This window comes from Chitinophaga skermanii (assembly GCF_003259335.1).
Taxonomy (GTDB): Bacteria; Bacteroidota; Bacteroidia; order Chitinophagales; family Chitinophagaceae; genus Chitinophaga; species Chitinophaga skermanii.
In genome coordinates this window covers 173,015-229,072 of record NZ_QLLL01000008.1, presented here as the reverse complement: position 1 = coordinate 229,072, position 56,058 = coordinate 173,015, and the positions used below count along the sequence as shown (strand labels likewise).

Annotated in this window: 64 protein-coding genes and 1 tRNA gene (1 of these 65 running past the window's edge); 19 read left to right on the top strand and 46 right to left on the bottom strand. The window is 40.4% G+C overall.

What is annotated here, in order from left to right:
• The 12 genes from LX64_RS20555 to LX64_RS26515 all read right to left on the bottom strand — a co-directional run.
• A protein-coding gene (locus tag LX64_RS20555) for a DUF2190 family protein (protein WP_111599577.1) crosses the window boundary here: on the bottom strand, positions 1-166 show its 5' portion. The gene continues 158 nt to the left of window position 1, outside the view; only the first 166 of its 324 coding nucleotides appear in the window; its start codon is at positions 164-166; its stop codon lies off the left edge, out of view.
• Positions 166-1,968 carry a prohead protease/major capsid protein fusion protein gene (locus tag LX64_RS20550; protein WP_111599576.1) on the bottom strand — a complete coding sequence of 601 codons (1,803 nt, stop codon included), beginning with the start codon at positions 1,966-1,968 and terminating at the stop codon, positions 166-168. The genes LX64_RS20555 and LX64_RS20550 overlap by 1 nt, the downstream gene beginning before the upstream one ends.
• A gap of 54 nt (positions 1,969-2,022) precedes the next feature.
• Positions 2,023-2,337 (bottom strand): DUF1064 domain-containing protein, encoded by a 315-nt coding sequence (locus LX64_RS20545; protein WP_111599575.1) that lies wholly within the window; start codon positions 2,335-2,337, stop codon positions 2,023-2,025.
• The gene (locus LX64_RS20540) at positions 2,312-3,829 is read right to left on the bottom strand and encodes a phage portal protein (RefSeq protein WP_111599574.1); all 1,518 of its coding nucleotides are present in this window, start codon (positions 3,827-3,829) and stop codon (positions 2,312-2,314) included. The genes LX64_RS20545 and LX64_RS20540 overlap by 26 nt, the downstream gene beginning before the upstream one ends.
• Position 3,830: 1 nt before the next feature.
• On the bottom strand, positions 3,831-4,034 hold the full coding sequence (locus LX64_RS20535; RefSeq protein WP_111599573.1) for a phage head-tail joining protein: 204 nt from the start codon (positions 4,032-4,034) through the stop codon (positions 3,831-3,833).
• Complete coding sequence (locus LX64_RS20530; protein ID WP_111599572.1) at positions 4,015-4,401, bottom strand: hypothetical protein; 387 nt, start codon at positions 4,399-4,401, stop codon at positions 4,015-4,017. The genes LX64_RS20535 and LX64_RS20530 overlap by 20 nt, the downstream gene beginning before the upstream one ends.
• A 5-nt stretch (positions 4,402-4,406) precedes the next feature.
• Positions 4,407-6,263 (bottom strand): phage terminase large subunit family protein, encoded by a 1,857-nt coding sequence (locus tag LX64_RS20525; RefSeq protein WP_158538696.1) that lies wholly within the window; start codon positions 6,261-6,263, stop codon positions 4,407-4,409.
• A 7-nt stretch (positions 6,264-6,270) separates the two neighbouring features.
• Entirely contained in the window at positions 6,271-6,765 is a 495-nt protein-coding gene (locus tag LX64_RS20520) for a hypothetical protein (protein ID WP_111599570.1), read from the bottom strand.
• A 41-nt stretch (positions 6,766-6,806) separates the two neighbouring features.
• On the bottom strand, positions 6,807-6,995 hold the full coding sequence (locus tag LX64_RS20515; RefSeq protein ID WP_111599569.1) for a hypothetical protein: 189 nt from the start codon (positions 6,993-6,995) through the stop codon (positions 6,807-6,809).
• A 1-nt stretch (position 6,996) separates the two neighbouring features.
• Positions 6,997-8,061: a radical SAM family protein gene (locus LX64_RS20510; protein WP_111599568.1), complete on the bottom strand. Its 1,065-nt coding sequence runs from the start codon at positions 8,059-8,061 to the stop codon at positions 6,997-6,999.
• A gap of 168 nt (positions 8,062-8,229) precedes the next feature.
• Positions 8,230-8,883 carry a ParB N-terminal domain-containing protein gene (locus tag LX64_RS20505; protein WP_111599567.1) on the bottom strand — a complete coding sequence of 218 codons (654 nt, stop codon included), beginning with the start codon at positions 8,881-8,883 and terminating at the stop codon, positions 8,230-8,232.
• Between the two features lie 1,260 nt (positions 8,884-10,143).
• Positions 10,144-10,386: a helix-turn-helix domain-containing protein gene (locus tag LX64_RS26515; protein ID WP_111599565.1), complete on the bottom strand. Its 243-nt coding sequence runs from the start codon at positions 10,384-10,386 to the stop codon at positions 10,144-10,146.
• A 667-nt stretch (positions 10,387-11,053) separates the two neighbouring features.
• On the opposite strand from LX64_RS26515, the gene LX64_RS20485 reads away from it, so the two are divergent.
• A complete protein-coding gene (locus LX64_RS20485; protein ID WP_111599563.1) occupies positions 11,054-11,668 on the top strand; it encodes a hypothetical protein in 615 nt (204 codons plus the stop codon).
• 936 nt (positions 11,669-12,604) lie between these two features.
• Here LX64_RS20485 and LX64_RS20475 read toward each other — a convergent pair.
• The 7 genes from LX64_RS20475 to LX64_RS20445 all read right to left on the bottom strand — a co-directional run bounded on the left by LX64_RS20475 (position 12,605) and on the right by LX64_RS20445 (position 16,667).
• A complete protein-coding gene (locus LX64_RS20475) occupies positions 12,605-13,279 on the bottom strand; it encodes a hypothetical protein (protein ID WP_111599561.1) in 675 nt (224 codons plus the stop codon).
• A 12-nt stretch (positions 13,280-13,291) separates the two neighbouring features.
• Positions 13,292-13,777 carry a hypothetical protein gene (locus LX64_RS20470; RefSeq protein WP_148707405.1) on the bottom strand — a complete coding sequence of 162 codons (486 nt, stop codon included), beginning with the start codon at positions 13,775-13,777 and terminating at the stop codon, positions 13,292-13,294.
• Positions 13,778-13,845: 68 nt separating this feature from the next.
• Entirely contained in the window at positions 13,846-14,598 is a 753-nt protein-coding gene (locus LX64_RS20465; RefSeq protein WP_111599559.1) for a hypothetical protein, read from the bottom strand.
• Complete coding sequence (locus LX64_RS20460) at positions 14,591-15,445, bottom strand: DUF1376 domain-containing protein (RefSeq protein WP_158538694.1); 855 nt, start codon at positions 15,443-15,445, stop codon at positions 14,591-14,593. The genes LX64_RS20465 and LX64_RS20460 overlap by 8 nt, the downstream gene beginning before the upstream one ends.
• A gap of 89 nt (positions 15,446-15,534) precedes the next feature.
• The gene (locus LX64_RS20455) at positions 15,535-15,720 is read right to left on the bottom strand and encodes a hypothetical protein (RefSeq protein ID WP_111599557.1); all 186 of its coding nucleotides are present in this window, start codon (positions 15,718-15,720) and stop codon (positions 15,535-15,537) included.
• Between the two features lie 158 nt (positions 15,721-15,878).
• The gene (locus tag LX64_RS20450; protein WP_111599556.1) at positions 15,879-16,349 is read right to left on the bottom strand and encodes a hypothetical protein; all 471 of its coding nucleotides are present in this window, start codon (positions 16,347-16,349) and stop codon (positions 15,879-15,881) included.
• Positions 16,350-16,430: 81 nt separating this feature from the next.
• A complete protein-coding gene (locus tag LX64_RS20445; protein WP_111599555.1) occupies positions 16,431-16,667 on the bottom strand; it encodes a hypothetical protein in 237 nt (78 codons plus the stop codon).
• Positions 16,668-17,106: 439 nt separating this feature from the next.
• Here LX64_RS20445 and LX64_RS20435 point away from each other — a divergent pair, with 439 nt between their 5' ends.
• Together LX64_RS20435 and LX64_RS20430 are read left to right on the top strand one after the other, a co-directional pair.
• On the top strand, positions 17,107-17,745 hold the full coding sequence (locus LX64_RS20435; protein ID WP_111599553.1) for a helix-turn-helix transcriptional regulator: 639 nt from the start codon (positions 17,107-17,109) through the stop codon (positions 17,743-17,745).
• Between the two features lie 262 nt (positions 17,746-18,007).
• Complete coding sequence (locus LX64_RS20430; protein WP_111599552.1) at positions 18,008-18,682, top strand: YjjG family noncanonical pyrimidine nucleotidase; 675 nt, start codon at positions 18,008-18,010, stop codon at positions 18,680-18,682.
• Here the strand turns inward: LX64_RS20430 and LX64_RS20425 are convergent.
• The 8 genes from LX64_RS20425 to LX64_RS20390 all read right to left on the bottom strand — a co-directional run bounded on the left by LX64_RS20425 (position 18,672) and on the right by LX64_RS20390 (position 25,208).
• Positions 18,672-19,259 (bottom strand): dihydrofolate reductase family protein, encoded by a 588-nt coding sequence (locus LX64_RS20425; RefSeq protein WP_111599551.1) that lies wholly within the window; start codon positions 19,257-19,259, stop codon positions 18,672-18,674. The genes LX64_RS20430 and LX64_RS20425 overlap by 11 nt on opposite strands.
• Before the next feature lie 94 nt (positions 19,260-19,353).
• The gene (locus LX64_RS20420) at positions 19,354-20,262 is read right to left on the bottom strand and encodes a helix-turn-helix domain-containing protein (RefSeq protein WP_111599550.1); all 909 of its coding nucleotides are present in this window, start codon (positions 20,260-20,262) and stop codon (positions 19,354-19,356) included.
• A gap of 62 nt (positions 20,263-20,324) precedes the next feature.
• On the bottom strand, positions 20,325-21,128 hold the full coding sequence (locus LX64_RS20415) for an SDR family oxidoreductase (RefSeq protein WP_111599549.1): 804 nt from the start codon (positions 21,126-21,128) through the stop codon (positions 20,325-20,327).
• Between the two features lie 172 nt (positions 21,129-21,300).
• Positions 21,301-22,554, bottom strand: coding sequence for an adenylosuccinate synthase (locus tag LX64_RS20410; protein WP_111599548.1), 1,254 nt, complete (start codon positions 22,552-22,554; stop codon positions 21,301-21,303).
• 78 nt (positions 22,555-22,632) lie between these two features.
• Positions 22,633-23,202, bottom strand: a complete 570-nt coding sequence (locus tag LX64_RS20405; protein ID WP_111599547.1) for a Crp/Fnr family transcriptional regulator — start codon at positions 23,200-23,202, stop codon at positions 22,633-22,635.
• Positions 23,203-23,305: 103 nt separating this feature from the next.
• Positions 23,306-23,764, bottom strand: coding sequence for a DUF1569 domain-containing protein (locus LX64_RS20400; protein ID WP_111599546.1), 459 nt, complete (start codon positions 23,762-23,764; stop codon positions 23,306-23,308).
• A 93-nt stretch (positions 23,765-23,857) separates the two neighbouring features.
• Positions 23,858-24,805: a polysaccharide deacetylase family protein gene (locus tag LX64_RS20395; protein WP_111599545.1), complete on the bottom strand. Its 948-nt coding sequence runs from the start codon at positions 24,803-24,805 to the stop codon at positions 23,858-23,860.
• A gap of 7 nt (positions 24,806-24,812) precedes the next feature.
• On the bottom strand, positions 24,813-25,208 hold the full coding sequence (locus LX64_RS20390) for a DoxX family membrane protein (protein ID WP_111599544.1): 396 nt from the start codon (positions 25,206-25,208) through the stop codon (positions 24,813-24,815).
• A gap of 82 nt (positions 25,209-25,290) precedes the next feature.
• On the opposite strand from LX64_RS20390, the gene LX64_RS20385 reads away from it, so the two are divergent.
• Positions 25,291-26,130 carry an AraC family transcriptional regulator gene (locus tag LX64_RS20385; protein WP_111599543.1) on the top strand — a complete coding sequence of 280 codons (840 nt, stop codon included), beginning with the start codon at positions 25,291-25,293 and terminating at the stop codon, positions 26,128-26,130.
• Positions 26,131-26,334: 204 nt separating this feature from the next.
• Positions 26,335-28,746 carry a glycoside hydrolase family 3 N-terminal domain-containing protein gene (locus LX64_RS20380; RefSeq protein ID WP_245952757.1) on the top strand — a complete coding sequence of 804 codons (2,412 nt, stop codon included), beginning with the start codon at positions 26,335-26,337 and terminating at the stop codon, positions 28,744-28,746.
• A 128-nt stretch (positions 28,747-28,874) separates the two neighbouring features.
• On the opposite strand, the gene LX64_RS20375 is transcribed toward LX64_RS20380, so the two are convergent.
• Together LX64_RS20375 and LX64_RS20370 are read right to left on the bottom strand one after the other, a co-directional pair.
• Positions 28,875-29,657 (bottom strand): alpha/beta hydrolase, encoded by a 783-nt coding sequence (locus LX64_RS20375; RefSeq protein WP_111599542.1) that lies wholly within the window; start codon positions 29,655-29,657, stop codon positions 28,875-28,877.
• A 74-nt stretch (positions 29,658-29,731) separates the two neighbouring features.
• Positions 29,732-30,319: a Crp/Fnr family transcriptional regulator gene (locus LX64_RS20370; protein ID WP_111599541.1), complete on the bottom strand. Its 588-nt coding sequence runs from the start codon at positions 30,317-30,319 to the stop codon at positions 29,732-29,734.
• 599 nt (positions 30,320-30,918) lie between these two features.
• Between LX64_RS20370 and LX64_RS20365 the strand changes: the two genes are divergently transcribed.
• Positions 30,919-31,356, top strand: coding sequence for an SRPBCC family protein (locus tag LX64_RS20365; RefSeq protein ID WP_111599540.1), 438 nt, complete (start codon positions 30,919-30,921; stop codon positions 31,354-31,356).
• Here LX64_RS20365 and LX64_RS20360 read toward each other — a convergent pair.
• Positions 31,349-31,726 (bottom strand): hypothetical protein, encoded by a 378-nt coding sequence (locus LX64_RS20360; RefSeq protein ID WP_111599539.1) that lies wholly within the window; start codon positions 31,724-31,726, stop codon positions 31,349-31,351. The two genes, LX64_RS20365 and LX64_RS20360, sit on opposite strands and share 8 nt — an antisense overlap.
• Complete coding sequence (locus LX64_RS20355) at positions 31,726-31,920, bottom strand: hypothetical protein (protein WP_111599538.1); 195 nt, start codon at positions 31,918-31,920, stop codon at positions 31,726-31,728. The genes LX64_RS20360 and LX64_RS20355 overlap by 1 nt, the downstream gene beginning before the upstream one ends.
• A gap of 73 nt (positions 31,921-31,993) precedes the next feature.
• Here LX64_RS20355 and LX64_RS20350 point away from each other — a divergent pair, with 73 nt between their 5' ends.
• Complete coding sequence (locus tag LX64_RS20350; RefSeq protein WP_111599537.1) at positions 31,994-32,605, top strand: TetR/AcrR family transcriptional regulator; 612 nt, start codon at positions 31,994-31,996, stop codon at positions 32,603-32,605.
• On the opposite strand, the gene LX64_RS20345 is transcribed toward LX64_RS20350, so the two are convergent.
• The 4 genes from LX64_RS20345 to LX64_RS20330 all read right to left on the bottom strand — a co-directional run bounded on the left by LX64_RS20345 (position 32,589) and on the right by LX64_RS20330 (position 34,969).
• Positions 32,589-33,176 carry a Crp/Fnr family transcriptional regulator gene (locus LX64_RS20345; protein WP_211324858.1) on the bottom strand — a complete coding sequence of 196 codons (588 nt, stop codon included), beginning with the start codon at positions 33,174-33,176 and terminating at the stop codon, positions 32,589-32,591. The two genes, LX64_RS20350 and LX64_RS20345, sit on opposite strands and share 17 nt — an antisense overlap.
• A gap of 2 nt (positions 33,177-33,178) precedes the next feature.
• Positions 33,179-33,463, bottom strand: a complete 285-nt coding sequence (locus LX64_RS20340; RefSeq protein WP_211324857.1) for a DUF2798 domain-containing protein — start codon at positions 33,461-33,463, stop codon at positions 33,179-33,181.
• Between the two features lie 28 nt (positions 33,464-33,491).
• Positions 33,492-34,328, bottom strand: a complete 837-nt coding sequence (locus tag LX64_RS20335) for a hypothetical protein (protein WP_148707404.1) — start codon at positions 34,326-34,328, stop codon at positions 33,492-33,494.
• A gap of 89 nt (positions 34,329-34,417) precedes the next feature.
• On the bottom strand, positions 34,418-34,969 hold the full coding sequence (locus tag LX64_RS20330; protein ID WP_111599534.1) for a helix-turn-helix domain-containing protein: 552 nt from the start codon (positions 34,967-34,969) through the stop codon (positions 34,418-34,420).
• Positions 34,970-35,076: 107 nt separating this feature from the next.
• On the opposite strand from LX64_RS20330, the gene LX64_RS20325 reads away from it, so the two are divergent.
• The 6 genes from LX64_RS20325 (at position 35,077) to LX64_RS20300 (ending at position 39,733) form a co-directional block, all read left to right on the top strand.
• Positions 35,077-36,108 carry a cupin domain-containing protein gene (locus LX64_RS20325; protein ID WP_111599533.1) on the top strand — a complete coding sequence of 344 codons (1,032 nt, stop codon included), beginning with the start codon at positions 35,077-35,079 and terminating at the stop codon, positions 36,106-36,108.
• A 54-nt stretch (positions 36,109-36,162) separates the two neighbouring features.
• On the top strand, positions 36,163-37,083 hold the full coding sequence (locus LX64_RS20320; protein WP_111599532.1) for a helix-turn-helix domain-containing protein: 921 nt from the start codon (positions 36,163-36,165) through the stop codon (positions 37,081-37,083).
• A gap of 108 nt (positions 37,084-37,191) precedes the next feature.
• Positions 37,192-37,932 carry an SDR family oxidoreductase gene (locus LX64_RS20315; RefSeq protein WP_111599531.1) on the top strand — a complete coding sequence of 247 codons (741 nt, stop codon included), beginning with the start codon at positions 37,192-37,194 and terminating at the stop codon, positions 37,930-37,932.
• 31 nt (positions 37,933-37,963) lie between these two features.
• Complete coding sequence (locus LX64_RS20310; RefSeq protein WP_111599530.1) at positions 37,964-38,716, top strand: SDR family oxidoreductase; 753 nt, start codon at positions 37,964-37,966, stop codon at positions 38,714-38,716.
• Between the two features lie 3 nt (positions 38,717-38,719).
• The gene (locus LX64_RS20305; RefSeq protein WP_211324856.1) at positions 38,720-39,139 is read left to right on the top strand and encodes a hypothetical protein; all 420 of its coding nucleotides are present in this window, start codon (positions 38,720-38,722) and stop codon (positions 39,137-39,139) included.
• 69 nt (positions 39,140-39,208) lie between these two features.
• Entirely contained in the window at positions 39,209-39,733 is a 525-nt protein-coding gene (locus LX64_RS20300; protein ID WP_111599529.1) for an RNA polymerase sigma factor, read from the top strand.
• Here LX64_RS20300 and LX64_RS20295 read toward each other — a convergent pair.
• Both LX64_RS20295 and LX64_RS20290 read right to left on the bottom strand, forming a co-directional pair.
• The gene (locus LX64_RS20295; RefSeq protein WP_111599528.1) at positions 39,730-40,062 is read right to left on the bottom strand and encodes a carboxymuconolactone decarboxylase family protein; all 333 of its coding nucleotides are present in this window, start codon (positions 40,060-40,062) and stop codon (positions 39,730-39,732) included. The genes LX64_RS20300 and LX64_RS20295 overlap by 4 nt on opposite strands.
• A gap of 50 nt (positions 40,063-40,112) precedes the next feature.
• Entirely contained in the window at positions 40,113-40,640 is a 528-nt protein-coding gene (locus LX64_RS20290; protein WP_111599527.1) for a hypothetical protein, read from the bottom strand.
• Positions 40,641-40,793: 153 nt separating this feature from the next.
• Here LX64_RS20290 and LX64_RS20285 point away from each other — a divergent pair, with 153 nt between their 5' ends.
• Positions 40,794-41,357, top strand: coding sequence for a GNAT family N-acetyltransferase (locus LX64_RS20285; protein ID WP_111599526.1), 564 nt, complete (start codon positions 40,794-40,796; stop codon positions 41,355-41,357).
• Between the two features lie 62 nt (positions 41,358-41,419).
• Here the strand turns inward: LX64_RS20285 and LX64_RS20280 are convergent.
• A tRNA-Ser gene (locus tag LX64_RS20280) sits at positions 41,420-41,507 on the bottom strand.
• 209 nt (positions 41,508-41,716) lie between these two features.
• Here LX64_RS20280 and LX64_RS20275 point away from each other — a divergent pair.
• Positions 41,717-41,962 (top strand): DUF6576 domain-containing protein, encoded by a 246-nt coding sequence (locus LX64_RS20275; protein WP_111599525.1) that lies wholly within the window; start codon positions 41,717-41,719, stop codon positions 41,960-41,962.
• Between the two features lie 2 nt (positions 41,963-41,964).
• Here LX64_RS20275 and LX64_RS20270 read toward each other — a convergent pair whose 3' ends face one another.
• Both LX64_RS20270 and LX64_RS20265 read right to left on the bottom strand, forming a co-directional pair.
• The gene (locus LX64_RS20270) at positions 41,965-46,029 is read right to left on the bottom strand and encodes a DEAD/DEAH box helicase (protein WP_111599524.1); all 4,065 of its coding nucleotides are present in this window, start codon (positions 46,027-46,029) and stop codon (positions 41,965-41,967) included.
• A 102-nt stretch (positions 46,030-46,131) separates the two neighbouring features.
• On the bottom strand, positions 46,132-47,106 hold the full coding sequence (locus LX64_RS20265) for a zinc metalloprotease (protein WP_111599523.1): 975 nt from the start codon (positions 47,104-47,106) through the stop codon (positions 46,132-46,134).
• A 353-nt stretch (positions 47,107-47,459) separates the two neighbouring features.
• On the opposite strand from LX64_RS20265, the gene LX64_RS20260 reads away from it, so the two are divergent.
• A complete protein-coding gene (locus LX64_RS20260; RefSeq protein ID WP_111599522.1) occupies positions 47,460-47,849 on the top strand; it encodes a hypothetical protein in 390 nt (129 codons plus the stop codon).
• A 90-nt stretch (positions 47,850-47,939) separates the two neighbouring features.
• On the opposite strand, the gene LX64_RS20255 is transcribed toward LX64_RS20260, so the two are convergent.
• The 3 genes from LX64_RS20255 to LX64_RS20245 form a co-directional block, all read right to left on the bottom strand.
• Complete coding sequence (locus tag LX64_RS20255; protein WP_148707403.1) at positions 47,940-48,905, bottom strand: M43 family zinc metalloprotease; 966 nt, start codon at positions 48,903-48,905, stop codon at positions 47,940-47,942.
• 615 nt (positions 48,906-49,520) lie between these two features.
• Complete coding sequence (locus LX64_RS20250; RefSeq protein WP_111599520.1) at positions 49,521-49,913, bottom strand: hypothetical protein; 393 nt, start codon at positions 49,911-49,913, stop codon at positions 49,521-49,523.
• Between the two features lie 61 nt (positions 49,914-49,974).
• Complete coding sequence (locus tag LX64_RS20245; protein ID WP_211324855.1) at positions 49,975-51,042, bottom strand: DNA topoisomerase IB; 1,068 nt, start codon at positions 51,040-51,042, stop codon at positions 49,975-49,977.
• Between the two features lie 278 nt (positions 51,043-51,320).
• On the opposite strand from LX64_RS20245, the gene LX64_RS20240 reads away from it, so the two are divergent.
• The 3 genes from LX64_RS20240 to LX64_RS20230 all read left to right on the top strand — a co-directional run bounded on the left by LX64_RS20240 (position 51,321) and on the right by LX64_RS20230 (position 53,976).
• The gene (locus LX64_RS20240; RefSeq protein ID WP_111599518.1) at positions 51,321-52,451 is read left to right on the top strand and encodes an MBL fold metallo-hydrolase; all 1,131 of its coding nucleotides are present in this window, start codon (positions 51,321-51,323) and stop codon (positions 52,449-52,451) included.
• 80 nt (positions 52,452-52,531) lie between these two features.
• Positions 52,532-52,921 (top strand): DUF1398 domain-containing protein, encoded by a 390-nt coding sequence (locus tag LX64_RS20235; protein ID WP_111599517.1) that lies wholly within the window; start codon positions 52,532-52,534, stop codon positions 52,919-52,921.
• A 176-nt stretch (positions 52,922-53,097) separates the two neighbouring features.
• Entirely contained in the window at positions 53,098-53,976 is an 879-nt protein-coding gene (locus LX64_RS20230; protein ID WP_111599516.1) for a helix-turn-helix domain-containing protein, read from the top strand.
• Positions 53,977-54,214: 238 nt separating this feature from the next.
• Here the strand turns inward: LX64_RS20230 and LX64_RS20225 are convergent, their stop codons facing one another.
• Genes LX64_RS20225 through LX64_RS20215 form a run of 3 tightly spaced genes read right to left on the bottom strand, consistent with a single transcriptional unit; the run spans position 54,215 to position 55,454 of the window.
• Positions 54,215-54,628 (bottom strand): SRPBCC family protein, encoded by a 414-nt coding sequence (locus LX64_RS20225; RefSeq protein ID WP_111599515.1) that lies wholly within the window; start codon positions 54,626-54,628, stop codon positions 54,215-54,217.
• A 3-nt stretch (positions 54,629-54,631) separates the two neighbouring features.
• Positions 54,632-55,135 (bottom strand): SRPBCC family protein, encoded by a 504-nt coding sequence (locus LX64_RS20220; protein ID WP_111599514.1) that lies wholly within the window; start codon positions 55,133-55,135, stop codon positions 54,632-54,634.
• 1 nt (position 55,136) lies between these two features.
• The gene (locus LX64_RS20215; RefSeq protein ID WP_111599513.1) at positions 55,137-55,454 is read right to left on the bottom strand and encodes an ArsR/SmtB family transcription factor; all 318 of its coding nucleotides are present in this window, start codon (positions 55,452-55,454) and stop codon (positions 55,137-55,139) included.
• Positions 55,455-56,058: the final 604 nt, after the last annotated feature.

The following is a 56,058-nucleotide window of genomic DNA, read 5'->3' as shown; positions in this document are numbered from 1 at the left end:
TTACTGCATACACACCAGTTAGTTTTAATGTGAATTGTTCGTTGGCTGCGCAATCAGTAAGGGCAACACCTGTAAGTTCACCGAAAGCAAGTAGTTGGCCACCAGTGACGCCGCCTTCTGGTGCCGTGGCTTGAACGCTAAAGCCTTGTGTAATGTAATTTTTCATTATTGAATTGAGCTTTTAGTCCAAGAACGGTGATCCCAAATTGTACAATCAAAATCAATGCGGGCTTTTGTCGATAAACTATCGTCGTTAAAGTCGACTTCTTTTTCAACGTGTAGACCTTCTTCACCTTCTAAATATGCATAAACAAGACCGTTGCTAAGGTTAGGATCGGCACATAAGTACCATACATTTGGATCAGTTAACCACGGGGTATTGATAGGGGTAAATGAATTTCGCATCGTATTCTTATCGTTCTTTTCGCTCGCAATTTCGGAAGTAAGCATTTTTTCTGCCTTCATCTGCAATTCAATTGGAACAATCAAAAATTTAGGTGCAATAATTGGCTCCTGTGTTACTTGGGTTTGGCGTTTCATGCTTGTTCTTAGCGCGTTTAACCCTTCTTCGTTCAATGGATGGTTAAATAAATTTTTATGGTTGGCATGGAACAATGGTACGTTGTCACTAGATTTAGCATTTTGCGTAACAAGCGACCATACCTTTTGTGCTTGGAAATTCTCCGCGGCATAGGCAAGAATCCGGGGTAATTCATTAAACACCTCTAAATCGTCATTGATAACCGTTTTACGTGTTACTTTAATCACCCGGCCAAAGGTTTTTAGCTGCACCTTGTTTTGGTTAGATGAAATGATAAAGGCGTTTTTATATTCGCCGCCTTCTTTTATTTCTTCGAACGTTGTGCTACCGCTAATTTCTGTACCCGTTTTCTCTTTGAAGTCCTTTGCTGTGGTCTTTTTGGCAATTTTTTTCCAATCGCTATCAATTCCGTCATAATACTTTTTGATAGAGCGCTCTACAGCATTGTGTAATAAAACGGGGAAATCCGTACTTGAAAATGCTCGCTTCACAACCTCGTTAGGTGAATACCTGTTACTTTTGTCACCGCGTTGATCAATACAACGTCTTGCAAAGTCCAGCAAGGTAAGATATTTGTAATCGTGTGCTTGGTCAATTAATGGCACACTCCCGGGGGCGGCTCGGTGCAATAGTGCAACCGTCATAGCTTCGCGGGTTTTTTCGCTTTCGTCCGCTGTTACGTGGGCCGTATTTACTGTAGGGGCTTGGCTTTGCTCGGCCATTTTGTTGAAAATTTCTTCACGTGCTTGCTCGATCGTTAAGCCCCTTTCGATCAAGTCATCCGTAAAGTCAACATCCATTTTGGCAATACGGGCGGCGTTACGAATAAGGGTACACCTGTTTCTTTCCGCTGTTAAAATTTCGGTGGCTTGTGTTCTTTCCGTGTGTTCATTGTTAGAAGGCATTACAATTTCTGGTTTTTGGGTGGTTGTTTCTTCGCGGATGCTAGCATGATAATCGGCGGGAATGGGGGTTAGGGATATTTCGATAGGTTCCCAATCAATAGCACGGTAGTTGGGTGCTGAACCTTCCCCGTTAATTTCTCGCAAATACTTGTGTACATTGTATCCTACGGAAATTGAACGGATGATACCAGCTAAAATATCATTCCAAATACCTGTGAATTGTTCTTGGGTTGAAAATTTAATTGTTGCCCGGCATTCATTATTTTCAATCGAATACTTGGTAACAATACCGAGTTGCTTAGTTCTTGCGTGATTGTCAAGCAAGGGTACCACTCCATTTTCTAAACGGCCAGCCCGAATATGTACCGAGTTACAAGATAAAATCTCGTAGAAACTTTCGTCCCATCCATTTCGATATACTGGCGTTTCAGTTGCGAAAACTACATCGAAGAAGTTCCCATCTTCGGTAATTTTGATAGTGTTGCTATCCACGAAAGCACGTTGGTAATACAGTTGGGGCATGTAACAAAGGTCATTACCAACTATCGACGTAATTAATCAATCTTTAAACGTACGCTAGCTTTCTAATATGCATATTCCATGGGTTGCAAGCATGAGTGCTTTTTTTAGCTTATAAACCGGTGTGCGTACCCCTTTTACATCTTCGATGATTGTTGTTCCTTTTTTATCTGTATAGACAAAATCAGCGATATAAGTGCAAATTTTTACATTATTTACAACAATAGCATATTTTACCTGTAACCGTAGATTGGATATAGATTTTAGGTTTTCCTGCTCTTTTAATTCAATGTACCTTAGTGCTTCTTTTTTTGAATCAAACTTGTTGCCGAAAACATAGCATATTTTATTCCGGTATTTCCTTGGCTTCACTAGTTTTTGTATTCATGTTAATTTTAGCTTTTAATTCAAAACTTGGGTCGCATTCTGGCATTAAACCAGCGTCGGCGTACAGCTGGTTCATTTCCTTTAAATCGGACAAAATCAGTTCGGGATCATAACCATTTTGGCGCATGATATTTTGAGGTGAGTTAAACCCGGCACGAACCGCGATTTTATCCGCGGTAGTTTCCTTCAACGGGTCAATCATTTGCCTAACCGGGGCCGTCCATTCCACGGCAATGTTAATATCAGCTTTGATGCCTAAGGAAATTCGCGCATGCTCTAACCACCAACTGTATACGCATTCGCAAAAAGATGGTATAAAAAATAGGTATTGCCAATGTTCAATATTTTTTTGGAACTCGATTGCACCCATTCGCCCGCTAGAAAAATTTACTTGACTATAGTCGTTGGTAAATGTTTCATACGGTATACAATACCCGTTAGCAATACCACGGTACTGCGCCCTTGTAAATCCTTCGTAAGAGTTATTTTGCGGTGGTGTTGCATATGACATGGATTCGCCGTTGCGCAAATATGTTATCATACCCGGCGAAATTTCCTCTACAACTTCTTGGCTACTATCGTCTACTTCCTCTAAGTCATTCTTCGATACAAATATCGGCATACATGCAGCGGTTTTTTTGCCCACCAGTTCAGCGTCTTCATAATCATCTAAGTCACGTTGTTTTACCATACTTGCCGCAGCAGCAGGGATGCCACGTATTTGCCCGATCCGTTCAGCGTCGAAAACGTGAAGTACATCGGTACTAGGAACTAGGGAGCTTTTGGCTCCACTGCGAGCAGGATGTTTATCAAATAAATAATACCCGGTGATTTTCCCGATCGAATTAAATTTAACGCCACTTTGCGTATAGCCACCATCGGGGTCGGTTTCCGTTGTTTTAGACGAATCTAAAAAATCACCTTCCAGTAGTTGAATTTGTATGCCAAACTTGTTGTATTCAACGGGCATTTTCTTTCTTAATACAATCACCTCTCCATTGATAATAATTGACCGCATAGCCATATGTTGCAGCGCATATAAGTTCTTCTTTTCGTCGAAGTCACATTTTACATTAGCTGCCCATTCATGCCATGCGGCCTTTAAACTCGCTATAGTAGCAGTATCCCGGTTGTTTGGCTTGGAAGATAATTTCCCTAATTTAGCTACAATCCTAGGGGTTGGTAGAATACCTGTTCCGACAACGTTGTTCGCAATAGTACGAGGGGCGCGCTTTGCATAAGGGTTGTTAAAGTGCAAATCCCTTGCGCGGGCTGTTAAAGTTGGCAAGTCCTTGGCAATTTCTTCGTTGGGATCAGTTATAGTATTTGTTTTCCAACTAGTGTGCCGGCGACCTGTTGCTGCCCCTTCAAATGCACGCTCGTTCGACGCCAGTATATCAAGTTTTTGACGGTGTAATTCGCGTTTTAGTGCAGTACTAGGGCTTACGTATGCAATTAATTTTTCTAGCTTATTCAATCTACATGCCTTTAGTGAATGAAGTGAATTTTTTGGTTATGTGCTTCTTACGTAAGCCTAGCGACAATTCCATCTCACTTAGTAACTCTTTCATTTCGTTTAAGTTCCTATAGGTTACCAGTTTGTCGGCGAATTTTACTGTTAGTATTCCTTGGCTATACGCATCATGTAATTGCGTGTACTGCTCATTCGTGTACTTTCTCATCGGGGTAAATTGTTTGTAGTTTCACATCGCAGCAAATGATTTGAGATTCAAGCTTCCCGGCGATGCTTTCAATTTCTTTAATGTCGCAGGCGGTTTGCCTAATCACCCGGCGGTTGGCGTCGATATTATCAATTAAACGCATAACGGGTTGATGCCCACGGAAACCGAACAAGTTGGCAATTTCGCGATATGATAAGGTAGTACTATTACGGATCAAATAATAAACTACACCTTTACGGTATACTGCAAGTGCTTGTTCTGTCTTCTGGAATAGTGTTGCACGGTCAATATCCCAATAAATGCATGCTGCATCGATTAACCTTTCTTCAAGTGGTTTTGTAGCGGTTTGAAACGTTATAAGTGCCATGGGTGCTATTTGTTACGGTTCCAATAAGAATCTTTGTTACTTTTCTTTATAGTTTTTGTTATTTTCTTTTCTGCAATGGATTGTACCACGTTGGTTTCTGTTATCCAGCGTTCATTGCTCCACCGGTCACAACCGATTATTGCTGCTGCTGCACGCGCGTATACACGGCAGTCCAAGGGTTCGTTTCTTGGGTAACGCTTCACCCATACGTATGATAAGTAGCCTTTTTTGTTTCGTACAATCTCTTGAACTTCGGCCGTCAAGCCTTTAAAATAATGGGTTTCACGCTGCGGCATATAGCAATAACCGTATGGTACTTCGCCAGTGGATGTATCAACCGATTGACGCAGGTTTGCATAAATTTCTGATTTGATAAAACTAGAACCAATATGCCACACCTTTTGCTTACCGATCTTTTGCCCGTGTTTTACCGTATCGATTATTTTGGGAGAAGAAAAGTATGCATTAAGGCTATCGCTACCTTTAATTGGAATTACCCGGCTAAATGTGTGCTTCTTAGACCACCTATAAACGGTACTTGTATTATAACCACTGTCTATGCAAGCCAATCTAAGGGGAAGTTGTGCGCCATCCTCCCGGCTCCATGTTTCACTCAATATTTTATCGAGTTCGTTCCATACATCTTTTTTAGTAGTATCACCAACTAATACACGGTAATCGACTGATTGAGTTATACCCTGTGGCATCCAACCAACTATTTCTAGTTCTACACGGTCGCTTTGCACATCGATCCCCGCTGTCAAGAAGGCCACGGACCTCATTAATGTATTTGGTAAATATTCCATTGCCCTATTGTAAATAGCTTCCCATTCAGGCGCTTCCGTAATTTCTTTGTATGTTTCCCCAAGTACCGTGTTAAAGAATGCTTTCATTTTAGCGTCATCACCTTGGGCGTTAACCCATTCTTCGGTAATTTCAGCCCACGATTTCCAGCCAAAAGGTGAGTACAATGCATTTATATGATAACCTACTGTCCTTTTATCTTTTAACTCCGGCTTTGATGCTATCCATTTGCCTTTTGACAACATATTGCCTTTGTGGCGTTCGGCAATCTTTCCTTTGCAGAAAGCACATTCATAATAGGTATTTTCGTAATCGCGACCTTCCCAACGTAATTGGGCAAAAACAAGTTTCTGAAATTCACCGCAAACCGGGCATGGTACATGGTAGTAGCGTTGATCTGTTAGGAAAAACTCGTTTGATATTAAGGATCTTCCTTCGATTGTTGGAGTACTAATAATTAGAATTTTCCTATTAGGATAAGTAGAGGTGCGTTTCTCCGCAAGAATAATCGGCGATCCTTCACCGTCAACATCGTTTGGGTATGCATCTACTTCATCCAAGAGTAAAAAACGGACTGGCATACTACGCAAGCCAACACCAGAATTTGCACCCGTAAGTACCAATGTCCCCCCTATAAAATCCTTTTGGCTTATAGTATTACTGCTATCCTTTGCTTTACTTGGTTTAAACTTCTCCGCTAAAGATGGGGAAGCGTCGATCATTGGCGTAATACGCATTTTACTGTTGCGTTTCACCATATCAACTGTAGGATTTACTACCATTATTGGCCCCGGTGCACAGTCTACGATATAACCAATAAAATTGTTACCAACTTCGGTAGCTCCAATTTGCGTACACTTTATTATAACGATTTTTTGAACGGCACTACCAACACTCAAATGGTTCATGGGTTCTTCCCAATAAGGTGTACGCGCTGTACGATATAAACCAGGTTCCGCAGAGGAAACACTATCAAGGTGGCGTTTGGTATTCGCCCACTCCGAAACCGTTAAACGTGGTTCTGGGGTTAATCCTGCAATAAATCCGGCAATTAACAATAAATGATTATTTAGCAATGGACGTAAGCTTTTCTAAGACTTCGTGAATGGCGTTTGTTAGTATAGCGTGCGCTTCGCTTCTTGTTTCGGCAGCTATGATATTATCAATCGTGCGATCCGGTATATTTAGAAACGCGGTGCGTATTTGTTGCCCAAACTTGAAAAGTTCTTGGTAAACTGCTGCTTTGTTAACTAGTTCTTCCTTCTTTTCCTTTAATTCTAGTGCAATCAATTGAGCCGATAATATTTCTTTTACCCGTTTGGCATCGTTGTACGAACTATCGCTATCCAGCGTTAGGCCCTTTTTTGGGGTGTCGTTTACATGGTTATCCGTAGACGCGGCATTATGAATATAGCCCCACTCGGCGTTGGCAATTTCTGGAATAATCTTTTTTGTAGCAGCATCCCATCCTTTAACTATTTTGCCGTCCTTAATGGCCCGCCTTACCGCTTCGTTGGACACACCAATTTCCTTGGCATATTGACGTTGGGAAAGTTGCATAATAAAGGATTAACCCCCTAAAATAATAGGGGGCATTTAACCTAGAAGGTGTCTTTTGTAATTGCTTGCTTGCCTTTTGCGGTGAAGGAAAGATCGCCGTTTTTGTTTGCTTTCAACATACCTTTATTAACAAGGTTTGTAGCAATTTTCTTTTGCTTCGTAGAAAGATTGTTTCGATTTACTCCCTTAGTGACGGACGCGCGTAACGCTGGTTTTCCACCTACTGCCATATTATATAGTATTGGTTAAAAAGTAATTTTCGCTAAACATATCATTGTTAAAATATTGAATGAGGTTTCCTTGTGCATCCAATGAAAAGTTGGCGGAATCTTCATGTAGTTCAATACCTACAGCATATTGAAATAGGCTTTCATGCAATGATCGTTTCATCCGGCGATCATTCCAACTAAGTTGTAACAACCGCTTAAAACTTTGCTTATAGCCTTCCTCGCTTCGTATCTCGTTATCTACATCGCGGTTCATGCAACGCATATAAGGCGATATATTGAAATCACCTTTCGGAAGCAACGGTAATAGTAAATCTTCGAATTCTTGGTAATAAACTGGTTCGTTGTTCGCCTTGTTTTGAATGCACCAGTTAAGAAATTGATAAATGTTAGGGAAGCACTTATCGTATTTGTTGTAGAATGCATCGAAGAAATTATTGCCGCCGACATGATTAATACCTTCAACAGCTAAGCCCTTATCCAAGGCATACTTGCAGATATTAAGCATGAATTGCTCTACATGAGGTTGAATAATTCGAGAACTTTTAACCCCTTCTTGAATAAGGTCATTACCTAGCATCGATTTATCACGTAGGGGCATGACCGCCAACTGCTTTGTATTAAAATGTAACGGCGCCATCCAAATACCATGTACTCCCTTATTGCGTAGAATGTCAATAAGCAAGTAAGCATCATTGTTCGGCAAAAAAGTTGGGGACGTTGGGTTGATACCTACAATAACATCATGCCCCAATGACTTCAAATTATCTATAAGTTCTAAACGCGATTGGATGGAAGGCGCCGCGGGTTCATACCTTTTGCGAATATCATCATCAAGCATAGGTATGGAAATGTACCATACCGACGATGGTAGGAATTTGAGTACATCCTCTATACCCTTGCCGCCTCGTGTCTGGATTGTAACAGGCACTTGCAGGTTGGTAAGTATTTCAATCACAGGTACAGCCTGCGCGTAATTTGATGTAGCGAATGGATCAACTAAATTTGAAATTAGCACCGGGTATTTTTCCCGTAATAGTGTTGCCTGTAGCGAATTGCTACTAAACATACCTTTTAACTGCGTTTGAAAATCTTTCGTAGAGAACGTGCGTTGCGGATTGTTTAGGTTTGCAAAGCAGTATGAACATTTATGGGAACAGTAATTAAAGGAAAGTTGAAGGGGCGCGGGATGGATTAACCAGTCGCCAACATAGGGAAATATCATAAAACTTTGTATTTAGCTGGTAACGATAGTAAACATAAGTTGAAAGGCGGCGGTGTCGTTCGATACCTTTGCTTGTTTCTTCCAAGCATCAAATTTTAAGCGCTCCGCTTTAGTAAGTACAATTGAAAGCGGGAAAAGATTTTGTTCAAAACTAGCGGCTGGTGTGTGTTTAGTGTTATCTTGCCGCTTAACCTCTACTTGCGCGGCACTATCGGTGGCCCCGTCCGGTTCGTAATCGTAAACTACACTGGCCATTGGATCATAATCTAGGCCAAGGGCGCCGAGGTCCAAGTTTAAATCGGCGCTTAGTACACCTACAGCATCAAAATCGATATTAAAGTTTGTTTTAGAGGTCGTGTTGTCAAGTATTGCCATTTCACGACCCTTTTTTGTCTTAATGTCAACATCAACGCGCTGGGTAACCACCAATGTTTTACCATCCGTAGGCACTAAAATAACCTTATCGTAGCCTTGTTTTTTGGCTTCATGGGTTATATGGTTTCCTGCTATGATTACATTGTTTTTATCGACTAGAACGCCGCGCCCTAGCCCATATTTGGATATTGACTTGTTTATTAAGCCTTCACCATTAATGGTGCCTTTATTTAAGTTTTGGGCATCCTCTTTTAGTTCGCTGATTGCGATTTCTCTTATCGTATGTTGCATTAGTTAGGTTGTCAACTTCAAAAAAATTCTTACGCTAGCGGTTTTCTGCGGCTGTGCCCACCCGCAAAGGGGGTACTATTGGGAGAACCTTGCTCATAGGGGGGGACTTAATTAATATTCTCTTTAACATCTGTTCTGAAATTTGAATATACCTGCGGGACTATAAATTAGAACCGGAGTTCAATACGATAGATTTACATTTTATACAAAAAATTCAATATTATGTATAAAGTTGAAAATTAAAATCAAACTAATTTCAGCAAAGATAAATACTTGTAACTAGTTGGATATTAAAGCAATTAAGTATTTTTTTGATGCAATTTTTTAGCAACAAAATTAGATCATTAAGAATATTTAAAAGTTAGGCGGTGAGCTTTCTAAGAATTTTAAAAAGATTAAGGAGCAGATAATTATTTTTTATTAAAATTATTAACATGGTTAACAACTTAATTCTATAATATAAAAAGCTGATACATAGTAGATTGCGTACTTTTTACTATATGAAATGGAAGGTAGATTTTGTCGAAAAAATCGAATATTTTCATTACTTCAACAAAATAAATGGGGATGTAAATTTTTTCGGGGTAGTATTTCAATTATCTTTGAAACACACGTTAAATATTTTTAAATACTGCTCCTGTGAAAAGGGGTATAGTAAAAATTTTCATTTTATGCAGATAATAAAAAACTGGTAATGAGTAACGTACCCGCTTACTTACCAGTAATTCTAAAGGGTACATAAAACTCAAAAGATGGTTAAAAAGACCCATAGCCGAAAGCCTCGGAAAAAAGGCCACCATGCTTCTGTTACTGAAACAGAGGCAAAAAAAAATCATTGTAACTGTGGCTGTGTCCACAAAAAACAATCGATTTTATTATTACTTGGTAAACAAGCTGCCAATATGTTGTTTAACTTCATATTTCAAGCTGCAATTAAAGGAGCCTTGCACCTCCTTTAATGCGTTTACCAAGATTTTTTGACTATCTAAAGCCGCTATATATCATGTAGCGGCTATCTTTTTGCTTAAAGCAATATATTAATAGAACTTCATTCCGTCTAACACTGTGAGTGGATAATTAATTACTCGATTACTTCTCGCTATTATGCTTAATGCTGAGAAAGTACGTTTAAACGTACTAGCGAAATTAGCTGTTTTTTATTAAACTACAAATAATTTCATTAACAGTGGTATAAATAGTTATTATAACCATTAAAACATACTGAATTTAATAACATAATGTAAATGGCTTAGGTTATTGTTATTCATAACTCAATTCATCAGGGATACTAATTAAATCGTTGGGGGTAATTTCTAAGACAAAACATAGTCTAATTATAGTGCTTAGCTTGGGTTCATGCACTCCTTTTAATATATTATATATAGTTTTCTTCTCCACTCCAGCTTGATTCGCCAATGTTTGATAACTCAATTTCCGCTTTTCCATATAAAATTCTAGCTTTTTCCCAAACTCGAGTTTATATATCTTATTGGATTCTAACATCTAACAAAGTGAAGTAAAAGAAAGTTTCAAATTGGAGTAGTTTACTACTCCGTTCTTTAAAAATTTTTCTATATTTGTAGAAATAACTAAGAAAACTAAAATCAGTTTTGAGAATCATATATTATTTTTGCGATTCGTAAAAATATTTATAGGCATCTTGCTTCGTCTAAATGCAGGGAATACGTAGGAAACATTCAATTTAGCATTTTGGTGACGTTTGGCAAACAGAATGCCCATGCCATAGCGTGGGCTTCTTGTCCGTCACCAAGCCCCTCCTACGGGTTCCCTGCGGCAAGGAGATTCCACGCTTTTTTTGTTTTCTTGTTAAAATCATGTTTAACCCAGTCAAACTAATCGTATGACAGACTTTAACAAGTGGAATATTGTTGATCCCGAGAATGTCGCTTGGCGTTCTATTAAATTCGAGGAAATCCAAGAACATAATTTATCAATTATGCTCAATAATGTAGAAAAACTCCTTATTGCCACTCTCGAAATTTCCAATCTATTTATTGAAAGTAATCTACCTACAACCTCACTTTCATTATCACTAGTCAATATTGAAACTACATATCGTTTACTAGTTTATGCTAGACTAATGAGGAACAAAAGTATTTCACTTAAAAACTAGTAGGCACAAAATTTTTTTAAGCATAAATTTTTCTAAATGCAAAATGAAGATTTTCTTTTTAGTATAAGACTAGAAGAAGTAGGGAAAGAAGTGATTATAACTGATCGCGTTTATTATCAAATTCAAAGAGTACTAAATCCCCAACAGCTTACACTTATTATTAACTATTTTTTTGAACTAACAATATCATATGTAAGAGTATTGTCCAGTAAACATGAATGGTATAATAAGCTCATGCTAAATTTCTATTCATTATTTAGGTTGTCAGCGACAATACTTAAATATGGATTTGTACAAGAAGAAGAAGTAGTTAGAATGTTTTTAGAGTTCTGTAGAGAAGTTTGTATAAGTAGGTTCCGAGAGCGGATAGATCATCTCGTTTGGCATTACAAAGGAATAACTGAAACCCCTAAAGACTTCGTACATCATGCTGCCGGCAATTATACTGATTTTTATGAACTACTATTACATGCTTCTCCATTATCTGAAATTTTTAATGAACGTTTGGAAAGATATCATGACCTGAATATTGGTTTTGATGTTGATATTTTTGATGATTTCACCTTTGATTTCATCACTGGTGATTATTTCGGTACTATCGGATCAATTTGGCAAACTAGTATTCAAGTTAAAAACATTTCTACTCTGTAAAAATCTAATTTCAAAGACCATAATAAATTTTGTTAAACATGGTATTGATAACGTACGAAGAAATTGGACAGGAATTCGATAAACTCGCTGTCACAATGAGAGGAAATGAGTATATAGGTACACTTTCTGTTAACCATAATAAGCAGCAGCCAATCGTACTTAGAAAATTTTGTTGTAAGTACTTAAACTGGGACTATAGTTTATATTATCGAAAAATGGGAGGGTATGATGTAATGCGTAAAAATGAAACTGCATTTGTGAACATGATTAACCATAAGATATACTATTATCTCTCTACAAAATATAAATGTCCATATACAAAAAATAAGAAGTAACGGAACTAAAAGGTATAATTCATAGCAAAAATTCATAAAGAGAGATTCTTCTTTCCAATGTTACAGCACAAAAATGGGAAATTTAGTACCATGAGCTAAATCAAAGTAGTCATTGTCTAAATTTCATGAACTAACCCAAAAAGGATTCTTCCTTATTGGCTATTTTAATCAATTGAAATTAGATTGGTTTTAAAATCAAACAAAGGGTTAGTAAAATATAGCGTCTGAGTTTAGAGAGGATTAGCTGTGAAAACGGTTAATTATAGGGTAAATGTACCATGGGAGGATTCTTCTTCCTATGGCTTCTTCAAATTTTTTAAAAATATTTTTCATCCATTTTTTGTTAATCCATGTCTTATATACCAATGAGGGATACTCCCTCATTGGTTTTAATGAAACCAAAAATATAAAGTATTATGTGTTTGAGAATTGCGATTACATAATAACAACTAAATGTTATTTATAACACGATTAGTTTAATTTAGCAAAAGAGTTCCTTATATTTTCCCACATGTTTACCCAAAGAGGATTTTTCTTCATTGGTTCATTTTTTAATATTACTTTACTCTATTACAACCTATTACAACGCAGCATAATTTTATCATTTTTCCAGAGTAGCTAAACGGTATTTTAATTCATGCAACAAAATATTAGGTACCACATCGTGAGATTTTTTACTAATAACTTCCATTGTATTTTTATTTACAACAGTTGAATAAATTGAAATTGAAAGTAACTTGGTAATCTTTAGATCACTGCCTGTTTTCTGTTCACGCTTTGTTCTTTGTTCAAATCCACCAGATGGACTATACCAACCACGAGCGTATACATGAGCATTGGAAGGAATCATAAATGCATAAGATATTAAGATTCTCTTTCCTTTATGTATCTCAACTGAAACACCTAAAACATTTCGACGAGCCTTTCTTTTAGCTTTCCTTTTTCTTCTAATAATACTCCCATTTTTGTTTAATCGTACCTGTTCTTTGTGTGAAGTAAACTTAGGGGAGAAGTCCTTAAGAGTTAATGATTCGGAATTGGCTAGAATAGAGGCTTCTAATGTGTTGCTAAATGCCTTATGGTGGACTATTGATTTATCCAAACTTGATTGCGTGATTTTATACTCCGAGTTTATTATTTTTTTTGCAGTTGTTCGTAATTGCAGTGCCGATTTATTCAAGGTAGAAGCTAAAGCTAAACGCAATTTTTTATCACTTAGCGAATCTTTGAAGTTATTAAGTTTTGCTAAGACATTATCGATATTTAAATGTAGCATGCAATTAATGGTTTATTTAACAACATGAATAAATTGCCCATCTTTATATTTAAACTTTACTTTTCCAACTGATGTTTGAACTTCGTAAATGATTTCTCCAAAATGTAGGTTAATTGCAAATGAAATAATTTTAGGAGGTACAATGCTTGGCAAAACTATTTTTGGTTGTATTGATTGAATTAATTTTTGTTGTAATTCGGTTGATATAGTTACATCCTTTTTTATTATCCCCAATAAAATTTTGAACCCATCTGGTTTGTTCGCTGCCTTTAACAAATTTTCCATTTCAAAACTATTATCTACGTTATACAAATATTTGTAACGATCACTAGCTATATATGTATAATGCTGTTGGGCAAATACCCATTGTGTATAAGGTGTAAAAAGGAACGTTTTAATACTGGAACTATTAACTTGTTGTCGAACAAAATACTTATAACCCTTCTTCAAAAGAAGAGAAAGAGTATCATTATCAAAATTAGGTACAATATCTTCCATGTTAAGCATATAACAAATTTATGTATAGCGACGATTAAGCCAAAATTATGTTATACTTGTTGCCTGATTCAATGATCAAGTTTCTTAATGTATTCAAGCAACAAATATTGTTTTGCTATTGCAACGATTTTTCCTTCAAGTTCTTTGCCCGAAATATTAATTTTAATTATACTAAAAGGCTCACGATAACTAGTATAATAATAAGTCTTTGCTTTTTCTAAATCCAGTGGAGCTGTAATTTTATTAGCACGAATCAAATAGTCAACTATGTAGGTTGGGATAAAGTCAAAATCTAAAGTACCGGCACGATATTTCTCCCTTAAAAAACTTATCATTTGCTCGTTGCTTTCTTCATTTTTCTCATCCAATGAAATTTCTTCCTTCGGAAGAATTAAATTTAAATGATGCTTATAATCTGCAATTGCCTTACTACGCATTTCGCTTCGAATATAACTTCGAATGAAAAACATGAATGTTTTTAAATTAAGCCCAAAATAATCACCGTAAGAATCGTAAACTCCATTACGTAGCGCAATTTTCACTTCATCTACTGTTAACCTTGGTACTTCTTCTAGTATCCTTTCGATTAGTTCACCACATTGAATGGCCAGTTGACTTGCATCTGCTTTTTGCCCAGCTATAGAGTAGGCCATTGTCATAGCGTCAATAAGTTTGCTATGTGTGTTCTCCAATACTGTATTATTCGACAAATCTAAGTCCCCAAGTTTTTCGCTACCTAAGGCTTTTACTATGTTTTGTTCCTGTATACCTAGTTTGCTTAATATTCTATCGCTAAATTTTATTACCCCCCTATTATCCATTTTCGTGTAGCTTTTTGAGTAAAAGTTTAGCCTTATTCGCTTCTTGGACATTATTCCCCATTACACCCGCGGCTTTAATAGGTATTTTACCCATGTTTTGAGATGAGGAGTTCCCTAGTTTATTAGCAATGGCTTGTAAATATTTTTCAATCTGGGTAATGGAGAAATCCTTGTAGAATGAATCTGTAATAATAAAACTTACAAGCTGTTCCCAAGTGTCAAGAATTGAATGCCGGTCGTTATCATTAAGAAACGAAAGATTGGAAGCCGATGCAATAGATGATGCAATTTTAAGTAGCGCTGGGAAGTCTTTATCCCTTTGTACAAGGTATTTAGGCTTGTAATTTGTGAAAATGTTCAACATATTTGGAACCAAATAGGTTGAACCAACGATTTCGCTCTTTGCAGTTAGCTTATCTCCGCGTTTGCTTTCAATTTCAAATACTTTTTCATTTTCATTTTCATTTTCATTTTCATTTTCTAAAGGTATTTCTTTGGTAAACATTTGGTAAGTTTCTGGTATAACATTTGGTTCTTTTTTACTCCATCTTTTTTTTACATTGTCTGATTGCTTTTGTTTATGTTTTTCGCGAGTATCACGAATTATCTCCAATCTTTGGTTTTGTAATTTACCATCGTTGTCACTAAATTTAGTTGAAAGTAATGGCCACGTTTGTGTAAAACTGCTGCAAATACGCTCTAAACGTTTTTTATCATTAGGAATAAATCCTGCATCCCATTGGTAGATAAGCAAACGAATGTACGCCCCGACCTCTTCGTCTGTCCAGTCGAGGGTTGCGCCGCGAAAATCGTTGTAATAGAGCGGCAAGATTGGGTCTTTTGCCATGTTGAAGAAATTAGCCAACAGCATACCATCTATTATAATTGTGGTATGCTGTTGGTACTAGTTTGGTAAATAAGGTTGCTCGGTTATTTCTATGCTATAGTCATTTTTGTAGAATTTCGACTTTTATAGCCACGCCGTTTGACCTTCAACTTTGGTTTGCTATTCCAATAATGATCAAAAGTAGCTGCAACATAAATTTTCCCATCCTCGGTAACATAATATAATACGCCATCTTCGATGTAGTCACGAATAATTACTGGTTTTGTCATTTGCATAATAGCTAGGTTTAATTGTTATCAAAAAAGTCTTTCCACTTGTTCAAATGGCGCTTGCGTTTACGCGCCTTTATCCACAAAAAGGTAAGCAATGTTGTACCGCCAATTACTAGTACTGTGATGATTATTGTCTTCATATAGTAGGTATGTGTTGTCTGTTATGAGTGACACAAAGATCGTCCTAACTTAATAGGTCTGTAAAGTGGATGTGCAGGATAAGGATTACTTTGCTTCAATATCAAAGAAAGAAGCGTCGTAAAAATGAAATTATTGAGCGCCTTTACATCCAAGCAATTGCCAATCTCTGAATTTGTAAGTGTTTTACCATCTTGTTTAAATATTAGGTATTCCTTTTGTCCAAATATGCCTACTGAAATTGTTAAATCCCTTATTGGGTTTAACTTTTTAGCTATTGCATAAAAAGCCAGACACGCTGGTGATGTAGTAAACATCGCAATCGTATAATAGCTTTCGGCTTCTACCGCATGTATTTTTAGCACGGTACCGTATGGATAATCATTTATCGAGAAATTTACTAAACGACAATTAATTTCAGTGAACTGGCAAACCCCTATTATAGTGTCGAAATAATACCCGTTCCTAACTATTATATTATAAATTTTATTCATAAGATTGTGTTTGAAAATTTTAAGGAAGTAGAAACCTCCCTAATACCCTTAATGTTTCATTGTTTGTCAGTGAATAAGAATTTACGCGGTTAAATAGAACTCAACGAGTTTTTGATGCTCTATTGCCGCTTTTAATGCCTTTTTGGATTTGCTTTTAGGTTTAGTACTCTTCGACAACGAGTTCTCCCCGGCTATTCTAAACTCGATTTCAACTAAAAGGGCAATTGATTCCCTGTTTAATATCGATGATAGCTTTTGCCTTAATTGGTGAACCTGTTGAGAAAGCTCGCTATTGGGTAATTCACCAAGGTTTACCATCTTAGAAACTTTGTATTAAAGTATCACGCTTTTGCAACTCGACGTTGGCAGCATCTAAAACTATACGTAGACATTCAAGTCGAGGGGAGGTACCTCGCAAAACATTGATAACAATTGAGTAGCTTACCCCGTTATCCGCACAGATCTTTTTTAGATTAACTTTTTTTAAAATAGACTTTGCCCGGATGATTTGATCAGATGCAAGTCCGTTGGGAAAGATTTTATCTGTCATAAAACAATGTAAAGTAAATAGTTAGGTTAAATAAACTGAAAATTAAAAACACATATTTGTGTGCTATACTTTCATGTACTGCAAACATAAATACTTTATTTGCAATAATAAAACACAAAAATGTGTGAAATATTTGCAAAAAATTGCATTTCTTTGCAATTACAAAATGGGCTAAGGCTCCCGTGATATAAAAAATTTTAAAAAAATATGCCTGCAATTATTGAAACCTTTGAATCTTGTAATTTACAAGTATTGCGCGCCGTTGCCGAACTCTCACGGGAAGACTTCGCAGATTTAATAAATGTAACTATTTCTTCGGTCGGCTATTATGAACGCGGGGATTACCAATTGCCCTTACCGAAGGTCATAGAAGTATGTATTCACTTTGATTTAAGTGTAGATAGTTTCTATTTACTTAACCTCGAAAAAGTACTGTTGAATTCTTCGGGGACAGTAAAAAAAAATTGGCAGCAAAAACTGAAACAAGCCAATAATTATTCGATAGTTGAGAAGTTTAAGCTATTACCAAATTTTGATACAAAAAATCTTCATTTGGGGCATAATCTCAAGATTATTCGTGAAGCGAATCGATTGACGCAGGGAAAGTTTGGCGAATTATTAGGTGTTACTAGGGATGTAATTGCAAACTATGAACGTGGTGCGATGCCGCCAAAAGATATACTTGTTAGTGTATCACATAAATTTGAGCTAAGCATTGATTCACTACTATTCTTTGATTTTTCATTTGTAAGAAAGAAAATGCCTGATTTTATTCTAGGCAACGATTTCGTAACCACGGTGAATAAGGCTTTAGGAGAATTTCTTACCTTGAAAAAGTCGAAGTAAAAGTCGAAGTAAACTAACTTTTAAGTATGAAATATTATTTTTTAACAATTGATAAATCATTGATTATCTGGCGATAATTAAAACAGGCGGGTATGAAGATTGCGGGGTGTAGAATCCCTCTTCCTCCGCTGAAAAAATTATCACCCACTAAAGTAAACGCTTAGTGGGTTTTTCATTTATATACGGTTACCCAATCCCGTATAACCCGCTACAGGATTCATTTTTGGTCACGTGTAAGCTTACCCATTAGAAACGAGGAGATATGTATAAAGCTATTTTTTTTGATGTAGACGATACGTTATTGAACTTTCAAACCTCCAGCCATGCTGCGTTTATCAAGGCTTGCAGCACCATGAACTTAACCTACGAGGATCGTATTTTCAATTTATTTACAGAGATAGATGCCGCTTTGTGGACGGAACAGAAGAAGAACCGCCTAACAGTACAACAGGTGGTAGATACTAGGTTCCAGCAACTTTTTACACAATTATCACTGCCGTATTCTGCTAGTGAAATGAACTATATTTACCTAGGGAATTTAGCGAATGAATATGCTTTGGAACCGGCTGTAATGGAGGTAATGCAGTACCTGGCACCAAAGTATCAACTGTATGTAGCGTCAAATGGCTTTTTATCGATGCAGCAAAGCCGGTTAAAGTTGGCATCGTTATCTGGTTACTTTGCCGACTTGTACGTATCAAACGATATTGGGTTCGAGAAACCCGACCAGCGCTTTTTCCAAGAAATGCTGAAGCGTAGCAAATTAGGTAGTAAAGAAGTATTGTTTGTAGGCGATAGCTTAGAAGCCGATATGGCCGGGGCTTCTAATTACAACATCGCCACCTGTTGGTATAACCCAAGCAACAGGCAAGGTATAGCCGGTGTATCACCGAACTATACCATCCAAAACTTATCGCAGTTAATGACTATTGTATAACGGAGCTATAAATGTGCGCCACTGTACCATTCGGAAATACTTTCGCTTCTAGCAGCTTTAAATACTTTGGAATAGTACTCCCATTGAAGATGGGTATACCTGCTCCTAAAATAATTGGATGGATGGCTAAGTAGAATTCATCGACCAGCCCCGTAGCGATCAAATTTCGCATGAATTCGGCTCCGCCGATAGCTGATACCGGTTTCCCTTCTTCTGCTTTTAATTTGGCTATTTCCTCGGCTAAATCGCCGCTGAGGATACGAGCATCGGCCCAAGATGCAGCAGCAGGTGATGGATTAGGTCCTGGATCGTAACCTTTATATCCTTTTTGGGTGAACACAGCTTTGGGAATACTATTCATATGTTCTGCAAACGCATCGGTAGAGGTTAACCAATAAGGTACCATGCCATCGAACGATTTACGGCCCATGATAATCATTCCCGCTTCGCTGAATTGGCTAAGTGCCCAAGCCTTCGACTCGGCATCGCCGGTTTTGAAAATCCAGTCCATCTCACCATTAAGGCCCGACACAAAGCCATCGAGCGACATGGACATTTTCATCTGTAATTTTCGCATAACACAAGGAATTTGTATACCAAATATACGCTAGCTGCATGGTATTGCTTGGTGGAGGAAACGACGATTTAAGGGGGCAGATGCGACTTTCTGCTTATTGGAATGTTTGCCGGAATGCCAGCGGCGATACCTGGGTTTTCGTTTTGAAGAATTTGCTGAATGACTGTGGGTGTTCAAATCCCAACTCGTAAGCAATCTCGCCTACGCTTAAATTTGTAGAAGCCAGCTTTTCCTTGGCTAGCTCCACAAGTTTTTCATGTATGAGGTGTTGGGTATTTTGTCCTGTTACAGCCCGCAACATATCACTCAAATACCGGGGCGAAAGATTCACCTCCTTGGCCAAGTATTCCACCGTAGGAATCCCGTTGCGCAAAGAAGTATGGTCATTAAAGTAATCATTCAGCAAATGTTCTACCCGCGCTAATATATCATGATTCACCACTTTACGGGTAATGAATTGACGCTTATAAAAACGGTTACTGTAGTTCAACAAAACCTCCAAGTAAGATACCAGTACATCTTGACTGATTTCATCGATCGAAGTATTCAATTCATCGGCAATGTTATCGAACAAACCAAGAATTACTTTCTTTTCCTTCTCACTAAGGTGCAGGGCTTCATTGGTTTCGTAGGAGAAGAAACCATATTTCTTAATGGTACGATCTAAGGGATAATGACGAATAAAATCGGGATGAAACAAGAGTGTTGTACCGTAATACTCAGCACCATTATCTGTAGCGATCAGTTGGTTGGGAGAAGTAAACATCATCCCACCTTCGTTAAAATCATAATATCCTTGCCCGTACCCCATTCTCCCGGTAGAAGAATACTTGTAGGAAATCTTATAAAAGTTGAGGAAAAACGGTCGATCCAATTCGGCAATATCTGTCGCAATCTTCGTGTTATCCGCCAAGCTAATGAGAGGATGCACAGGCGGTGGCAATTGCAAAATGGTGTGCAATTCCGAAATCGATGATATCCTTAATGGCGTTTTCTTATCCATACTATAAAATTACGAAATGAAAACTACACAGGCATGCGGCTAGCCTGTGTAGTAATACAAGATTATTTACCCATGAATTGTGCCTGTATATCGGCAATAAAAGCTTCATCGCCTTGCGCTACACGTTTGGCATACGTTGCTTTCGCATCCTCACCTGCGATGTAACGTAACTTTTGCTTACCATCCGTAGCGGCTTCATACACCACTTCGGCAATTTGTGCAGGAGTAGAGGCATGGTCCATCATTGACCCGAATTTCGACATCATATCTTGAATCATTTCTTCATAGGCAGGGCTGCTGGCTAAGTCTAAAGAACGACCGATAAAATCAGTAGCGATACCACCGGGAGCCACTGTTTTAATGCCAATACCAAGCCCGTTCAACTCGTACCACATACTTTCACTCCATCCTTCCAAGGCCCATTTCGTGGCATGGTAGGTAGAACCTAAAGGGAAGGCCACATGGCCACCGATAGATGTTGTGGTAATAAACAAGCCACTTTTCTTTTGCCTAAAATAAGGCAAGAAAGCCTGCGTAACGCGTAAAACGCCCAGTAAATTGGTATCAAGCTGCTTGGTGATTTGATCGTCTGTTAAGGCTTCTAATGGGCCAATTAAACCATACCCGGCATTATTGAATACAACATCTACACCCAATGCAATAGCTGCTTTTACGGTAGATTGAATTTGATCGAGATTCGTTACATCCAAAGGCAGCAAGGTTACATTGTCGAGCGCGGATAACTCCGTGTCTTTTTCCGGGCTGCGCATGGTAGCAATTACTTTCCAGCCTTTACTTTGAAACAATTGCGCGGTAGCTTTTCCTAGTCCTGTAGAGGCACCTGTAATGAATATTGTCTTTTGCATTTTTTACTGTTTTATTTGGTACTGTAAAATTGCATCGACGCCGCAAACTAGAAGTAGCCTAATTGAGTTTGCTTGTAGCTAAAATGACGGAAGAGGGTAAAAACAATACCCACAGCGCCGAAACGCCATGGGTATGTTGAGGATTGTGTTTTTTTGTGTCTTATTAATCCTACTATCGTTGAATCATTTGTGCTCTATCCGGGCCTACAGATACGTAGGTAATAGGCACCTGGAGCTCGTTTTCTAGGAATTGAATATATTTTACCAAGGCTGGTGGCATAGCTGCTGCATCGCGGATAGCGGTAATATCTTCCTGCCAGCCTTCCATGGTAATATAAGCGGGTGTAGGGGTTTCTTTGTTGATGAAGTGTTGGTTGTTGGTGTAATGTGTGCAGATTTGGATGGTATCGAGTTGGGATAGCACGTCGGCTTTTGTCATAATTAACTGTGTAACCCCGTTTAGCATTACGGCATACTTCAAAGCCGGTATATCTAACCAACCTACTCTCCTAGCGCGTTTGGTAACGGCACCAAACTCTTGTCCTTTTGCACGGAGCGCTTCACCTAGTTCATTGTGCAATTCTGTAGCAAAGGGGCCATTCCCTACACGGGTACAATATGCTTTGAATACACCGTACACTTCGCCGATTTTACGTGGTGCAATGCCTAATCCCGTGCATACGCCCCCGGCTGTGGTGTTGGATGAGGTAACGTATGGATACGTACCATGGTCAATATCTAGCAAAGTAGCTTGTGCACCTTCTGCTAGAATAGGTTCACCGGCGGCTAGTAGTTCGTTAAGTTGTTTTTCTGTATCAACAATGGGGAATTGGCGTACTAGTTCGATACTATTGATATATGCTTCGAAAAGTGGTTGAATGTCGATAGTTTGGTTGTAGGCTTGTTGCATGTAACTAGCATGTGCTTCCATCAACAGCCTACATTCTTTTTCGAAAGAGGTTGATAAGATTTCTCCTACGCGTAACCCTTTACGCAAGATTTTATCGGCATAGGCGGGGGCAATGCCTTTTTGGGTAGAACCTATTTTGTTCTCACCGAGGCTTTCTTCTGCAAACTGGTCGAGTAATTTATGGGTAGGGAGAAGTAAGTGTGCTTTATATGAAATAGATAAATTCTTCCATGTACGAAGTTCGTATCCCAATCCCTCTAATGTATTCACTTCTTTTTGGAATGCCATGGCATCGAATACAACACCCGTACCAATTACATTCTGTACATCCTTTCTAAAAATACCCGATGGGATGGTGTTTAATACTACTTTCTGACCATCAAATATCAAGGTATGACCGGCATTGGCGCCGCCATGGAACCTTGCTACGGCTTTGTATTGTGGCGATAAGATGTCTACTATTTTACCTTTGCCTTCGTCGCCCCATTGTAGGCCGAGTACAATATCTGCTTTCATGTTTTTTCGTTTGATAACGTGCTCAAAATTAGCACCGCTAACAAGTAGTACAATTGTCAAATGACAAAAAGCGTATGCTTAGCCAATATTTCTACGGATTCTACTTAGCGAGGAAGGAGTAACGCCTAGGTACGAGGCGAGCATGCTTTGCGGGATGCGGTTAGCGAGGCCGGGGTAATGGTCTAAGAAATGCAAATACCTTGTTTGTCCATCTTGCACCAACATATTACTAGCGGCTTTCATTTTGTTTTCTAATACAGAAGCATTCAGTCGTGCAAATAAAGTACTCCAGTTTTCTATCTTCTCTTCTAACAAGGCAAAATCGTCGCGGGAGATGGTTAATATACGGGCATCTGTTACGGCTTCAATATATTCTGTAGCAGGAATTCTATCAATAAAACCATTCATATCGCCAATAAATCGTCCTTCGTATACAAAATACCGTGTAAAGTCTTCCCCCATTTTATTGTAATAGCACGAGCGGAAAATGCCGTCTTCCACGAAACCCAACCTGGCACATATACGGCCAGCCTCAACGAAATAATCGCCTTTAGCGATCGTTGTTTCCGTTGTAACGCTTTGTAGTACCTGTTCATCTTCTTTCGTTAAACGACCAAATTGCTGGATGTATTTGAACAATGCTTCCATTATATAAAGTTATGGATAGTAAATGGATCAATTTCTTGTCATTTGGCAATAAAAAAATGCTTACACCTTTTGGGCATAAGCATTTTCAATATTTTGTTGATCATCATACCCCAAACTGGCGTAAATGATGATCGAGGTGCTTATAGAACATGTTATTCCATTCTATTGTTGACATGGGACCGAATGATAAAGATTCTTTACCATCGAAATGTGTTTCACCGAGTTGTTGGGTTTGCAAAACATAATTCACTAGGCGTTGTCTTTCTGCGCTAAAATCTTTATCGGCGCTTACTAAAAATGCGGGTGCAGTTTTGCTGTTGTGTGGGTAAGGCACTTCATTAATAACGTGTTTTTTTACAAAGCTTTTTAATACGAAACGCAATAAGAAATTTGGTTTGTGGTGCTTATTAGTAAAAACCATTTCGTACGGAACGCAACAATGCGCCATCATTTGTGCTACGTTCATTTTACCCCATTGCGGCTGTGATGCCGGGGTTAGTTGATGGATTCTTTCAATAACGCTGTCGGTAACAGGTTTAGTAAAAATATTGGGGAGGGCCATGAAAAAAATGATTGTTTCAACCTAAAATAAGCTTTCCAGGCCATAAAAAAGAAAAACGCTTGTTAAATCTACACAAGCGTTTCCTTTACGTTTTTATTCCCGGATACTCGTTTTATCGGCCAACGCCATCCTGGCGATCTCATCTTTTCGTTTGAATGCAACACCTTTATGTTGTTGTATGTAGGTTAACAATTCGCTCATAGCCTTCACCATTTGCGGCGTACCTCCAATTCTATCATGCAAGCTGATCGACATTTGCCGGCGTTTTGTAGCTGATTCTACATACAATTGATCGAACTCCATTTTCACTTGGTGTACGAATTGATCGGCAGAAAAGTTCTTCCCTTCAATCAACAGGATATCGTTGTTGCGCAAGGTATACGGTACCACGGCAAAATCGGCATTATTTACTTGGATAATAAAAGGCTCGTCGCGGCTGAGATCATCGATGTGATAAATAAATCCCAATTCTTGCAAGATTTTCAGTGTATTAACGCCCCTGCGTAACCAGTTGGCGTTGTACCCAACGGGTTTTGTGCCTGTAATTTTCTCTATAGCGTCGGCGCCTTCTTTGATGAACTGCTTTTCTTCGGCATAACTCATGGTGTACTGGGTCGACCAGTTCATGCCATGTGCAGCAGCTTCATGGCCACGTTGTACAATTTCCTTCGCCAAAGCGGGATTTTTAAGTACGGCCGAGCCTACCATGTGGGAGGTTACTTTTACACCGAACTTATCCCAATTATCCAGCATCCTAGGAATGCCTTCTTTGTAGCCATATTCGAACCAAGTAGCGCCGGGCAAATCGATATAGCCGGGCTGCATGTTTTGCGGGAAAGGGCTTTCCGCATTATCGGGCTGGCCACCGGCTTCAAATTGCATGGAGATGGAAACGACCAGCCTAGAACCATCGGCCCATTTGGATTTTTCTTGTTGCATATCCTTCTTGTTTGTACTGGCGAACGCATTTACAACAGGGGGTACCAAACCCGCCAATCCCAAAATGCTTCCCTGCTTAATAAAACCTCTGCGAGAGCTCATTGTTGACTTATTTTTTAAATAGTTGGTCGAGTGAATACAGGTTGGCTGTTTGCACATATTGCACGAGTATAGCGAAAAACGCCACGTGGATCAATTGCGATCCCAAAGCCTCCCAGTTTTCAATTAAAGTGGTACCTGCAATAAGCAAAATCATTACCACCCCACCCGCTACCAAAGCCGATTTGGTAAACAAGCCCAATACTACTAATAACCCCACTAAAAACTCGGCAATGGGCAGTACATAGCTAAATGGCAATACCAATGCTTTAGGCAACATCGATTGCTGGAAGCTGGTAACCATCCAATTGGAAAAGGCAGCGAGCTTGGGTAAACGAACAACTCCATGGCCCAACATGCTGGCGCCGATGGCTAATCTTAATAATAAAAAAGTAGTGGCATTCATATAATAAAATGTTTATACAAAATTGACAGTTAACTGCTTTTAAAATTTGTATTCCGAAAGGTTTCATTTGTATTTTTACAGGATGGAAATAAGAAACATCTATCAACCTTTCGAATTGGAACTTTTGAAAGTAGATGAGTATGTAGCAAAGTCACACAAAAACACGTTCTTCGAAATGATCTTCGTGTTGGAAGGAGAAGGTGTGCAGCTTGTAAACGGGCATAGTTTGCCCTATAAAGAGGACAAATTATTCATGATATTCCCAAAGGATAGTCATTCTTTCGAAGTAACGAAACCTACTACATTCTTATTTATCCGCTTCAACGATAGTTACCTCAAAACCCAAGCTGCAGAATGGATACAAAAGGTGGAATACATCTTCCACAACCATAACCACATGCCGGGTTGCGTAGTTAAAAATACGATGGACAAACCCTTATTGCGGGCTATCATACTCGCAATTGTACAAGAACAACAACATCAAAACCCTCATCAGCAGGCATTAATTAGTCAACTTATCAATACCATCATCACCATCGCGGCACGCAATATCACGCTGATGGATACATTGGCTACACCTGCTACTACCATGGAACAGGCATTACCATTGTTGAACTATATTCACGAACACATTTACGAACCAGGGAAATTACGGGCAGAAACATTGGCGGAACATTTCCATGTATCGGTGAATTATGTAAGCGAATATTTTAAAAAACACAGCGGTGAAAGCTTACAACAATATATCACGCAATACAAAATCAAACTCATTGAAACACGTTTACGCTATACGAACAAACGGTTGGGCGAAATAGCATTCGAGTTTGGGTTTACAGATTTAAGTCACTTAAATAGGATTTTCAAAAAGCACAAAGGTCAAAGCCCCACAGCGTATCGCCAGCAATATGTTGTAAATGAATAAGATGAACAACAGGGCAAGTTGTAGAATTGTTGTCGCCACGCCTAGATTCCAATAGTTTTTAAACTTTTTTCTATGGAAAATTGATATCCTGTAGAAAATAAGAACCAGTCAATGTATAATTCCCTATTTTAGTTGATCCTATATTTCAACAGTGAACAAACGCCATTGGAGCGTCGTAATTTTTTATTTTATTAAATGATGTCAATGAAGATAGCCAAACACGGTATGCTCGGCCTTGCCCTTATATCTATGCACTTGCAAGTGTCGGCGCAGAAGAAACAACCCGCGCAGCCGGCTGTTCCGAAAAATGCTTTGTATAAAAATGCGAGCATCGACACGGAAAAAAGAATCCAAGATCTCTTACAACGCATGACAGTCGAGGAGAAAGTGGGCCAGTTATCGACCATGCTTGGCTGGGATATGTATACAAAAAAGGGCGACCAAGTAGGCGTTAGCGATGCTTTCAAGAAAGCCATTGCTGAACAAAAGATTGGTAACCTATGGGCTACCCTGCGTGCCGACCCGTGGACAAAGAAAACATTAGAAACCGGTACACACCCTGTACAATCAGCAGAAGCCACGAATGCTTTGCAGCGTTACGCGGTGGAGAATACGAGGCTCGGTATTCCATTGTTGTTGGCCGAGGAATGTCCACATGGGCATATGGCGATTGGCACTACGGTATTCCCCACTTCTATTGGCCAAGCGAGTACTTGGGATGTAAGGTTGATCCAAGAAATGGCGACCGCTATTGCGGCCGAAGCTCGTTCCCAAGGTGCACAGATTGGTTATGGACCGGTGCTTGATTTAGCCCGCGAACCACGCTGGTCGAGAATGGAAGAAACCTACGGGGAAGATCCTTACTTGATTGGGCAAATGGGTAAAGCCATGGTAAAAGGATTCCAAGGAACTGATTTAAAAGATGGTAAGCATGTGATCTCTACATTGAAACATTTTGCAGCATATGGATCACCGGAAGGTGGCCATAACGGCGGCATTTCGGTAGTAGGAGCAAGATCATTACAACAAGCATATTTACCTCCATTCCGCGAAGCAGTTAAAGCAGGCGCATTATCCGTAATGGCGTCTTACAACTCTATTGATGGTATACCATGTAGTGCGAATGCATACTTATTGAAAGACGTGTTGTTGCAGCAATGGCAATTCAAAGGTTTCACGGTATCCGATTTAGGTGGTATACAAGGTTTAACGAGCACACACCATGTAGCGGAGAACCATGTAGATGGTGCTGCGCAGGCATTGAATGCAGGATTGAATGTAGATTTGAGCGGAACAGGGTTTGCAGACAACTTATTAAAAGCAATCAAACAAAACCTTGTTAGCATGGCTACTTTGGATACAGCTGTGGGCAACGTGTTACGTATGAAGTTTAACATGGGCTTGTTTGAACAACCGTATGTAACACCGGCTACTGCGGGCAACGTAGTGCATAGCAATGCGAACCAAGCATTGGCGAAAAAAGTAGCTGCCTCCTCGATTGTGTTATTGAAGAATCAAAATAATGTATTGCCGCTTAGCAAGCACTTGCAGCGCATTGCTGTGATTGGTCCTAATGCGGATAACGTATACAACCAATTAGGCGATTACACTGCACCACAAGCCGACGGGAAAGTTATTACAGTTCTTAAAGGTATACAGTCGAAACTAGGCGCAACTGCGAAAATAGCATACGTTAAAGGCTGTGCAATTCGCGATACAGCCAATCAAAATATTGATGCGGCTGTAAAAGCGGCGCAACAAGCAGATGCTGTTGTATTAGTACTAGGTGGATCGAGTGCACGCGATTTTGAAACGAAATATCAAAGTACCGGCGCTGCGGAAGTACAAAAAGGCGCGGTGAGTGATATGGAAAGTGGTGAAGGATTCGACCGTGTGAGTTTAGATTTGATGGGTTTGCAGAATAAGTTAATGGAAAAGATAGTAGCTACCGGCAAGCCTGTGGTGTTGGTATTAATTGAAGGTCGCCCCTTAAACATTAACTACGCAGCCGACCATGTTGCTGCAATTGTGAATGCTTGGTATCCAGGTGAGGCAGGAGGTGCCGCCATTGCGGATGTACTATTTGGCGATTACAACCCGGCAGGCCGTTTACCCGTTTCTATCCCTAAATCGGTTGGGCAGCTACCGGTATATTACAATTACTTACACGCCGGCCGACACGATTATGTTGAAATGGAAGCCAAACCATTGTACAGTTTCGGGTTTGGGTTAAGCTATACACAGTTTAGGTACCAACAATTAAAAACCATTGTTACAAGCAAACAAAACTCGGTAGCTGTAAATATCAGTTTCGTAGTAACGAATAGTGGCAAAGTGGCGGGAGATGAAGTGGTGCAATTATATTTACGTGATGACGTTAGTAGTGTTGTAACACCTGTACAACAATTAAAACGTTTCGAGCGTATTAGTTTGAAACCGGGAGAAACCCGGGAATTGAACTTCCTTTTAACAGAAGAAGATTTAAAACTGCTCAACCGCGACATGCAATGGGTTGTTGAACCGGGGAATTTTACCTTAATGGTGGGCGCTTCTTCTGATGATATTCGCTTAACGGAGAAATTCAATGTGCCGAGTATTATCAAGATTCAGCCCTAATTTATTTTATAGACCTATCAACTATTGATATAGAAAACGCCCTCTACTGTAGTAAAGGGCGTTGTTGTTTTATATCGAGCGTAACGTCAAAATCCAAAGCACATAAATTCTTCTGCCAAGCGGGTAGCTTAGTGTTGTTGAATCCAATTCAAGATGTACGCAGCATCTTCCTTCCAAGTAGGTTGACCTAATACATAGTGGTTTCTGCCCTTGTTCACCTTGTATTCTGTAACACTTTGTTTATCACTGTACTTTTTAAAGTTCGTGTAGTTCAAAGAAGCCGGCATAATATGGTCGATTTCACCTGCCATGAATAAAAGGGGTGCATGGGGTTTTTTGAAATCGATTTTAGCTGCACCGGTTAATCCATCGCGGCTAAGGCGTTTAGATTCTGGGATAGCGTAGGCTTCATATGCAGCTTTTTGCTCTTCTAAAGGCATGCCATTGGTAAAGGCATACTGCCATTGGGGGAAGCTCATTAAGAAAGACTTATTAGGATTGGTAAAGAAACCTAATGGACCCCATGTGGCTTTATAGAATGAGAATTTGCCGGTTAGCACTCCTTGTGGAGGTACGGAGTGGATGGCCACGGCAGCTTCGGCAAGGCCACGTTGTACGAGTAACTGGGTAATTAAGCCGCCCATAGAGTGACCAACAATAATGGGTTTTTCGGGCAACGTTTTGATAACACCTTCATAGAAATCAACGATTTGTGTTAACCTATTAGAAGCAATACCGGCATCGGGCTGGCGTTTTCTAAGTTCTGCTGCACTACCTTCTTTATGAGGCCATGCTGGGGCGAAAGTTTTGTAACCTGCTTGTTCGAAATAGTCTTTCCAAGCATTCCAACTAAGGTTACTAACAAAGTTACCTGTAACGAATAATACTGTTTTTGAATTGATCTGTTTCATGACTTTGGATTTTTTTGTTTTACAATCCAAAGGTCCGCCGATATCTCCTGGTAAATTTTAACCTGGGTTAAAATCTATTTCTGGGCCATTCTTTTTCTTATCCTACTGAGGGACGGGCCTTGGATGCCTAAATAAGAAGCAATGTGATACAATGGAACCGTGTTAACGATGTTTGGGTGCATGGCGATGAGATCGGTATAGCGTTGTTCCGGCGTTTGGAAGATGAAATCTTCTGCCTTGTTCATGGCTAAATTGAAGGCTTTTTCAGCAATGAGTCGACCGAAACGCTCCCATTGGTGGGATTTTTTATACAATTCTTCTAGGGAGCTGTAGGTAATATAAACGATATGGGCGTCGGTCATACTAGAAGTATGGTAATTACAGGGGGCTTGTAAAACGAAGCTTTTATAGGATACAATTACTTGTTGATCGGAGAAAAAGAAGATGTTTTTTTCTTCGGCTGTTTCGGGGTCTACATAGTACGTTCTAAAAATACCATTGATAATGAAGCCGAGGTGTTTACAAACGTTCTTATATTCATTGAAATACTCCCCTTTCCCATACCTTTTCTCCAGCCATAATGGTTCCGACAAAGCAAAATTCTCTTCATCGATACCTGCGAAAGCTTGGAGCGCTTGTTGTAAAAAGCTGAGATCGGGCATTTTTGCGGGGTTGATTTATCTTATAATGAAATAGGGTGTTGTTTGGTTGAAGAAACAATAAAAAAACAATACTTTTCTGAAAAGTTTATATGTAGTTCTGTATGAGTAACAAATGGAATGAATTTGACAACTGGAGCGTTGATATGAGGTAAGGTTTTGCAAGAATATGCTAAGTAATTTACTTATAGTGCCAACCCTACAATATTATTACCTTGGAATCACATGGAATCACATTGAAATCACATGGAATTACCTTAAAATTACCTTTGAGATCACATGTAAAGCATGCTAAATTACCTTGACATTACCATTAACCGAAAGCCTTTAGAAGGCGCTCCCATTGCCCTGGCAATATAAGCATTGGGGTTACTTACTAGCAAGCCCAATCCATCCTCGAATAGTGCCCAACCGGTGAACGAAATGCGACGCAACTGCGGCTCAATAGGGTATAAATGCTTGGTCCCCAATAAAGCTAAATAATTGGTTTATATAATGTTAATTTGCAAGGGAGTTTCAACAACTTAACAATGCAAGTGTTTAAAAAAGCGTAACTTTATATACGTTCAGATCTGCATTTCCTACCCATAAAATCAAAAGCCATGCAATTCACACATTATGCTTACGATTTTGAAGTTAACCAACCCATCGAAGCAGTTTTCAACAAGATAAACGATGTGGCCGCTTGGTGGTCAACCCAATTGGAAGGCGAAAGCAAGCAGCTTCACGACCATTTTACGGTACGTTTCGGGGAAACCTTTTATACCATCAGGGTGACTACTTTCCACCCGTATGACAAAATTACATGGACAGTGGCTAATTCGCACATGGATGGCTTTGAAGAAGCCGATGAATGGAATGGTACCCGGATTCATTACCGCTTACACCCCACCCCAACAGGTACCCTCGTACATATGGAACACGAAGGCCTCATCCCTGGCGGCGTAGCATGCTTTGATATTTGCGAAAAAGGCTGGAATTTCTATTTAAAAGAAAGCCTAGTGCCCTACCTCTCCGATAAAGCAGGGTTACCTACTTGAGTGTAGAACGCTTATAAACAATGTATTTAGCGTGGACAAAGTAATAGAAGAAGGCACCTACAAAATAGGCTAGCACGTCCCAAATATCGCCCGTATAACGAGGCGATATAAGTGGCATCACCCATTCAAAAGCAATTGCCACGTAAGCGGCTATGAACAAAAGATAGCTTAAAGGGTAAGTATAACGGGAATTCCGAAGAATATATACCTTCGTAAAAGTGAGGGCTAGATGTGCTATGGCCGGTACGGCTATACAATCGGTTAAATGTCCATTCAGCCACGGTAAAGGGTATTTATAATACCTTGCTACATGTACGATACTCCAGAGTGCACCATATCCAATGAAAAATGGATCAAATAGCCGTTTCATTACAAAACGAGCATAATAGAACCTCCCACAATAATTGTAACTAATATTACCATTACAGCGAATAAATAAAAAGCACTATCCTTTAGTACTTTCTTTGTAAATGAATCTGTCGGCTGTACAGGAAAAACTTTGTTACGCCAAGTCTTGTAAAACGACATTTTCTCTTGCTTATCTTCTGTTGACTCGTTTTGCATAATCTCAAATTTAGAACAAATGTACTAATTAATTAGAACAACAGTTCTAATATTTTTATTGTACTTTTACGATATGGATACGAAATCCCAAATACTTAAGCATGCACTTGAATTGTATAATCAACAAGGCGTAAACAGCACCACCAGCAGGCACATTGCTGCTAAAATGGAGATCAGCCCCGGTAACTTACACTACCATTTTAAGCATACAGAAGAAATTATCGAAGTTTTATGGAAGCAGCTCGTTACACAATTCGATTTGTTGATGCTCGAACTCAAGAAGTTTAGGGATATTAACATGGAAGTTTTAATCGGCTTCACCATGCAATCGTTCGAGCTAGTATATAAATACCGGTTTATATTCTTGCATTTCGTTGAAATTGGGTTACGCATTCCTGCTATTAAAAAAGAATATTATGCCCTTACACAACGCCGCGAAATTGAGTTCCTCTATATCTTCTCTCAACTGCAACAAAATAAAGTGATGAAAGCGAATATCCCGAATGATGTATTACAGTCGCTGGTAACGCAGATCTTCATTATTGGGGATTTCTGGTTATCGAATAACGAGTTAACGTTGAAGTTGAAAGGGAATAAAGCGGTTGCACATTATAGCAAGGTATTCTCTGATTTATTCTATCCCTATTTAGTTAAGCCACCCAAGGGTACTACAATTTTGACTTAAGTCGACTGAGTGTTTCTTGGGATATATGTAAGTAAGAAGCTACCAGCTTATTGGGTAAGCGTTGCACCACTGTAGGGTTATCGGCTAACAATTGTTTGTATTTCTCCGTTGCATCTTGTGTTAGAAACGACATTAAGCGCCTTGTATTAATCACATTCGCAAATTCTAAGTAATGCCTGTAAAACTTTTCCCATTGGGGGATCGTGGCTAGTAAGTGATAGAAGTCTTCATGGGAAATATAGAGTAATGTTGTACGTTCAGCTGCTTGTATGTATTCCCCGGCATCTATCCCGGTCATGAAATGCATCATGGCGGTTGCAAATTGGTTTTCGAAGGAGAAATGGCGGGTGGCTTCCTGGCCAACTTCATTGATGAAATATATCCGTAAGCAACCTTTGCCCACGAAGTATAATCGTCGGCCGGTTTGCCCGTTTATATGGAGCATTTCATTCTTTGCGATCGTCATGGGTTTGAAATACGAAAGAATGGTATCTAACGCTGCTTGTGAAACGGAAATCTTTTGTTGAATAAATGCCACTAATTGCTCGTACATCACGAAGACTTTCTGCAAAATTAGGGTTTTACAATCACCTTTTCTGCCAGCTTGCGTGCCCTCGGTACAATTATAAAGGCGGCTAAATAAGCTACCGGCAACATCACTACCCAAGCAGCCATAAACTTCTCAAAGAAGCCTTCTTCAAATCCATGGTTACGGACGATGCCTACGAAGGCCATAATGAGTGTCATTGGCAGTACAATAAACAATGTGTTGATGTACTTAAAATGTTTCTGTTTCAATGCAAAATCGTTTTTATGAGGCGCAAAGATGCGTATGTAGATGCGTAAAAACATTGACATACATCAAAAAAACGATTTTGCGCTTGTATTACTTCCCTTGGATCGCGAAGCGTTTGCCGCGGATATCAAGCAATAATCGTTGTTGTAAGAATAATTTATTCCCTGTTAAGCCTCCAATCCCTATTTTCTTCATCATTGCTACTTGTTGTTCACTCGCTCCTGCTATATGTGCAACGGTTAGGATAGGTAATAATTTTCCACCGAGCAGTATACTATCATTCGTAGGCGCAGTATATACATCGAGGGTTCTGCCCCATGAATTAGCGGTGTATTTGTTGGCTGGTTTTCCATTAAGTGCTAGGGTAGCAAATGTTTCTTCGTCTGTTACAAGTGGAAAAGCACTGGAACCGCTATCGAAGAATAACTGCGTTTGTTGGCCGCGGATTTTAGCTGGTAACATCAAACCCTTGGGAGTTACTGTTAAACTCGACCATTGTAGGTTACTGGCAATACGGGGCTTGAAATTGATCTTGCATGCCGGGTAATCGATCTCAACGATATAATCTTGTATAAAATCGAGGCCTAGGGTACCCGCTATTTTTCCATCATGTTGCAATTGCTTAGCTGGTAAATGCAGTACTAATAACTGGTAATTTCCTAGTTTCCATCTTACCGAATCCCCTTGCTCGTTGTATAAAACTGATTGCATGACCCCTGTATCGAATTGAAGGAATAGTTGCTTACCCGTTTTGCTATCGGTGATAGGAATGAGCATAGCCGCGTGAGGGTCATTCTCCGAAGCAGACCATGTAAATGGAACAGAACGGGGGGTGTTTTTCCATTGGAAATTCTGTTGTGCAGAAACGGGTGTCGCTATTATCACCCCCAATAACCACCCCAAAAGGCATAAAGTAAATCGTTGCATCGTGTATGTTTTCATGCCTCAAATCTACAGGCACACCACGCTCCTTTGTACCGTCATTCGCACGGCATTTACACGACATTTATTGAAAATCAATATTTTACAATCTCCTTTCCTTGCCGATATAACCGTACAGCATGCAGGATATACATGGTAAATGCAGGAATCAAATAGTGGATAGCATGCCGAATACCCCAATAATACACGAGGATAAAATTGAGCATAACCGTAAATAGCATCACGAACGTAACCGTTACCACCCAAAAAATTTGTTGCCGCACAATTTTATTCCCTGCCTCTTTTGTTAAATGATTGGTATTAGAAAATTTTAATACAAGCATAGGCACCACCCAATGAATGAGGGGTAATACTAAGTAAGCGTAACAGGCTAAATGTACTTTCTCCAAAACACGGGCATCTACTTTCTCATCTTGGATGCTAGCGCTTGGCACAGGCGTCACCAACGTTTCAAATGGAATAGAAAGGGCTGCTGCAAGGGTTTTCAGGGTAAATACACGGGGTGTTGTTTCACCGTTTTCGATGCGTTGAATGGTACGAACATTGATGTTCGTTAGCTCGGCCAATTCCTCTTGTGTAAGTCCTTTTTGTTTACGTGCAAGTAAGATTTTCTCCTTCAATTCCATGAGGTAAAAGTAATTTTTTAACCTTTCCCAGCCAACCCGGTTGTACGGTTTTTGTTATATCTCCTAGCGATATGTGATCCCTATTCTTCAACTTAAAAATGTACAATATGAGCGGCGCATTACCCAATTTCAAATACAAATTAGAAGAAAAAGAGCCAAGATTAGGTCCCGGTGGTATTACCCGTGGTGTTTCTGTAAAAGAATTCCCTGTTTCTCAACAAATTGCCGGTGTTAGCATGCGCTTGGCACCCGGCGCTATCCGAGAATTGCACTGGCATGCAAATGCCGCGGAATGGGGCTACGTGGTGAAAGGTCAAATGCGTACTACGATGGTGGAACCCAGCGGCGAAACGTATGTGGATCTCTTCTCTCCCGGCGATGTATGGTATTTTCCCCGTGGGTTTGGACATATGTTGCAATGTGTAGGCAACGAGGAATGCCATTTCATTTTGATTTTCGACAATGGCGATTTTAGCGAGGACCATACTTTTAGCGTAACAGATTTCCTGTCGAGCGTACCACCATATATAGCTGCCCAGAATTTGGGATTAACCTTAGAAGAAGTAAGCAAACTACACCAAGGCGAAGCCTATTTCGCGCAATGCCAGCTACCCGATGTGCATTCTGGCATAGCATTGCCCCGTAGCAACTCGAACCTAACCTCGAAACATCGCTACCCTTTACATGCGCAACAGCCTAAAATAGTTCCGGGTGGAGGCACCCAACGCACCGTTTCCCAAGTAGAATTCCCCATAGCAGCAACCATTACAGGTAGTATCTTCGAAATAGAACCGGGTGGTTTGCGCGAAATGCATTGGCATCCCAATGCCGATGAATGGCAATATTACTTGCAAGGTGCTGCAGAAATGGGTGTATTCTTAGCAGAAGGACAGTTTGTGAAAGACGACTTTGTTACCGGCGACGTGGGGTATGTACCGATGGGAGCTGGGCACTATATTAAAAACACGGGCGATGATGTACTGATTGTGTTACTGGGATTCAACAATAGCATATACGAAGCCATTGACCTTAGCACTTGGCTAAGCGGCAACCCTGCCGATATAATACGCGGTAACTTTGGGATTGATGCCGACTTGGCGAAGAAATTCCCTACCCACAACGAGTTCATCATACCTTAAATTTTACAATCTAAATAAAACACCTACATTTAAATTCAAGCAGCGTTTTATTCCATGCAAAACAGCCATCAATCTGTAAAGTCGCTACATGAATTATACGAGAAATTAGGCATCCCGGTAGATTTAATTGATGCAGCATCCGGCTTTACGATACATTATCTCCAGCAAACGTTCAAGGAGTTTCCTTTTACGTCGGAGCCATTTCGCCCGAATTATTTTAGCTTCCTTTTTATAAAAGAAGCATTCGGCAAATATACGATCGACGACCAAGTGTTCGACATAAAGCCCGGCACCGTGTATTTCACGAACCCGGGCAACTACCGTATTTTCGAATGGCATAGTATAACCGATACTTGTTTGATCACCTTCAATGAAGGGTATTTGAAAGAATATGTACATCAAGATGTTTACCGGGATTTTTCTTACCTGTTAACAGAAACAATATTACCAAGGGTTATGCAACCAGCACAATTCGAGATGATTGAACAACTGTACCAACAAATTCACCGCGAACATCTCGGCGACTCGCCTTACAAACACAAAATTGTTGGCAGCCTAATGGTGGCTTTGCTACTGAAATTAAAAGAATACTTCTTTCAAGACTACAACCCTATTTACGAAGGCAACCGCAGCTCCCAAATCGTTAAAACCTTTAAACAGCATTTGGAACAACACTTCCGCGAACTCATCAGCGGAAAAGTACATACGCCATTACGCGTACAAGATTATGCCGACAAACAACACCTGCATGTAAATTATCTTTCTACAGTTATCAGTAACAAAACAGGCAAATCGATTGGAACTTGGATAGCCGACAAAACCATGGCGGAAGCGAAGGTGATGTTGCAAGATGTAAACCTTGCTATTAAAGAAATTGCCAACCGGTTGGGATTTTTAGAAGCGGCTCACTTTAGTAATTACTTCAAGAAACATGCGCAAATAAGCCCCGCGGAATACCGGAAACAGGCCCTTTAATAGGCAACCTGGGATATTTGCAACTCTTACCAACATCTTTGTACGAAAGCAGGCATGTTCATGTAGCACCTTTGTATTGTTATTACGAACAAACAAAAACAAAGTCTTATGAACACACTCCACAACAAAATTGCTTTAGTAACAGGTGCATCCCGTGGTATTGGTGCCGAAATTGCGAAATCATTAGCTCAAGCAGGTGCTAGCGTAATTGTAAACTATGCAGGTAACCAGCAAGCTGCCGATAACGTAATAGCAGCCATTAAAGCTGCCGGAGGTGATGCAATTGCCTTGCAAGCAGATGTAAGTAACCCCAACAATGTTAGATCGCTTTTCGATAACGCTATTGCGCATTATGGCCGTATCGATATCCTAGTAAATAACGCCGGGGTAATTCTATACAAACTCATCAAAGACACAACGGATGAAGATTTATCCAACATCATCGACATCAACATCAAAGGCGTATTCTACACCTTGCGCGAAGCTGCTACCCGCTTAGCAGATAATGGTAGTATTATCAACTTCTCTACATCTGTAAACAGGATGATATCACCTACTTACGGCGCTTATGTAGCTACTAAATCGGCCGTTGAACAGCTTACACGCGTGTTTGCGAAAGAGGTGGGCGCCCGCGGCATTCGTGTGAATTCAGTTTCTCCCGGTCCTACTAACACCGAGCTATTCTTAGAAGGTAAAACGCCTGAAATCGTTAACCGCATAGCCGCTTTATCCGCTTTCAACCGCATTGGTGAACCATCAGATATTGCAAAGTTGGTAGTATTCCTTGCGAGTGATGATGCAAATTGGATCTCAGCTCAAAATATTGGTGCTAACGGCGGTATGGCTTAATTATTCTTTTCATTATTCAAACGCAAACATCATGAACTCATTACACCATAAAACAGCCGTTATTACCGGCTCAGCTAGAGGCTTGGGTAAAGCCATCGCAGAACGTTACGCAGCATTAGGTGCTAACATTGTATTAAACTATTCGAGAGACAAAGCTTCTGCTGAAGAAGTAGAGAATAATATCCGTGCAATGGGTGCACAGGTAATTGCTGTACAAGCGGATGTAAGCAAGGTAGCAGATATTCAATACCTTTTTGCAGAAGCTAAAAAAGCATTTGGAAAAGTTGATATTGTAGTAGCTAACGCTGGCATTGAAATGGTAGAAACACCTGTTACCGCTTTCACCGAAGAACAATTCGACCGCCTATTTTCAATTAATACCAAAGGCGCCTACTTCACCATGCAACAAGCTGCTTTAAACGTGGAAGATAATGGTAGAATTATTTACATCGCGTCGAGCACAACAGCATTCCCGGTTGCCGGTATGGCCGTGTATGGCGGTAGCAAAACTACACCCCGCTATTTAGTAGATGTATTAGCGAAAGAAATTGGGCACCGGGGCGTAACAGTGAATTCAATTATTCCCTTTGCTGTTGACCATAGCGGGATTTTTGCAGAAGCGAATAGCTACCCCGAGTTGCGTACATCACTTATCGACAGTTGCCCTATGAAACGCCTAGCTGAAGTAGAAGATGTAGCAAATATTGCCGAGTTCTTTGCTAGCGACTTATCCTCTTTCGTAAACGGCCAGCACTTGCTTGTAAATGGTGGCGCCAATCAATAAACCATGAGATTACTCGGACTTTCATTGCTCCTCCTGCTAGCAAGTGTATTCAGCGCTTGTGGGCAGGTAGGAAATCATCAACACCCTGAACGCAAACAAATGACATATGACAACATCACACATCCCGTAGCGAAAGCCGCGATCATCGCTTGGCAAAAAGGGGATGCAAAAACTTGGCGCTCATACTTTGCCGATACAGCCAAACTATTAGACGATGGTCATCCCCGCGACTTAATCGAATTCTCTACCGAAGCCATTCGTAACGAAAGGTTTACTACCATCGATAAAGTAGAAGACAATGGTCTTTCAATTTATGGCCGGTTTCATAGCGATACTTGGGGTGATTTTATAGCGTATTTTAGCTTTACATTGAACGAAGAAGGGAAAATTAAGTTACTACGCATTGGGCAGGCACGGTATTAAAAAAATACTTTGACAAATGGGGTGATAATACGTTGAAATTGGTATAAATACTTTTAAATTCGGCCTATTATGACCCTCCATCCAGACAATATTTGGATTGATCGTGTTAAAAACGATGAACGTGCTTCGCTAGCACAATTGTATAGCGAATACTACCCTTGCATTGCCCAGCACATATTGCGTAACAATGGCAATGTTGCAGATGCGGAAGACATTTTCCAAGAAACGCTCATCATCTTCCTACAAAAAATACGGCAACCCAATTTCGCCCTCACAGCATCGTTACAAACGTTCCTCTTTGCCATTGCTAGAAACCTCTGGTTGAAACAACTGCGAGATAACAAAACCACACAATTCGACCCTGCTAATGTAAATGTTGACATACCTTATGAAGCGAATGAAGAACAAACTTTCAACGTACTACGCTGGATGAAACAGATCACAGTGAAATGTCAACAAATACTACAAGCCTTGTTTTTTATGAATACTCCCATGGAGCAGCTTATGCAAAAAATGGGCTGGAAGAACAAGCATACAGCGGCGAATCAAAAGTATAAATGTTTGCAACAAATGCAGAAACAACGGCAGGCCTAGCCCCCGTTGTTTTCGCTTTTAAACAACTTCATAGCAAGCAAACCGTATCCTAATGCGGCCCCGGATCGAAGGGCAGCAGCGATCATGATTGTTTCAGCAATTTCTTCTTGGGTAATGCCTTGTTCCTTGGCTTTGGTGATATGCTTTTCAATGCAATAAGGACATTGCGTAGTAAGTGCGACAGCAATAGCAATTAGTTCTTTGTATTTGGAAGGAACCTGTGAAGGTATATCCGCAACGCTATGATCGAATGATAGCCAAGCTTTACTGGAAATAGGTGCGCCGTTGATAATATCGATGGCGAATTGTTTGTCGGAAGAATGTGTCATGGTATGTGTTTATTATTGATACCAAGCTCTTCGTATTATCACCCAATTGACTAGAATAATTTTCCGAGTGCGCGTTTTAGCTTCTGCTCAACATTGGCAAAAACATTTGGATCATCGTCATGCACTGCCTTCATCGTAGTATCGAGCGGGTACATTTCGATTTCTACAGGTGAAAAGGTGCGTACAACCAGTGTAGCCGCATTGCCTTGTAAACGTTTTTCCCATTTAAAACCGTAGGTATCTACTAAATACTGGCCGAAATTATACGCAAGTATTAACAAATGTTGATCGGCATCAATACCCAAGAATGTTTTATGGGCATTACGTTTCCATACCTCCACGTATTCGTCGAGATTGGCAGGATGATTGGCAGGTGATTTTTCAAACTTCAACAATTGTGGTAATCCATTTTGTAGGAAGTCGATGCACATGTTAATGGCCAAGAATTCGTGTTCCGGGAGGTGGCTGTATTTATATGTAGGAAGATCAGTTTTTTTAAAAACGTGGACGCCCTCATCGATGCTCAGCGAAGCTGGGTTTTGATGCTTTCTTCTGAACAATTTTTTGAAGAAATTCATGGAAATTGAGTTGTAACGTGGTACATGAATGTAGGCATATTTTGGTTCCTGTGCAATAAAAATTATCTTGTTACAACAGCGTAAAACGTATTCGTACAAACATCTTAGATTGCATTCCTTGTTACTAATTGACATTCAATCCCCATTAACTACATGAAAAAAGCCCAATACGCCGATAAACCACTTGTGATCGATATACTCACCCAATCGTTCCAACACAACCTCAGCGTCAATTATATCATTAAAAAAGACGGTCACCCAAAGCGAATCGAAGCGCTTATGGATTACTCCTGCGAAATGTGCTATCGCTTTGGCGACATATTCTTATCCAACGACAAGAAAGCCTGTGCCCTACTCCTTTACCCCGATAAGAAAAAGATTGTTTTACACCTCGATCTCCAGCTGATCCTTCGTTGTGTAGGCATTGGCAATATCCTTAAAACACTCCGGCGCGAAAAGATCATTCACCAGGCCCATCCTACCTCACCATTTGCTTATTTATGGTTTGTAGGGGTATTACCTTCAGAACAGGGCAAAGGCCATGGTAGCGAGTTATTACAAGGCATTTTAGATTACTGTGATGCGCAACAACGCCCTATTTACTTGGAAACATCTACTGAACGAAATTTACCTTGGTACGAGCGCTTTGGATTTGAGGAGTATAGGAGGGAAAATTTGAGTTATTGGGTGCATTTCTTTAGGAGAAATGTACGCTAACTTGCTCATTGAAAGCGACACATATATGCATAAAAAAAGGACTCTTTTCAAAGTCCCTGTGGTGGCGGAGAAAGAGGGATTCGAACCCCCGGACCTGTTACAGTCAACAGTTTTCAAGACTGCCGCAATCGACCGCTCTGCCATTTCTCCGCGGCGAAAGTAGAATTAGATTTGATAATAAAAAAATAATTTTCAGATTTTGCGCAAAAAAACATTTCACAATCAGGCAAAACACAATACAGCAAAGACTTACAGCGAATAAAAAAATTTTCAGCCAGAAAGGCCCTCCACCAACTTTAACGCAATTTTACAGGCAGCATATTCGGAATATTGCATATTTTGGTAGTGATTTTTATCCTATGCTTTTATTCTTTCTATTACTGGTGCTGGGAATTATTGTTTACGTGATGGTTTGGGGCAACTCCGCCGCCAAAAGAAAACGTGAAGCCGGCAGGGAGGTCACAAAAGGTACGATCGACCATCGCTACAATGCTCGTAAATCGTTGGAACAACAAGAAGTTGACCGAATCCTCGATAAAATCCACCGCAGCGGCCTTAACAGCCTTACGCCCGAAGAACGGTCCACGCTAGAACGCTACCATTAAGTTTACAAACTAATTAAATCCAATAACTCGTCGGAAGATAATTTCGCCGCCTGGTCGCTACCGGCTAACAGGTGGTCGGCAATGTCGCGTTTATTCACGTGTAATTGCATAATCTTTTCTTCGATGGTATCTTTGGCTACCAACCTGTATACAGTTACAGGACGTGTTTGCCCAATGCGGTAAGCACGGTCCGAGGCTTGCTCTTCAATGGCGGGGTTCCACCATGGGTCGAGGTGAATAACAAAATCTGCGGCGGTTAAATTCAGGCCTTGTCCGCCTGCTTTTAAGCTAATTAAGAACAAGGGGGCTTCTCCTCCTTGGAATCGTTGTACTAGTTCGCCTCGTTCAGCTATTGGCGTGCTACCGTCGAGATAGAGATACGGGATACCTAGGCTATCGAGGGCTTTCTTCACCAATGCAAGATGTTTTACAAACTGGCTAAATATTAAGGCACGGTGGCGGTTAGGGATTAATTCTTCTACGATCTCTAATAAGATACGCATTTTGGTAGAATCAATATCTACTTGTTCATCGAGCAGCTTGGGATTACAAGCCGCCATGCGTAAACGGTTAATTTCGGCCAATGTTTGCAAGTGTAAGCGGTTCTTTTGTTGGGCCGACAATTTGATTTGCTCTACTGCCCTGCGACGAATACCTTCATAAAACGCCCTCTCTTCGCGCGACAACATCACTACTTTCTCGATCTCGGTTTTACCCGGTAATTCTTCCATAACTGCCACCTTCGTTCTGCGTAGCATGTAAGGTGAAATTAGCTTCCTTAAATGATCCTTCACGGCGCCCATTGGGAACTTAGACATAGGCATGGCGAAGTTCTCGTGGAAGTGCTTTAATGTTCCCAATAAACCGGGATTAATGAAGTTAAACAGGTTCCATATTTCGCCAACATGGTTTTGAATAGGTGTACCTGTAAGTATCAGTTTGAAATCGGCCTGGAGGTTCATGGCCGCCTTGGAGGTTTTGGTTTGATAGTTTTTGATGGTATGCGCTTCATCTAGTACTGCATTGCTCCATTGGATTTGCGCAAATTGTTCATCGTTGGTTTGCATGAGGTTGTAAGTAGTTACCACTACATCGAACGGCGAAAAAGCCGTATACGGTTCGCTACTATTGAATTGTATCACATTCAGCGTGGGTGCAAAGCGCTGTAACTCTTGTAACCAATTTGGCAACACTGAAGCAGGACAAACCACTAAGCTAGCACCCAATTTTGCACGGTGTAACAACAAAGCGATCGTTTGCACAGTTTTACCTAGTCCCATATCATCTGCCAAGCAGGCACCGGCGCCCAATTCCGACAAGCGTACCATCCAACGAAAACCTTCTTCTTGGTAAGGCCGTAACGTGGTTTCCAAGGTATTGGGTACTTCAATAGGTAAGGCTGCCAATTGCTCCCGCTGCTGCATGATCGAGTACCAAGCAGGATCTACTTTCACATCACCGGCACCATCAATCATATCAGCTACCATGTGCGCGGCAAGCTGCGGTAAACGCACCCCGTTCTTATCCTTATACACAATACTCCCCAACTCAAGTAAGCGTTTACGAAATTCGTTCGTAAGAACAATGTATTCACCTGTACTTAATAGTACGAATTTATCTTTACGCACCTTTACGAGGTCGAGCATTTCTTGCAATGACAGCATGAGTTGTTCATCAATCTTCACATCACCCTTACACTCAAACCAATGATCAACCACCTTCAACGACAAGCGCATACTTGTAAAGCCCACTTGGCTGCGCAACTTAAACCTTTCACCATCGGGCCATTCTGCTACAACTAATTGCGGATGCAGGTGAATTATTTCCAACAAGTGTAAACAGTCTGCCGGGTCTTCAAACACAATGTTATCGTCGTCAATCTCTTGCTGAATATTAGATTGCAACAGTTCTAATAATTGCTGGTAATTACTTGTTTCTTTTTCCAAATCCCGCGCTGCCTGGCACCGAACATTATTGATAATACTCATAACGTTGGTAGCTCCTAAGCCCGGCTTACAATACGGCGGGTACTTCCCAAATGGCTTCACGTACAAAGTAGCACGCAATACATCGCCTACAGGCACAAGCTGTATCCAAACCCGGCTATCACTTTCACGTTGTTCAAATACTTGCGACGAATTCTCAACATCGGAATGAACGGTTATTTCGCTACTTACCTGTTGTAAAACCACTTGCAATTTCTCCTTTCCTTCGAAGGGAACGAGTGGAATTTGCAAGATCGTTTGCAGGTACATCTTCTGTTGAGAAGAGATTCGAATTAAGCGGAACCGCGTCGGTGTTTCTGGCACCAAGGTAATAGGCTTCGTATAATCGTGCACGTTGGCCGTAAATGTAAAACCCGCCGGTGTTTTATTCACAATCAATTCCACTCCACCTTTTACAATTTCTAACCCTATCTGCGGCGATTCCATAAAGTATAAATGCGGGTGCCCAACGAGTGCTTCCCATACCGTATCTTCAAACTCGTACCCCTCTCGCTGGAAATCGGAAAAATGCGATTCACGCATCACGGCTTGCCCTATGCGTTTATCTTGTTCCGTCATGCCTTCCACTTTTCCTTCTTTCAGCTTGCGTAGCGGAATGGTTTTCCCACTAGTCCACATGCCTTCACCGAGGGCCGATTGTTGCACGGCTATTACTTTATACGTTTCTGTGTCGATCAGATAAGCAACACGGTTGATAACTACAGGTGCTTTTTGTTGCTTTTGTTCGCTGGCAGGTAACAACAATGTATTCAACAAACGCTCCCATTCCGGGGCATGAGCCATGCGCGCTAAGGCCGGCAAATAAGGTAAGGTACTTTTTAATTGCTCGTAGCGCTTTGTATCGCCAAACACATGACTTTCACGTGCAGCATACAAGGCCTCGAATAGCAGTAGTATATATTCATGCTGGAAACATTCTTTCAACAGCACTTTGAAATACGATTCGAATAATTTTAAGACTTTACTTTTAGGATGAAATGTTTGCAAACAACAAAACGCTAATACACTCAACAAATGCGCCTGTTCAAGGTTAGCATTATTTTCTACCAGTATCAACAATAAATTCTCTGCGCGCTCTTTCTTTCCAAAGTGATAATAGATAAACGCCACGGCCGGAACAAAAACAGGCGCCACTTTCTTTTCAAAGGGTGATAACAATTTCTGTAATACCGGTTGCACTTTATCTACAGGTAACAGTGTTAATGCATATACATAATAGAAAGCAAACAAGGGATGGTTCGGTAATAACGATTTTTTATCCGCCTTACGTTGCAACTTCATCCCTTGCTCGAAGGCTTGTTGGGATGCTTCTGCTCCTTCGCTATATAGCTTCACCACGCCTTGCAAGAAATGTACGAATGCTTGGGGTTCGCTGGTCGATAATTGATGTTCGAGTGGAGAAAAGTTGCCTTTCAACAACCATATCAACATAGGTGCATTGACTTGCGCACTTACCAATTGTTCACTTTTCTTCAAAAAGGCACTTATCTCCTTCAAGGGTTGCAATGCCAATAAGTTCTCCATCACGCCCACTTCTACAATCGCCTCCATGCTGCTTTCCGTAAACCTTTCCAGTAAATGGTAATAGCGCTTATCGTACAGCAAGTAAAATAAGTATGGGGCATATTGTGCCAACTCGCTTTCTACCCTACGAACGGGTGGCGATAATAATTGTTGATCACCAATAAAGTAAGCTATCAGTAATTGTTGAATCGTTTGTAGTATAGCGCCGGAGCTGTAAAAGCTTGGGGTGCGTTGCCCGGGCCTTTGTATGATCTTTTGATAGGTTTCGTGCTGAATGTTTTGTGGAAATAACAAAAAGCTAAGTGCCGGCTGCAACATAAAGTTCCCTGATACAGTGAAGGTACCCAACTTCGCACTTTCCAAATGATCCAACAAGGCATTTACCTCCAACTGTTCGATGGATTGTATTTGCATCATGGCATCGCGCAAGGTAAATACATCGATAGGATACAGGTATACCGATAATATATCAATGGCTTGCTGTGCGAGCGGTGATTGGGCTTTATATTGCGACAAATAATACGTTTCTTTCCACATAAACCTAAGAAGCTATTATTGTAAAAATAACGCGTCCCAGGTTGTATTGCAAAAGAACTTTCACACAATCGAAAAAACTCTCTCCCGGCTTTTACACCGCGACTAGAGAGCGAACAATGTACGACCTCCACCAGTTAAGAATGTAGCTAACATTCTTGTTCTTTGGTCTGGTGTGAACATATACAAACAAGCATCGTCGCTATAGTCCATATAGTTCATTGTCATTTCAATTGGTGTACCGGCACAAGTGCTCAAATGCGGATGTGTTGGACAACCGAAGTTAGCAGCATTGTGTGTTGGCGTATCACCACAGAAGTCGTTACCACAAGTAGCATCGCCCCAGATGTGACGTAAGTTTAACCAGTGACCAACTTCGTGTGTAGCTGTTCTACCTTTCCCAAAAGGAGCCGCAGCTGTACCAACACGACCGAAGCAGTTTTGTGCAATTACAACGCCATCGGTAGCAGAAGCGCCGCCAGGGAATTGTGCATAGCCGATAACGCCGCCGGTCATAGCACCTACTACCCAAATATTCAATACTGAATCGGGTGTAGTTGCGTTAATACCACCTGTAGTAGTGCTTTTCATTTGGTTATTCGTACCCCAGCTAGTTTTAGTAGTAGATTTACGAACAACTGCTTTCAACGAGAAAGAAATACCCACGTTTGCTTTCAAAGAAGTGAAAGGAGAAGGTGGAATTTCTGGGTTAGTGGCATTGAAATCTTCGTTTAAAACATCGATTTGAGATTGAATTTGAGCTAAAGAAATATTTTCTGTAGCCGTTCTATACAATACGTTTACAACTACAGGAATTTCGATAGAACCATTTGGCAATAAGCGAAGCATTGCTGGGTTAGCAGATACTTTGCGCGTGAGTGATTCAATCGCGCTCATGCGTGAAGCCATGTTAGGATCGTTACGCAATTGGTCGTTCAAAACGGTCATAGAACCACAATTACGCTGTGTTATAGCAACGGGTTCGATACCGTCTACACGTGGTTCAGGTTTAGCGCTCTTATCGCAGGAAGCAAACAATAGTGTTCCACCGAGGACTAGAATGATTGATAAATATTTCATTTTCGTACAGATTTTGGGTTACTCATACAATTACCTAAATAGTTTAACCAGGAGAGAGCAGGTATGAAATGAGTGTTGGGTTTACGGGAGTAAATTTAAATGAAATAATGAGATGTTGATTTTTTGGCTGCGTTTCGAATGCAGTTCTGCATATTCCTTTAAGATGCTTACTTGTGCTACATTTGAGAGTTGTACATATATGTTATTTTAAGAAATAGTTGTGGCTTTTTGTGGATGAATTGGATGTAATGAACAGGTAAAACAACTTATTCACATCACTTTTCTTGGTGAAAAGTATTCGTTAAATTGAGTGTGATAAGATTAAATATTGTCCATTTAAACCCGATTCGCAGATGAAAAAGAACGTTCTCTTTTTATGCGCAGCATTAGTGGCTATCTTTATGAGTGTTCAACCCGCCACTGCCTCAACAACAAAACCTTTACCGGTATCAAAACAAGCCAACTTCTTCGCGTACTTAACGGGCCCTACCACGGTAAGTAAATCTGGTGGCAACTATTCATTTACAGCTTATGGTTTACCAACAAACCCATTGTCGTCTGTATGGATATTTGGTGATCCTTTAAGAAACGAGCAGTTCATGGCATTCCCCGATGCAAGTGGTACGGAAACATTAACCGTAGATGGTTCGGTGTTTGGTACTTTACTAGGTTCACAGTACGTATGGATTGTAGATGAAAATGGTAATACCATTGCATCTTTGTACGTATACGTTACACCTTAATTATTTCCTGCAAAACATTTTTATTCATCCCGCCCGGCTTATATGCTTGGCGGGATTTTTTAGTTCCCTGGTTTCCCGGTTATTGCAGCGTTAAAAACCATATGCTTCTCTAAAGCCACCAGGGCCAAAAGTGGCACGCATACGACTAACTTGGTTAGGTGTAAACATGTACATGGCTACATCGTCTACGAGATCCATAAAGTTTTGTGTCATCTCAATAGGCGTACCTGTACAGGTGCTATAATGCGGGTAGATAGGCACCCCGTAATTGGCGGTATTATGCAAGGGTGTATCGCCACAAAAATCATTACCACAAGGTGCATCACCCCAAATATGTTTTAAGTTCAACCAATGCCCCATTTCGTGGATTAATGTGCGACCTTTATTGAAAGGCGCCACTACAGAACCAATTGTGCCGAATGCTTCGTCGATTATTACAATACCTTCGGTGGCTACCGGGCCACCAGGCAATTGAGTATAAGCTAATAACCCGCCGCTTAAATTATTCACCACCCAAATATTCAAAACAGAATCGGGTCGAGTAGGCGCAATACCCGAGGCAGCAGTTTTCATTAAGTTGGCAGTCGTCCATGAACTGGTAGTCACTAATCTGCGCTTAATAGGCAACAGGATGCATTTAATGAGCGCCTTAGCTTTTAAAGGGTTGTAAATGGTTAAATCATCGGGAATAAACTCTGGATTGGTACCATTATAATCGGCATTCAAGCTGCCGATTTGCGATATTACTTGTGCATCTGTGATATTGGAAGGGCCATTGTTGTAGCATATGTTTACTTGCACATACATGAAGATAGTATCTGTAGGCAGGTAAATTTTAGCACTAGCTTGTTGAGGCTGAAAATTTTCAATGGCAGTATAGCGTTTCAGCCAAACCGGGTCTTTTTTAATTTGTTGTAACAACGCTTCTTGTATGCATGTACGCGCTTTACTTGTAGGCGCAATAGAGGCTTCAACAGTGGAAGGTTGCTCTTGTTTTGTACAACTACTTAGTACAAACAGTATAAATAGGCTAACGACAGAAATACTCGTTTTCATGATAATGATTTTGGATGATGAAGAGGTGAATTGGGCTAACCGGGAATAAAACAGGAAACAATTATATGGAAGATACGCGCCACCGGTAGAAGGCGTACTGCGGTGCTTTAAATTCAAACCAACCTGTCAAAGAACTTGCAATATTGCTTGCTTGTCATCACATCCTGAAATTACATCCTCCCAACCACTCAAAAAAATGCCGTGCCGGTTTCTGCCGCTTTTAACCGCTTTATGCCGGAAATAACCGCTTTATGCCGCTTTATGCCGCTTTATGCCGGATTGTGCCGGATTGTGCCGCTTTATGCCGGAAAATGCCGGATTATGCCATGTAGAAACCGTAAGTAAGCTTGGTTTCACTTTACTAATCGTGCACAAAAAGCTTACTGAACATCGACAAAATGGGGGTAAAACAAGGAAAATGTCGACAAAATGTCGACAAAAGCCTTACTTCACCCTTGTAAATACTGGGTTTGAGTAAGAAAATGTCGGAGAAGAGTCGGAGAAAAGTAAAGAAATGCCCGAAAACAAAGGGAAATGTACTGTTATAAGAACGAACCGGTTGATTATCATCAACAAAAAATAAAGCCTCCACATGGGTGAAGGCTTTACAAAAATTTACGGGATAATATTCACCGATTTACTGCCTACAATCAAACCGTATCCATCATACGTTCCCACTAAGAAAACAGTAGCATAGCCGGTTGCAGTGCCGAAATCACTTGAAAAGAAATCGTGCGTGGCAACACCGCCAGATGGTGGGTTCGCAGGTGTACGATACACGGCTACACCATCTTTCATGATCACCCATTGTGCATCATCTGGCCAGGTAGTTACATTGCTGCTGTAAGTTACAAGCGCAAAACTGGATAGTGATACTGAACTAGGGCCGGTCATGTTGATGAAATAACCTTTAGCAGCAATTGCTTTCGCTTGGGTAGAATTTGTTGTAAGGTTCATCATGCTGCATACAATAGCAGCCATGGCTAACATAACGATGTGCTTTTTCATGGAGTTTTTTTTGATGAATAAACAGGGTTCAGCTTGAATTTACGGGCGTTGGCTGCATTCTTTATGCAGTTGTGGATGAATGTTGCTGCTGTAGGAAGGATAACAATAGTTTCTCATCGGCACACAACCCATTATTCGTGGCTTTATTTCGTTGTGCCTTTAACTTCTTTAGCCAGGGTGCTAAAGTGCCCGCTTCATAGGTATCGAACAGTAAAGGATGTATGTAGTACTTCTTGCATACTGCCCGCGTATTACCCAATTTTTTCGCCACTTCGTCTATTACGGTTACGATGTTCTTCTTACAGGCGGTGATGTTTTCAAAGGGCTCCGTATCTGCCAATAAATTAAATGCATTCACCGAACCGGCCCATGTGCGAAAGTCTTTACACGTGAACTCCTGGTCGGCGCAACAATCTTTGATGTAATCGTTTAATTCACCAGAGTCTAATCCTTTATGTTCCCCGTTCTCGTCGTAATACTGGAATAATGTTTGGCCGGGAATGTCTTTTACTTTTTTCAATAGTTTGGCTAAGGTGGCATCGCGGAGTTCTATTTTGTGTTCAACACCTTTCTTTCCTTTGAATTGAAAAAATGCTTTACCACCTGTTATTTGCACATGTTTATTGCGCAAGGTGGTGAGGCCATGTGAACCGTACAGCTTTTCGTATACTTGGTTACCTACCCGGATAAATGTTTCCTCCATAACGGAAAGCGCTATGGCTATTACTTTATTCTTTTGCAAGGAAGTTAATGCTAAATCTTGCTTTATTCGCCCGCGTATACGGGGTAAAAACTGTCCGAATTGTAAAAGCCGGAAGTACTTGGTTTCATTGCGTGCAGCCGCCCAATTATCGTGGTAGCGGTATTGTTTACGGCCTTTAGTATCGATTCCCGTGGCTTGTAAATGTCCATTTTCGTGGGCAGAAATCCACACTTCTTCCCAAGCTGGCGGCAACACCAACCGTTTAATGCGTAAAAGTATGGCTTCGTCCTTTATGGGTTTGTTATTCGTATCCAAATAAACAAAGTCTTTCCCTTTGCGTATGCGCTTATAGCCAGGCGTACCGGGCTTCACATAGCGCAGCTTGGCAGATTTTGCAATTGCAACCGGGTCTGTTATTTGCTCCAAACTTACCATTACTTTTTACTGTTACATAAAGTGTGCCACTGGATATTGTGGAAAAATTGGACTTTTTAACAAAACAACATAGAACGTTTCAACAAAGCAGGTTATTCCCTTTACAACGAGCTTTGCAGTATAAATTCACTAACAATGGAACCAAACTGGGAAAACAATACGGCACACCTTACAATTCTTTAACCGAAGAAAAATAATTTTCACTTGTATACAATATCCCTTTTCGACGTTCGTCTACCTTACTACAAACTTTATTATTTACAAACTTCATGAGAATTAACAGCAAACGCTTGAAGCGTGTTTTGTTGGTGATCGCGATCATCATATTTCTACCTGTCGTAATTATAGCTTGTTATATGCAAACACCACAATTTGGGAAGAAACCGTCTGGAGCAAGACTCGAAAGAATAAAACAATCGCCGCATTACGCGAATGGTCGATTTAATAACCTCGTACCCAAGCCCACCATTACACCGGGCTATAGCATGAGTAAAGAGATTTACAATTCTCTTTTTAAAAAATATCCACGCACAGCGCCTACAGATAGCTTACCTTCTGTAAAAACAGATTTGAAGGCGCTGCCGTTGGATAGTAATGTATTAGTATGGTTTGGCCATTCTTCCGTTTACTTACAAGTGAATGGCAAAAGAATATTGGTAGATCCTGCTTTTAGTGGTAAAGCCAGCCCATTACCTTGGGGTATTAAAGCCTTTAAGGGTAGTAATGTATATCAACCGGAAGATTTTCCAACGATTGATTATTTATTGATTTCGCACGACCATTACGATCACCTGGATTATGAAACCATCAAAGCATTGCAATCGAAAGTGAAGCAAGTAGTTTGTGGTTTAGGGGTAGGTGAACATTTTGAATACTGGGGGTACGAACCGAAACAAATTATTGAGAAGGATTGGGATGAAGAGGTAGCCATCGCGCATGATATTACCCTCCACACTTTATCAACTCACCACGAAAGTGGCCGTGGCTTTTCGCGCGGTACCAGCTTATGGTTGTCGTTTCTATTGGAAACACCTACCCAGAAGATTTACATTAGCGGAGATGGTGGATACGATGGTAGGTTTAAGCAAATTGGGGAGAAATTCGGACCTATTGATTGGGTGATATTAGAGAATGGTCAATATAATAAAGCATGGCAATCGGTACACAACCTACCGGAAGAAGTGGCACAAGCTACCTTGGATTTGAAAACAAAGCAGCTTATTACTGTACATCACTCGAAATTTACGTTAGCGAGGCACCCTTGGGATGAGCCATTGAACTTAATTGCCCAACACGCAAAATCGCACAACTACAAGCTGGCTACCCCCATGATCGGGGAAGTGGTAGACCTGCATTCCAATACGCAAGTATTCAAAGAATGGTGGCGCGGGATTAATTAATACGTACATTTACAACATATGTTCATCAACTACCCCATGCAATTTTCGAATGCTTGGGGTAGTGCATAAAATCAAGCCATATGTTCTCCATCGATCAAATTAAAATAGCCCATAGCAAAGTGGAATCCGGTGCCGATTTCCCAGCGTATATCCATGCCATTAAAGCACTCGGCGTTGCGGGGTACGAAACATGGGTAAAGGATAGTCATACCGATTACTTCGCCGCGAACGACTTCAGCATTTCATCCGGCCCCATGTATGCCGATTTATCTATCTCCAACACTGCTCAACCCCTACAATTCCAAGCCTACCTCAAGCTTCACCAAGAAGGCGGTAGCGATTACTATACCTTCTGCCAACATTGCGCAGAAACAGGTGTTGAAAAATGGGTGGTAAGTTTGGAGGGCATGACTTGCACTTATTACGACAAAGCCGGTAACGTAGTACTGGAAGAAAAAATCCCCGGGTAGCCTACCTTTACACCCTATTTCCACCCCCACTCCTCGTTCTTTTACAGTGGACTTTTCTAAGCCCTAAAGTTGTAATTTTGCCCTTGTATTTATTACATCCCCTTTACCAGGCACCAGCTCACCATGATACACCTAACGATTGTACAGCAGCGATTACATAATAATATTAGTACACAATGAATGTTCTTAAAACGACCGGCACAGGTAAAACATATCCTAACTATCATAAAATTTTATCATCGGAAGACGTTGCTACAACGGAAATTTGTAGGCTTGTTCATAAAGAGCCTTATTTAAAAAACGGCTATTTAAAGGAACATTTCTTACTGTTTGTAGTAGATGGTACCCATGAAATTAAATTGGGCAATCAATGGCATACGGTGAATAAGGGCGAGATGATTTTAATGAAGAAAGCCAGCTATGTAGAATTCAAGAAAATGGGCGATCCTAACAATGATTATATCTACGAAAGCGTTTCCTTCAACTTGAAGAAAGAAATCCTCCTCGATTTCATCAAACAAGTTAACATAGTACCTGTACCCCATACGCCTACCCTTCCAGAAGTAATCGTACATCCCTATGGCGATCGCTTACAAACATTCCTCACTTCCTTGAAGCCTTACTTTATCGACAATTTCGAAGTAGATAAAGGCTTGTTTAGGATGAAGATATTAGAGTTGCTATACGATTTATCACAACTCAACCACCAATTCTTATTGCAATTAGTAGAAATTAATCAAACCGTTAAATCCGATATAATCCATGTTGTAGAGGAAAACTATTACAAACCTTGCGATATGGCCGATTTGGCTTTTATGTCGGGTCGTAGCTTATCTACTTTTAGGCGAGAATTTTATACCCTTTTCAAAACAACACAAGCCAAATGGATACAGGAAAAACGGTTGAACAAAGCGAAGGAACTATTTACAGCCTCGCGTTTGTCGATTGCGGAAGTATGCTACGAGGTGGGGTATGAAAACATTTCTCACTTTTCAAGGTTATACAAAAACCATTTTGGCTTTAATCCAAGTGAAACAAAAAGTCAAAAAAATTGATGTTTAAAACAATATGATTTGATACCTATTCATCCAACTTTGTACAAGGTTGGATGTGTTGTTTGATCGCTACAACAATGGCCATACATTTAATTGTGAAACCAATGTATTGCAGGTGCTGAAAGACAACCAAAACGAATCAAATCCTGTTTATAAAACAAAAACGCATCGTGGCTGTCACGGTGCGTTTTTGTTTATTGAAAACATATTTTTACAAGGCTTTACTAAGCATCTACCATTAGTTCGCTTCCGTATATTGCTTGAAATTATCCAGAATTGCTTGCCAACCGGCCTTTTGCATATCTAACGAGTTTTCATCTTCTGGATCAAAGCTAACAGCTACATCGGTTTGTGCGCCATTCGCTGTAAAAGCTACAGTAGCAGCACGGCCATTCGGCATGGTGTATGTAAAGCTTTCGCCGGGGGTAATAGCATTGTAGGTAGCTTCAAAATCGAATCCAAAGCTGCCGTCTTTTGCTTCCATGCGGGCACTGTATTTACCACCTACACGCATATCGTTGGATGCGCTAGGGCATTGCCATGATGGATCGGCGAAATTCCATTGCGTAATGTGTTCCGGTTGTGTATAGTAATTCCACACTTTTTGATTATCGGCGTTGATCGTAGATGTTACGGTGATTTGTGCTGACATATTTTATTTCTTTAGGGTGTTTAATAATTCGTCGAGTTTTTCTAAGGTAAGGGTTAAGCCTTCTTGCATGCCCATGTTGATAACAGTTTCTAAATCGGCTAACGATTTATAGGTTACCACGGTATTTACAACCGCATGTTCTCCTTTATCGGAAAAAGTAACCTGCCAATCGGCCCTCGGCAAAGCAGGGTTGATTGTACCGGCCTCATCGCAAAAACCGTCGATAGATGTATAATAATCTTTGGGTTGAATTTTGAGGTAATCAGTCCAACCCCAGTATTCGGCGCCATTAGGGTCTACCATGGCATAATGCCAATGACCGCCTTCTCGGAATTCCATTGATTTTGTTTTCGTCGTGAATGGTTTCGGGGCGAACCATTGGTCTAACAATTCACTTTTGGTGTAACAATCCCAAACTAGGTCGCGGTCGGCCGCGAATTCACGTGTAATGGTGAGCGTATTGTTTTTCTTATCAGCGACGAAGTCGAACTGCAAATTGTGTTTCATGTTACTTGTTTTTTTTAAGCGTGGCTAATAACTGGTCGAGCTGTTCGAAGCGGGTTTCCCATATTTTTCTGAATTGCTCCAGCCATTTATCTATTTCTTTCATTTTTTCAATCTCTAGTAAGTAATAGATTTCACGACCTTGCTGTTCCTGTTTAATCAAATCGCATTCCGACAAAATCTTCAAGTGTTTAGAAACCGCTTGGCGCGTGGTATCAAAATGTTCGGCGATCGCGTTGGGCGTCATTGCCTGCACGGCGATCAGTGCAATAATGGCCCTGCGAGTAGGGTCGGCAATGGCTTGGAAAATATCTCTTCTCATGTAAACTTGTTATCGTTATGAAACCATTCGGTTGCAAATATACGCGCAACCAATTGGTTTCGCAAAATTTATTTTCAAGAAAAGGCGTGCTTGCGGGAATTTTGTCGCAATGAAGGATGCCTGGGGTTAAATACGAAATAGAAATTGCTTTTAAGAGGGTCTTCCAAAAGGGAATTATAATATCTTCCAATGTTAGTTTAATGTTCTTTCAATGGTAAAACCGCGTAGTTGCTATATGGAGATATATTCCCCATATATGTTGGATATATTGGGTAGCTTTTCTATAAGTCTTGTCAAAGTCTTTTAAAGGCAGGTTAAAGTCTTTCAAAGGGGAGTCAAAGGCATTTCAAAGGCTTTTCAAAGGGTCGTCAAAGGGAAGTCAAAGGGTCTTCAAAGGCTTCGTAAAGGCTTGGCATAGTAATTAGTTGATTAGCAATGCTTTTGCAAAATTCAGGATATTGTCCTAATAATATTGGCATAAAAGATCCATGCACACACCAGTTCACAATGTCAAAAAAAGATCAAAACAACCGCATTTTTGAGCTTTTACACATCCACCCAACCACTCCCTCCAAAAGCCACCCTAGGCTATAGAAACGGCTTA

What these genes read in the sequence shown, in the direction of transcription:
- LX64_RS20400 (WP_111599546.1), bottom strand. Translation starts at nt 23,764, where the DNA reads ATGGCCCTCCCCAATATTTTTACTAAACCTGTTACCGACAGCGTTATT.
- LX64_RS20230 (WP_111599516.1), top strand. Translation starts at nt 53,098, where the DNA reads ATGAATGTTCTTAAAACGACCGGCACAGGTAAAACATATCCTAACTAT.
- LX64_RS20290 (WP_111599527.1), bottom strand. Translation starts at nt 40,640, where the DNA reads ATGAATTTCTTCAAAAAATTGTTCAGAAGAAAGCATCAAAACCCAGCT.
- LX64_RS20470 (WP_148707405.1), bottom strand. Translation starts at nt 13,777, where the DNA reads ATGGAAGATATTGTACCTAATTTTGATAATGATACTCTTTCTCTTCTT.
- LX64_RS20270 (WP_111599524.1), bottom strand. Translation starts at nt 46,029, where the DNA reads ATGTGGAAAGAAACGTATTATTTGTCGCAATATAAAGCCCAATCACCG.
- LX64_RS20225 (WP_111599515.1), bottom strand. Translation starts at nt 54,628, where the DNA reads ATGTCAGCACAAATCACCGTAACATCTACGATCAACGCCGATAATCAA.
- LX64_RS20340 (WP_211324857.1), bottom strand. Translation starts at nt 33,463, where the DNA reads ATGTCAATGTTTTTACGCATCTACATACGCATCTTTGCGCCTCATAAA.
- LX64_RS20415 (WP_111599549.1), bottom strand. Translation starts at nt 21,128, where the DNA reads ATGCAAAAGACAATATTCATTACAGGTGCCTCTACAGGACTAGGAAAA.
- LX64_RS20505 (WP_111599567.1), bottom strand. Translation starts at nt 8,883, where the DNA reads ATGCAACATACGATAAGAGAAATCGCAATCAGCGAACTAAAAGAGGAT.
- LX64_RS20445 (WP_111599555.1), bottom strand. Translation starts at nt 16,667, where the DNA reads ATGGTAAACCTTGGTGAATTACCCAATAGCGAGCTTTCTCAACAGGTT.
- LX64_RS20305 (WP_211324856.1), top strand. Translation starts at nt 38,720, where the DNA reads ATGAGATTACTCGGACTTTCATTGCTCCTCCTGCTAGCAAGTGTATTC.
- LX64_RS20235 (WP_111599517.1), top strand. Translation starts at nt 52,532, where the DNA reads ATGTTCTCCATCGATCAAATTAAAATAGCCCATAGCAAAGTGGAATCC.
- LX64_RS20510 (WP_111599568.1), bottom strand. Translation starts at nt 8,061, where the DNA reads ATGTTTAGTAGCAATTCGCTACAGGCAACACTATTACGGGAAAAATAC.
- LX64_RS20250 (WP_111599520.1), bottom strand. Translation starts at nt 49,913, where the DNA reads ATGAAAAAGCACATCGTTATGTTAGCCATGGCTGCTATTGTATGCAGC.
- LX64_RS20255 (WP_148707403.1), bottom strand. Translation starts at nt 48,905, where the DNA reads ATGAAAACGAGTATTTCTGTCGTTAGCCTATTTATACTGTTTGTACTA.
- LX64_RS26515 (WP_111599565.1), bottom strand. Translation starts at nt 10,386, where the DNA reads ATGTTAGAATCCAATAAGATATATAAACTCGAGTTTGGGAAAAAGCTA.
- LX64_RS20300 (WP_111599529.1), top strand. Translation starts at nt 39,209, where the DNA reads ATGACCCTCCATCCAGACAATATTTGGATTGATCGTGTTAAAAACGAT.
- LX64_RS20365 (WP_111599540.1), top strand. Translation starts at nt 30,919, where the DNA reads ATGCAATTCACACATTATGCTTACGATTTTGAAGTTAACCAACCCATC.
- LX64_RS20550 (WP_111599576.1), bottom strand. Translation starts at nt 1,968, where the DNA reads ATGCCCCAACTGTATTACCAACGTGCTTTCGTGGATAGCAACACTATC.
- LX64_RS20380 (WP_245952757.1), top strand. Translation starts at nt 26,335, where the DNA reads ATGAAGATAGCCAAACACGGTATGCTCGGCCTTGCCCTTATATCTATG.
- LX64_RS20240 (WP_111599518.1), top strand. Translation starts at nt 51,321, where the DNA reads ATGAGAATTAACAGCAAACGCTTGAAGCGTGTTTTGTTGGTGATCGCG.
- LX64_RS20325 (WP_111599533.1), top strand. Translation starts at nt 35,077, where the DNA reads ATGAGCGGCGCATTACCCAATTTCAAATACAAATTAGAAGAAAAAGAG.
- LX64_RS20395 (WP_111599545.1), bottom strand. Translation starts at nt 24,805, where the DNA reads ATGAGCTCTCGCAGAGGTTTTATTAAGCAGGGAAGCATTTTGGGATTG.
- LX64_RS20335 (WP_148707404.1), bottom strand. Translation starts at nt 34,328, where the DNA reads ATGCAACGATTTACTTTATGCCTTTTGGGGTGGTTATTGGGGGTGATA.
- LX64_RS20315 (WP_111599531.1), top strand. Translation starts at nt 37,192, where the DNA reads ATGAACACACTCCACAACAAAATTGCTTTAGTAACAGGTGCATCCCGT.
- LX64_RS20310 (WP_111599530.1), top strand. Translation starts at nt 37,964, where the DNA reads ATGAACTCATTACACCATAAAACAGCCGTTATTACCGGCTCAGCTAGA.
- LX64_RS20535 (WP_111599573.1), bottom strand. Translation starts at nt 4,034, where the DNA reads ATGAGAAAGTACACGAATGAGCAGTACACGCAATTACATGATGCGTAT.
- LX64_RS20355 (WP_111599538.1), bottom strand. Translation starts at nt 31,920, where the DNA reads ATGCAAAACGAGTCAACAGAAGATAAGCAAGAGAAAATGTCGTTTTAC.
- LX64_RS20265 (WP_111599523.1), bottom strand. Translation starts at nt 47,106, where the DNA reads ATGAAATATTTATCAATCATTCTAGTCCTCGGTGGAACACTATTGTTT.
- LX64_RS20370 (WP_111599541.1), bottom strand. Translation starts at nt 30,319, where the DNA reads ATGCCCGATCTCAGCTTTTTACAACAAGCGCTCCAAGCTTTCGCAGGT.
- LX64_RS20455 (WP_111599557.1), bottom strand. Translation starts at nt 15,720, where the DNA reads ATGCAAATGACAAAACCAGTAATTATTCGTGACTACATCGAAGATGGC.
- LX64_RS20420 (WP_111599550.1), bottom strand. Translation starts at nt 20,262, where the DNA reads ATGGATAAGAAAACGCCATTAAGGATATCATCGATTTCGGAATTGCAC.
- LX64_RS20320 (WP_111599532.1), top strand. Translation starts at nt 36,163, where the DNA reads ATGCAAAACAGCCATCAATCTGTAAAGTCGCTACATGAATTATACGAG.
- LX64_RS20385 (WP_111599543.1), top strand. Translation starts at nt 25,291, where the DNA reads ATGGAAATAAGAAACATCTATCAACCTTTCGAATTGGAACTTTTGAAA.
- LX64_RS20390 (WP_111599544.1), bottom strand. Translation starts at nt 25,208, where the DNA reads ATGAATGCCACTACTTTTTTATTATTAAGATTAGCCATCGGCGCCAGC.
- LX64_RS20375 (WP_111599542.1), bottom strand. Translation starts at nt 29,657, where the DNA reads ATGAAACAGATCAATTCAAAAACAGTATTATTCGTTACAGGTAACTTT.
- LX64_RS20515 (WP_111599569.1), bottom strand. Translation starts at nt 6,995, where the DNA reads ATGGCAGTAGGTGGAAAACCAGCGTTACGCGCGTCCGTCACTAAGGGA.
- LX64_RS20450 (WP_111599556.1), bottom strand. Translation starts at nt 16,349, where the DNA reads ATGAATAAAATTTATAATATAATAGTTAGGAACGGGTATTATTTCGAC.
- LX64_RS20295 (WP_111599528.1), bottom strand. Translation starts at nt 40,062, where the DNA reads ATGACACATTCTTCCGACAAACAATTCGCCATCGATATTATCAACGGC.
- LX64_RS20260 (WP_111599522.1), top strand. Translation starts at nt 47,460, where the DNA reads ATGAAAAAGAACGTTCTCTTTTTATGCGCAGCATTAGTGGCTATCTTT.
- LX64_RS20430 (WP_111599552.1), top strand. Translation starts at nt 18,008, where the DNA reads ATGTATAAAGCTATTTTTTTTGATGTAGACGATACGTTATTGAACTTT.
- LX64_RS20360 (WP_111599539.1), bottom strand. Translation starts at nt 31,726, where the DNA reads ATGAAACGGCTATTTGATCCATTTTTCATTGGATATGGTGCACTCTGG.
- LX64_RS20220 (WP_111599514.1), bottom strand. Translation starts at nt 55,135, where the DNA reads ATGAAACACAATTTGCAGTTCGACTTCGTCGCTGATAAGAAAAACAAT.
- LX64_RS20330 (WP_111599534.1), bottom strand. Translation starts at nt 34,969, where the DNA reads ATGGAATTGAAGGAGAAAATCTTACTTGCACGTAAACAAAAAGGACTT.
- LX64_RS20485 (WP_111599563.1), top strand. Translation starts at nt 11,054, where the DNA reads ATGCAAAATGAAGATTTTCTTTTTAGTATAAGACTAGAAGAAGTAGGG.
- LX64_RS20285 (WP_111599526.1), top strand. Translation starts at nt 40,794, where the DNA reads ATGAAAAAAGCCCAATACGCCGATAAACCACTTGTGATCGATATACTC.
- LX64_RS20520 (WP_111599570.1), bottom strand. Translation starts at nt 6,765, where the DNA reads ATGCAACTTTCCCAACGTCAATATGCCAAGGAAATTGGTGTGTCCAAC.
- LX64_RS20350 (WP_111599537.1), top strand. Translation starts at nt 31,994, where the DNA reads ATGGATACGAAATCCCAAATACTTAAGCATGCACTTGAATTGTATAAT.
- LX64_RS20465 (WP_111599559.1), bottom strand. Translation starts at nt 14,598, where the DNA reads ATGGATAATAGGGGGGTAATAAAATTTAGCGATAGAATATTAAGCAAA.
- LX64_RS20425 (WP_111599551.1), bottom strand. Translation starts at nt 19,259, where the DNA reads ATGCGAAAATTACAGATGAAAATGTCCATGTCGCTCGATGGCTTTGTG.
- LX64_RS20475 (WP_111599561.1), bottom strand. Translation starts at nt 13,279, where the DNA reads ATGCTACATTTAAATATCGATAATGTCTTAGCAAAACTTAATAACTTC.
- LX64_RS20405 (WP_111599547.1), bottom strand. Translation starts at nt 23,202, where the DNA reads ATGGAAGCATTGTTCAAATACATCCAGCAATTTGGTCGTTTAACGAAA.
- LX64_RS20215 (WP_111599513.1), bottom strand. Translation starts at nt 55,454, where the DNA reads ATGAGAAGAGATATTTTCCAAGCCATTGCCGACCCTACTCGCAGGGCC.
- LX64_RS20275 (WP_111599525.1), top strand. Translation starts at nt 41,717, where the DNA reads ATGCTTTTATTCTTTCTATTACTGGTGCTGGGAATTATTGTTTACGTG.
- LX64_RS20435 (WP_111599553.1), top strand. Translation starts at nt 17,107, where the DNA reads ATGCCTGCAATTATTGAAACCTTTGAATCTTGTAATTTACAAGTATTG.
- LX64_RS20530 (WP_111599572.1), bottom strand. Translation starts at nt 4,401, where the DNA reads ATGGCACTTATAACGTTTCAAACCGCTACAAAACCACTTGAAGAAAGG.
- LX64_RS20410 (WP_111599548.1), bottom strand. Translation starts at nt 22,554, where the DNA reads ATGAAAGCAGATATTGTACTCGGCCTACAATGGGGCGACGAAGGCAAA.
- LX64_RS20460 (WP_158538694.1), bottom strand. Translation starts at nt 15,445, where the DNA reads ATGGCAAAAGACCCAATCTTGCCGCTCTATTACAACGATTTTCGCGGC.